General features: G+C 59.2%; 47 protein-coding genes, 1 tRNA gene, 3 rRNA genes and 3 pseudogenes (1 of these 54 running past the window's edge). 17 read left to right on the top strand and 37 right to left on the bottom strand.

Annotation, left to right across the window (positions count from 1 at the left end; translation table 11 throughout):
* Positions 1 to 121 precede the first annotated feature (121 nt).
* The gene (locus ABVN21_RS22445) at positions 122 to 1,042 is read left to right on the top strand and encodes a LysR family transcriptional regulator (RefSeq protein WP_339553656.1); all 921 of its coding nucleotides are present in this window, start codon (positions 122 to 124) and stop codon (positions 1,040 to 1,042) included.
* 94 nt (positions 1,043 to 1,136) lie between these two features.
* Here ABVN21_RS22445 and ABVN21_RS22450 read toward each other — a convergent pair whose 3' ends face one another.
* A complete protein-coding gene (locus tag ABVN21_RS22450; RefSeq protein ID WP_339553657.1) occupies positions 1,137 to 2,150 on the bottom strand; it encodes an ABC transporter substrate-binding protein in 1,014 nt (337 codons plus the stop codon).
* Positions 2,151 to 2,537: 387 nt separating this feature from the next.
* Between ABVN21_RS22450 and ABVN21_RS22455 the strand changes: the two genes are divergently transcribed.
* The 3 genes from ABVN21_RS22455 to ABVN21_RS22465 are packed head-to-tail and all read left to right on the top strand — an operon-like array spanning position 2,538 to position 6,573.
* The gene (locus ABVN21_RS22455; protein ID WP_339553658.1) at positions 2,538 to 4,136 is read left to right on the top strand and encodes an ABC transporter permease subunit; all 1,599 of its coding nucleotides are present in this window, start codon (positions 2,538 to 2,540) and stop codon (positions 4,134 to 4,136) included.
* The gene (locus ABVN21_RS22460) at positions 4,133 to 4,948 is read left to right on the top strand and encodes an ABC transporter ATP-binding protein (protein ID WP_339553659.1); all 816 of its coding nucleotides are present in this window, start codon (positions 4,133 to 4,135) and stop codon (positions 4,946 to 4,948) included. Before ABVN21_RS22455 ends, ABVN21_RS22460 begins: the two co-directional genes overlap by 4 nt.
* A 14-nt stretch (positions 4,949 to 4,962) precedes the next feature.
* Entirely contained in the window at positions 4,963 to 6,573 is a 1,611-nt protein-coding gene (locus ABVN21_RS22465; protein WP_339553660.1) for an arylsulfatase, read from the top strand.
* Positions 6,574 to 6,691: 118 nt separating this feature from the next.
* Here ABVN21_RS22465 and ABVN21_RS22470 read toward each other — a convergent pair whose 3' ends face one another.
* Positions 6,692 to 7,765, bottom strand: a complete 1,074-nt coding sequence (locus tag ABVN21_RS22470; protein WP_339553661.1) for a fatty acid desaturase — start codon at positions 7,763 to 7,765, stop codon at positions 6,692 to 6,694.
* Positions 7,766 to 7,865: 100 nt separating this feature from the next.
* On the opposite strand from ABVN21_RS22470, the gene ABVN21_RS22475 reads away from it, so the two are divergent.
* On the top strand, positions 7,866 to 8,870 hold the full coding sequence (locus ABVN21_RS22475; RefSeq protein ID WP_339553662.1) for an AraC family transcriptional regulator: 1,005 nt from the start codon (positions 7,866 to 7,868) through the stop codon (positions 8,868 to 8,870).
* A gap of 122 nt (positions 8,871 to 8,992) precedes the next feature.
* On the opposite strand, the gene ABVN21_RS22480 is transcribed toward ABVN21_RS22475, so the two are convergent.
* On the bottom strand, positions 8,993 to 9,358 hold the full coding sequence (locus tag ABVN21_RS22480; RefSeq protein WP_339553663.1) for a response regulator: 366 nt from the start codon (positions 9,356 to 9,358) through the stop codon (positions 8,993 to 8,995).
* Between the two features lie 157 nt (positions 9,359 to 9,515).
* Positions 9,516 to 10,202, bottom strand: a complete 687-nt coding sequence (locus tag ABVN21_RS22485) for a Crp/Fnr family transcriptional regulator (RefSeq protein ID WP_339553664.1) — start codon at positions 10,200 to 10,202, stop codon at positions 9,516 to 9,518.
* 84 nt (positions 10,203 to 10,286) lie between these two features.
* On the opposite strand from ABVN21_RS22485, the gene ABVN21_RS22490 reads away from it, so the two are divergent.
* Positions 10,287 to 10,808: an Mpo1-like protein gene (locus ABVN21_RS22490; RefSeq protein WP_339553665.1), complete on the top strand. Its 522-nt coding sequence runs from the start codon at positions 10,287 to 10,289 to the stop codon at positions 10,806 to 10,808.
* Positions 10,809 to 10,920: 112 nt separating this feature from the next.
* Here the strand turns inward: ABVN21_RS22490 and ABVN21_RS22495 are convergent, their stop codons facing one another.
* From ABVN21_RS22495 to dibA, 6 genes are all read right to left on the bottom strand, one after another.
* Positions 10,921 to 11,910, bottom strand: coding sequence for a sulfate ABC transporter ATP-binding protein (locus ABVN21_RS22495; protein ID WP_339553666.1), 990 nt, complete (start codon positions 11,908 to 11,910; stop codon positions 10,921 to 10,923).
* Between the two features lie 4 nt (positions 11,911 to 11,914).
* Positions 11,915 to 12,787 carry a sulfate ABC transporter permease subunit CysW gene (cysW, locus tag ABVN21_RS22500; RefSeq protein ID WP_084318326.1) on the bottom strand — a complete coding sequence of 291 codons (873 nt, stop codon included), beginning with the start codon at positions 12,785 to 12,787 and terminating at the stop codon, positions 11,915 to 11,917.
* 12 nt (positions 12,788 to 12,799) lie between these two features.
* Positions 12,800 to 13,618, bottom strand: a complete 819-nt coding sequence (gene cysT, locus ABVN21_RS22505) for a sulfate ABC transporter permease subunit CysT (protein ID WP_034148416.1) — start codon at positions 13,616 to 13,618, stop codon at positions 12,800 to 12,802.
* A gap of 69 nt (positions 13,619 to 13,687) precedes the next feature.
* A complete protein-coding gene (locus ABVN21_RS22510) occupies positions 13,688 to 14,701 on the bottom strand; it encodes a sulfate ABC transporter substrate-binding protein (RefSeq protein WP_339553667.1) in 1,014 nt (337 codons plus the stop codon).
* 81 nt (positions 14,702 to 14,782) lie between these two features.
* On the bottom strand, positions 14,783 to 14,965 hold the full coding sequence (gene oscA / locus ABVN21_RS22515) for a sulfur starvation response protein OscA (RefSeq protein WP_339553668.1): 183 nt from the start codon (positions 14,963 to 14,965) through the stop codon (positions 14,783 to 14,785).
* Positions 14,966 to 15,285: 320 nt separating this feature from the next.
* Complete coding sequence (gene dibA / locus ABVN21_RS22520; RefSeq protein ID WP_339553669.1) at positions 15,286 to 17,187, bottom strand: phosphodiesterase DibA; 1,902 nt, start codon at positions 17,185 to 17,187, stop codon at positions 15,286 to 15,288.
* Positions 17,188 to 17,334: 147 nt separating this feature from the next.
* On the opposite strand from dibA, the gene desA reads away from it, so the two are divergent.
* Together desA and ABVN21_RS22530 are read left to right on the top strand one after the other, a co-directional pair.
* Positions 17,335 to 18,516, top strand: coding sequence for a delta-9 fatty acid desaturase DesA (desA, locus tag ABVN21_RS22525; protein ID WP_339553670.1), 1,182 nt, complete (start codon positions 17,335 to 17,337; stop codon positions 18,514 to 18,516).
* Between the two features lie 165 nt (positions 18,517 to 18,681).
* On the top strand, positions 18,682 to 19,671 hold the full coding sequence (locus ABVN21_RS22530) for a sensor domain-containing diguanylate cyclase (RefSeq protein WP_339553671.1): 990 nt from the start codon (positions 18,682 to 18,684) through the stop codon (positions 19,669 to 19,671).
* A gap of 84 nt (positions 19,672 to 19,755) precedes the next feature.
* Here the strand turns inward: ABVN21_RS22530 and ABVN21_RS22535 are convergent, their stop codons facing one another.
* The 3 genes from ABVN21_RS22535 to gabD all read right to left on the bottom strand — a co-directional run bounded on the left by ABVN21_RS22535 (position 19,756) and on the right by gabD (position 24,029).
* On the bottom strand, positions 19,756 to 20,970 hold the full coding sequence (locus ABVN21_RS22535) for a response regulator (protein WP_339553672.1): 1,215 nt from the start codon (positions 20,968 to 20,970) through the stop codon (positions 19,756 to 19,758).
* Between the two features lie 138 nt (positions 20,971 to 21,108).
* Positions 21,109 to 22,386 (bottom strand): 4-aminobutyrate--2-oxoglutarate transaminase, encoded by a 1,278-nt coding sequence (gene gabT / locus ABVN21_RS22540; protein WP_339553673.1) that lies wholly within the window; start codon positions 22,384 to 22,386, stop codon positions 21,109 to 21,111.
* A 200-nt stretch (positions 22,387 to 22,586) separates the two neighbouring features.
* Entirely contained in the window at positions 22,587 to 24,029 is a 1,443-nt protein-coding gene (gabD, locus tag ABVN21_RS22545) for an NADP-dependent succinate-semialdehyde dehydrogenase (RefSeq protein WP_034148409.1), read from the bottom strand.
* Positions 24,030 to 24,376: 347 nt separating this feature from the next.
* On the opposite strand from gabD, the gene ABVN21_RS22550 reads away from it, so the two are divergent.
* A tRNA-Arg gene (locus tag ABVN21_RS22550) sits at positions 24,377 to 24,453 on the top strand.
* A gap of 82 nt (positions 24,454 to 24,535) precedes the next feature.
* On the opposite strand, the gene ABVN21_RS22555 is transcribed toward ABVN21_RS22550, so the two are convergent.
* The 11 genes from ABVN21_RS22555 to ABVN21_RS22605 all read right to left on the bottom strand — a co-directional run bounded on the left by ABVN21_RS22555 (position 24,536) and on the right by ABVN21_RS22605 (position 34,116).
* Entirely contained in the window at positions 24,536 to 24,805 is a 270-nt protein-coding gene (locus tag ABVN21_RS22555; RefSeq protein ID WP_339553674.1) for a hypothetical protein, read from the bottom strand.
* A 33-nt stretch (positions 24,806 to 24,838) separates the two neighbouring features.
* On the bottom strand, positions 24,839 to 25,402 hold the full coding sequence (locus tag ABVN21_RS22560; RefSeq protein ID WP_339553675.1) for a YbhB/YbcL family Raf kinase inhibitor-like protein: 564 nt from the start codon (positions 25,400 to 25,402) through the stop codon (positions 24,839 to 24,841).
* Between the two features lie 202 nt (positions 25,403 to 25,604).
* The gene (locus ABVN21_RS22565; protein WP_339553676.1) at positions 25,605 to 27,110 is read right to left on the bottom strand and encodes a YdgA family protein; all 1,506 of its coding nucleotides are present in this window, start codon (positions 27,108 to 27,110) and stop codon (positions 25,605 to 25,607) included.
* Between the two features lie 284 nt (positions 27,111 to 27,394).
* Entirely contained in the window at positions 27,395 to 28,030 is a 636-nt protein-coding gene (locus ABVN21_RS22570; protein ID WP_339553677.1) for an NADH:ubiquinone oxidoreductase subunit N, read from the bottom strand.
* A 92-nt stretch (positions 28,031 to 28,122) separates the two neighbouring features.
* Complete coding sequence (locus ABVN21_RS22575; RefSeq protein WP_339553678.1) at positions 28,123 to 29,571, bottom strand: TolC family protein; 1,449 nt, start codon at positions 29,569 to 29,571, stop codon at positions 28,123 to 28,125.
* A complete protein-coding gene (locus ABVN21_RS22580) occupies positions 29,568 to 30,455 on the bottom strand; it encodes an HlyD family secretion protein (RefSeq protein WP_339553679.1) in 888 nt (295 codons plus the stop codon). Before ABVN21_RS22580 ends, ABVN21_RS22575 begins: the two co-directional genes overlap by 4 nt.
* Positions 30,452 to 30,661, bottom strand: a complete 210-nt coding sequence (locus ABVN21_RS22585; RefSeq protein ID WP_339553680.1) for a DUF1656 domain-containing protein — start codon at positions 30,659 to 30,661, stop codon at positions 30,452 to 30,454. The genes ABVN21_RS22580 and ABVN21_RS22585 overlap by 4 nt, the downstream gene beginning before the upstream one ends.
* Entirely contained in the window at positions 30,658 to 32,730 is a 2,073-nt protein-coding gene (locus ABVN21_RS22590; RefSeq protein WP_339553681.1) for an FUSC family protein, read from the bottom strand. The genes ABVN21_RS22585 and ABVN21_RS22590 overlap by 4 nt, the downstream gene beginning before the upstream one ends.
* The gene (locus ABVN21_RS22595; protein ID WP_339553682.1) at positions 32,727 to 33,155 is read right to left on the bottom strand and encodes a MarR family transcriptional regulator; all 429 of its coding nucleotides are present in this window, start codon (positions 33,153 to 33,155) and stop codon (positions 32,727 to 32,729) included. The genes ABVN21_RS22590 and ABVN21_RS22595 overlap by 4 nt, the downstream gene beginning before the upstream one ends.
* A gap of 122 nt (positions 33,156 to 33,277) precedes the next feature.
* A complete protein-coding gene (locus ABVN21_RS22600) occupies positions 33,278 to 33,523 on the bottom strand; it encodes a DUF2789 domain-containing protein (RefSeq protein ID WP_339553683.1) in 246 nt (81 codons plus the stop codon).
* A gap of 131 nt (positions 33,524 to 33,654) precedes the next feature.
* Positions 33,655 to 34,116, bottom strand: coding sequence for a YbaK/EbsC family protein (locus tag ABVN21_RS22605; RefSeq protein ID WP_339553684.1), 462 nt, complete (start codon positions 34,114 to 34,116; stop codon positions 33,655 to 33,657).
* 197 nt (positions 34,117 to 34,313) lie between these two features.
* On the opposite strand from ABVN21_RS22605, the gene ABVN21_RS22610 reads away from it, so the two are divergent.
* Both ABVN21_RS22610 and ABVN21_RS22615 read left to right on the top strand, forming a co-directional pair.
* Positions 34,314 to 34,847 (top strand): NfeD family protein, encoded by a 534-nt coding sequence (locus ABVN21_RS22610; RefSeq protein ID WP_339553685.1) that lies wholly within the window; start codon positions 34,314 to 34,316, stop codon positions 34,845 to 34,847.
* Positions 34,848 to 34,849: 2 nt separating this feature from the next.
* A complete protein-coding gene (locus ABVN21_RS22615) occupies positions 34,850 to 35,608 on the top strand; it encodes a slipin family protein (protein WP_339553686.1) in 759 nt (252 codons plus the stop codon).
* Positions 35,609 to 35,618: 10 nt separating this feature from the next.
* On the opposite strand, the gene ABVN21_RS22620 is transcribed toward ABVN21_RS22615, so the two are convergent.
* From ABVN21_RS22620 to ABVN21_RS22655, 8 genes are all read right to left on the bottom strand, one after another.
* Entirely contained in the window at positions 35,619 to 37,085 is a 1,467-nt protein-coding gene (locus ABVN21_RS22620) for an efflux transporter outer membrane subunit (protein WP_339553687.1), read from the bottom strand.
* Entirely contained in the window at positions 37,082 to 38,149 is a 1,068-nt protein-coding gene (locus ABVN21_RS22625; protein WP_339553688.1) for an HlyD family secretion protein, read from the bottom strand. The genes ABVN21_RS22620 and ABVN21_RS22625 overlap by 4 nt, the downstream gene beginning before the upstream one ends.
* Positions 38,150 to 38,175: 26 nt before the next feature.
* A complete protein-coding gene (locus ABVN21_RS22630; RefSeq protein WP_339553689.1) occupies positions 38,176 to 39,711 on the bottom strand; it encodes an MFS transporter in 1,536 nt (511 codons plus the stop codon).
* A gap of 209 nt (positions 39,712 to 39,920) precedes the next feature.
* Positions 39,921 to 40,841 carry a LysR family transcriptional regulator gene (locus ABVN21_RS22635; RefSeq protein WP_339553690.1) on the bottom strand — a complete coding sequence of 307 codons (921 nt, stop codon included), beginning with the start codon at positions 40,839 to 40,841 and terminating at the stop codon, positions 39,921 to 39,923.
* Between the two features lie 58 nt (positions 40,842 to 40,899).
* A complete protein-coding gene (locus tag ABVN21_RS22640) occupies positions 40,900 to 41,766 on the bottom strand; it encodes an ABC transporter permease (protein WP_339553691.1) in 867 nt (288 codons plus the stop codon).
* A 22-nt stretch (positions 41,767 to 41,788) separates the two neighbouring features.
* Complete coding sequence (locus ABVN21_RS22645; protein ID WP_339553692.1) at positions 41,789 to 42,649, bottom strand: ABC transporter ATP-binding protein; 861 nt, start codon at positions 42,647 to 42,649, stop codon at positions 41,789 to 41,791.
* A gap of 5 nt (positions 42,650 to 42,654) precedes the next feature.
* On the bottom strand, positions 42,655 to 43,680 hold the full coding sequence (locus ABVN21_RS22650; protein ID WP_339553693.1) for an ABC transporter substrate-binding protein: 1,026 nt from the start codon (positions 43,678 to 43,680) through the stop codon (positions 42,655 to 42,657).
* A gap of 17 nt (positions 43,681 to 43,697) precedes the next feature.
* The gene (locus ABVN21_RS22655; RefSeq protein ID WP_339553694.1) at positions 43,698 to 44,585 is read right to left on the bottom strand and encodes a TauD/TfdA family dioxygenase; all 888 of its coding nucleotides are present in this window, start codon (positions 44,583 to 44,585) and stop codon (positions 43,698 to 43,700) included.
* Positions 44,586 to 44,810: 225 nt separating this feature from the next.
* On the opposite strand from ABVN21_RS22655, the gene ABVN21_RS22660 reads away from it, so the two are divergent.
* On the top strand, positions 44,811 to 45,176 hold the full coding sequence (locus ABVN21_RS22660; protein ID WP_339553695.1) for a tryptophan synthase subunit beta: 366 nt from the start codon (positions 44,811 to 44,813) through the stop codon (positions 45,174 to 45,176).
* Positions 45,177 to 45,333: 157 nt separating this feature from the next.
* Here ABVN21_RS22660 and lapD read toward each other — a convergent pair whose 3' ends face one another.
* Both lapD and lapG read right to left on the bottom strand, forming a co-directional pair.
* Positions 45,334 to 47,280, bottom strand: a complete 1,947-nt coding sequence (lapD, locus tag ABVN21_RS22665) for a cyclic di-GMP receptor LapD (protein WP_339553696.1) — start codon at positions 47,278 to 47,280, stop codon at positions 45,334 to 45,336.
* Between the two features lie 14 nt (positions 47,281 to 47,294).
* A complete protein-coding gene (gene lapG / locus ABVN21_RS22670) occupies positions 47,295 to 47,987 on the bottom strand; it encodes a cysteine protease LapG (RefSeq protein WP_339553697.1) in 693 nt (230 codons plus the stop codon).
* A 199-nt stretch (positions 47,988 to 48,186) separates the two neighbouring features.
* Between lapG and ABVN21_RS22675 the strand changes: the two genes are divergently transcribed.
* The 5 genes and pseudogenes from ABVN21_RS22675 to ABVN21_RS22695 all read left to right on the top strand — a co-directional run.
* Positions 48,187 to 48,897, top strand: coding sequence for a GntR family transcriptional regulator (locus tag ABVN21_RS22675; RefSeq protein ID WP_339553698.1), 711 nt, complete (start codon positions 48,187 to 48,189; stop codon positions 48,895 to 48,897).
* A gap of 217 nt (positions 48,898 to 49,114) precedes the next feature.
* A pseudogene (locus tag ABVN21_RS22680) lies at positions 49,115 to 49,360 on the top strand (DUF3050 domain-containing protein); the annotation flags it as partial.
* A gap of 125 nt (positions 49,361 to 49,485) precedes the next feature.
* Positions 49,486 to 49,785: a hypothetical protein gene (locus ABVN21_RS22685; protein ID WP_339553699.1), complete on the top strand. Its 300-nt coding sequence runs from the start codon at positions 49,486 to 49,488 to the stop codon at positions 49,783 to 49,785.
* Positions 49,671 to 50,160, top strand: a pseudogene (locus ABVN21_RS22690) (SDR family oxidoreductase); the annotation flags it as partial. The gene ABVN21_RS22685 and the pseudogene ABVN21_RS22690, both read left to right, overlap by 115 nt.
* 1 nt (position 50,161) lies before the next feature.
* Positions 50,162 to 50,353 (top strand): annotated as a pseudogene (locus tag ABVN21_RS22695) (SRPBCC family protein); the annotation flags it as partial.
* 150 nt (positions 50,354 to 50,503) lie between these two features.
* On the opposite strand, the gene rrf (ABVN21_RS22700) reads toward ABVN21_RS22695, so the two are convergent.
* The 3 genes from rrf (ABVN21_RS22700) to ABVN21_RS22710 form a co-directional block, all read right to left on the bottom strand.
* Positions 50,504 to 50,619 (bottom strand): 5S ribosomal RNA (gene rrf, locus ABVN21_RS22700).
* Between the two features lie 108 nt (positions 50,620 to 50,727).
* A 5S ribosomal RNA gene (gene rrf, locus ABVN21_RS22705) occupies positions 50,728 to 50,843 on the bottom strand.
* A 169-nt stretch (positions 50,844 to 51,012) separates the two neighbouring features.
* Positions 51,013 to 52,393: ribosomal RNA gene (locus tag ABVN21_RS22710) — 23S ribosomal RNA — on the bottom strand (it continues 1,511 nt past the right edge of the window).

Here is a 52,393-nt window from a genome sequence, read left to right on the forward strand (position 1 = left end):
TCACTTTAGATCTAATAGATATTCGCATGCTTCGTTGACGGAATAAGAGCTTGCATTTAAAACCTCAACCAACCCTCGTCGCAAATGCCTTCGAGCTATTTTTAGGATGCCGGGAAAGCATATGGATCTTCGCCAGTTGCGTTACTTCATCGCCCTCAACGAACACCGCAGTTTTGTCCGTGCGGCGGACGCCATGGGCATCACTCAACCAGCGTTCAGCCGCAGTATCCAGGGGTTGGAGCAAGAGTTCGGCTGCGTGCTGGTGGACCGTGGCAACAAGGATTTGCGCCCGACACCCGAAGGCCTGGTGGTGTTGCAACACGCGCGCAGCCTGGTGCAAGGCGCGGCGTTGCTCAACGCCGAAGTGACGCAGATGACCAAGCTCGACGCCGGTGAGTTGCGCTTCGGTTGCGGTCCCGCCCCGGCGGTGAAACTGGTGCCGGATGCGGTGGCGCAATTCATCAACGCGCACCCGAAAGTGCGCACCTGTTTCGAAGTGGATAACTGGGAAAAGCTGAGCCGCGCCCTGAGCCGTGAGGAGATCGAATTCTTCATCGCCGACATCCGCCATTTCGAGGCCGACCCGAACTTCCAGACCCAGGCCCTGACGCCCAAGCGTGGGGTGTTTTTCTGCCGCCCCGGGCATCCGCTGCTGGCCAAGGAAAGCCTGTCAACCAACGACATGTTCGACTACCCGCTGGCGACCACGCTGATCCCGCCGGGCATCCGCAAACTGCTGGCAAACCTTAGCGGGCGCATGGACTTTGCCCCGACCATCGAGACCGAGCACTTTCCGGCGCTGGTGAAAATCGTGCTGCAATCAAATGCGATTGGCGTGGGCACAGAGGAGGCGTTCGTCGAGGACATCGCCCAGGGTTCGCTAGCGCTGTTGCACTGGCGCAATCTGCCGCAGAACATCGAGAGCATGAATGCCCGCTGCGGGATCGTCAGTCGCACCGGGTACAGGTTGTCGCCGGCGGCGCGGGCGATGATCGAGGTGTTGGTGGCGGTCGACAAGCAGCAGATTGCCGTCGCGGTTTAGGGCCTCATCGCTGGCAAGCCAGCTCCTACAAGGATCACCGCGCCACCGTAGGAGCTGGCTTGCCAGCGATGGCGTCCGCTCAGACGCCGACGATTCAGAGCTTGGCCGCCGCCAATTCAGGCGCCACCCAATCACTCACCTTGAACGGTTTGCGAATCAGCTTCTGCTGCGAAGCCAGGTCCACTGCATCCTGCAATTTGCCGAGAAACACCGGGTCCAGGGTCGACGGGAAAACCTCGCTCAATTTCTGATCCTTCAAATCCTGGGTAAGAATCACCGGCGGATAACTCGCCAGCCCCGACACCAACTGAATGTATGCGTCCTTGTTACTGTCCTGGGTCAGCCATTGCACCGCTTGCTGCTGAGCCTTCAGCAGTTTCGCCACCACCTCCGGGTGCTCGTCGACAAACTTGCCATTGCCCACCAACACCGCCTGAACGCTGCCCGCGCCATTCAGATCCTTGGTGCTGAGCGGCAACTCGGCCAGCCCTTTGGCTTGCAACGCCGTCAAATTCGAACCGCCCCACGACGCATCGATTTGCTTGGCAGCGAGCGCCGCAATCGCACCACTGAAATCCAGGTTGATGACTTTCAAGTCCTTCTCGCTCAAACCCTGGCTGGCCAGCGCCGCATCGAACGACAACTGGCTGGCGGTGCCGCGAAAGATCGCCACGCGTTTGCCTTTGAGGTCCTGCAGGGTCTTGATCCCCGAACCGGGCACCACGCCGAGGTAGTGCTTGATCCCGCGTGCCGAAGCGCTCAGCACCCGCGTATCCAGGCCATTGGATTTGCCGATGATGGCTGCGAGGTCGCCGAGGTACGCCAGGTCAACCTGATCATTGGCGAAGGCTTCATTGATCACAGGGCCTGCGCCTTTGAAGAAATTCCACTGAATCTTGATGCCCTGATCGGCGAAGGCCTTTTCGTAGATCTGTTGGTCGCGCAGCACATCAACCACGCCGCCACCGCTGTGCTGGGTTCCGGCGCTTAGATCCGGCACGGCGATGCGGATTTCCTTGAGTTCGTCCGCCTGTGCGCTGAATGCCAACAAGCCTGCCAAGGCTGGTACGGCGAACAGGCTGATGACTCGTTTAAAGGGAATGTTCATGGGGCGGCTCCTGGTGGCGACGGCGTTGAGGAGCAGAAAGTAGGCTCAAACTTGTCCAGCACTTAAATACTATAAATTCACATTTTTATAGCTTTTTGAGCTAAGCGAACAAATACAGGCCCCGTGGAGCGGTATGCATAACCAGCATCAAAAATATTCTTCGAATGCATTGGATGCGTTTGGGCTGGAAGCCTTAAATGGTCTCTCTTATCTCTCAATAGCATTGATAGTAAATTTAATAGATCAAAAACACATATCTGTAGGAGCTGGCTTGCCAGCGATCCCGGACCACCAAAGTCGGTCAGACACACCGCCTCGCTGGCAAGCCAGCTCCTACAGGGATTTGCGTTGTTTATAACGCTCGCTATCCGACATCGGAGGTCGCCCATGGCCCGTGTTTCCCTGCTCAACCTGCCGCTGGCTGCGCCACCCCTCAACGGTCGGCGACTCTGGCCAACGTTGAGCCAGCGGCTTTTGCCCTGGCTGCTGCCACTAAGCTTGTTTGCGCTGTGGTGGCTGGCCAGCCGCAATCAATGGATGAGCGAGCAAATCCTGCCCGCGCCGTCGTTGGTCTGGAACAGCGCCGTTGAACTGTCCCAAGGCGAGTTATGGAGCCATTTGTGGATCAGCCTGCAACGCCTGTCCTGGGGACTGTTCGCCGGGATCACGGCGGGTGCGATATTGGGCGCGACGCTGGGTTTCAACCGCACGCTCGAACGCCTGGTGTTCCCGACATTCGCCGGGTTGTCGCAAATCCCGACACTGGCGTGGATACCGCTGTTCATGGTGTTTTTCGGCATCGGCGAAGTGTTGAAACTGGTGGTGCTGATCAAGGCCATCGTGGTGCCCGTAACCCTGCACACATTGGTCGGCGTGCGTGATGCGCAACCCAGGCTGCGCGAAGCGGCTGCGGTGCTGCGTCTGCCTCCACGATTGCTGATCCGTCGCCTCGTCCTGCCCGCTGCACTGCCGGCCTTCATGGCCGGTGTACGCCTGGCGCTGGCTGCAGGCTGGACCTCATTGCTTGCTGTCGAACTGCTCGCCTCCAGCGAAGGCATCGGCTACTTGATGGTCTGGGCGCGACAGTTGTTCATGCTCGACATCGTATTCGTCTGCATCGTCGTGATCGGTTTGATCGGCGTGGCCATGGATCGCGGTATCGGCCTGCTGGATAAAAAACTGGTGCACTGGCCGCATCCCGCCACAGCCGAAATCCGCCGTGGCCCGCACTATCAAGGCTGGCACCGCGCTCAACCCTGGTTGCTGCCGTTGGCGTTGCTGTCGTTGTGGCAATTGGCGACGAATCAGCAATGGGTCGATGTCAACATTCTGGTCAGCCCGTTGGCTGTTTTGGAAACCGCCTACAACGGTTTGCGAGACGGCACGCTGATCAGCGGCATGGCCCTGAGCTTGGGTCGTACCCTCGGTGGCTTGTTGCTCGGCGGTGGTCTCGGCTTTGCCTTGGGGCTGTTGCTCGGACTGTCGCGGACCTGCGAACGACTAATCGGCCCGACTCTCGCCGCGCTGCGTCAGATTGCGATTTTCGCCTGGGTGCCGCTGCTCACCGCATGGTTCGGACTGGGGGAACTGGCCAAGTGGGTGTTCGTCGCCCTTGCCGCGTTTTTCCCGTTATTCATCGCCACCCAACGCAGCGTCGCCAACCTTTCGCCGCACCTGAACGAGGCCGCTCAAGTGCTGCGCCTGAACCTGCGCCAACGTCTCGGCCGACTGGTGCTGCCAGGGGCCGCACCAGGGATTTTCGCCGGGCTCAGGCTGAGCCTGATCTATGCCTGGCTGGGCACCATCGGCGCTGAATATTTCATGCCGTCCAACGGCGGCATCGGCAGCCAGATGATCGGCGCCCAACAACTGCTGCGCATGGACCTGATTATGGCCGGCATGTTGCTGGTCGGCCTTACGGGCGCCCTGCTCAACCTCATTGGCCAACGCCTGGAAATCCGCGCAACCCGCTGGAGACACGCATGAACACACCGATAGTCAGCTTCAACCACGTGGGCAAATCCTTCGACGTCGATGGCTTTGAGCTGGAGGCCATTCGCGAATTCAACCTGGACATCGCCGAGGGTGAATTCGTCGCCATCGTCGGCTCCAGCGGCTGTGGAAAATCCACTTTGCTGCGGCTGCTGGTGGGACTCGATACGCAGTTTCGCGGGAAGATCAGCGTCGATGGCAAAGCGGTCACCGGCATCGGTGGCGAGCGCGGCATCGTTTTTCAGGAACACCGTTTGTTCCCTTGGCTGACGGTGGCCGACAACATCGGCCTGGGCTTGGTCAACGAGCCGTTGAGCGCCGGGCAAAAACAAAAACGCATCAACGATTTCATTGATCTGGTGGGCCTGCGCGATTTCACCCGCGCCTATCCACACCAGCTCTCCGGCGGCATGGCACAACGGGTGGCGATCGCTCGGGGCCTGGTGGCCAGCCCACGGATTCTGCTGCTGGACGAACCCTTCGGCGCCCTCGATGCCCTGACCCGTCAACAGATGCAGGACGAATTATTGGCGATTCGCGCGCGGGCAAAAATCACCACGATTCTGGTTACTCACGACGTCGAGGAAGCGATCTTTCTCGCCGACCGCGTGGTGGTCATGGAGCCGCGTCCCGGACGCATCAAGCAAGTGGTCGACATCGCCCTGCCCCATCCACGCCAGCGCAGCAGTTTTGACTTCCATCAACTGCGCGAAGAACTGCTGCACGAACTCACCAGCGACGACCACTACCAACCGCCCGTTGCGGTACAGGTGCGTGATTTGCCGCTGTCCTTCATTGCCTGCTGAACAGGAGATTCTTGATGCCACAACGTCCCAACTTTCTGGTAATTCTGGCCGATGACCTGGGCTTCTCGGATATCGGTGCATTCGGTGGTGAAATCGCCACGCCGAACCTTGATGCCTTGGCCAACAACGGCCTGCGCCTGACCGATTTCCACACCGCACCGACCTGCTCGCCGACGCGTTCGATGCTGCTGACCGGCACCGATCACCACATTGCCGGCATTGGCACCATGGCCGAAGCCCTGACCCCGGAACTGATCGGCAAACCCGGCTATGAAGGTCATCTGAACGACCGCGTCGTCGCCTTGCCCGAGCTGCTGCGCGAGGCCGGTTACCAGACCTTGATGAGCGGCAAGTGGCATCTGGGCCTGACCGCCGAACTGGCGCCCCATGCGCGGGGGTTCGAGCGCTCGTTTTCGCTGCTGCCCGGCGCCGCCAACCATTACGGCTTCGAGCCGACCTACGATGAACAGACGCCCAGACTGCTGAAATCTACCCCGGCGCTGTACATTGAAGACGATCAATTCATCGATGAGCTGCCGAAGGATTTCTATTCCTCAGATGCCTTCGGCGACAAGTTGCTGCATTACCTCAAGGAGCGCGATCAGACCCGGCCGTTCTTCGCTTACCTGCCGTTTTCCGCACCGCACTGGCCGTTGCAGGCGCCTGCCGATGTGGTCGAGAAATATCGCGGTCGCTATGACGCCGGTCCGGAAGTGCTGCGCCTGGAACGCCTGGAAAAACTCAAGGCCTTGGGACTGATCGAGGCGGATGTCGAGCCGCATCCGTTGATCCAGCTCAGTGCTCAATGGGACGCCTTGAGCGACGAGCAACGGCAGATTTCCGCACGGGCCATGGAGGTGTATGCGGCGATGGTCGAGCGCATGGACTGGAACATCGGCCGCGTCGTCGACTACCTGCGCAACCAAGGGCAGCTGGACAACACGTTCATTCTGTTCATGTCCGATAACGGCGCCGAAGGTGCGCTGCTGGAAGCCTTCCCGAAATTCGGCCCGGAACTGCTGACTTACCTCAATCAACATTACGACAACAGCCTGGACAACATTGGTCGCGCCAACTCCTATGTCTGGTACGGGCCGAACTGGGCGCAAGTGGCGACCGCGCCTTCGCGGCTGTTCAAGGCATTCACCACCGAAGGCGGCATTCGTGTACCCGCGCTGGTGCACTACCCGCAACTGCCGCTCAAGGGGCAGATCAGCCATGGGTTTGGCACGGTAATGGACATCACACCGACCATTCTCGACCTGGCCGGCGTGCGTCATCCGGGCAATCAGTGGCGCGGCAAACCAGTAGCGGAGTTGCGCGGGAAGTCGTGGCTGGGATTTTTGTCGGGTGAAACGGCGCAGGTGCATGACGAGCACACCGTGACGGGGTGGGAATTGTTTGGACGCAGGGCGATTCGTCAGGGGCAATGGAAAGCGGTGTACATTCCGGGGCCGGTGGGACCTGCGACCTGGCAGCTTTATGATCTGGGCAGTGATCCGGGCGAGATTCATGATCTGGCGTCGAGCCAGCCAGAAAAGCTCAACCTGCTGATCGAGCATTGGCAGAAATATGTGGATGAGACCGGGGTGATTTTGAGTGAGTCGCCGTTTCAGCCGGATTGATTTTGTCTGAAAGATTGCTATCGCTGGCAAGCCAGCTCCTACCGGATCGGTGTTGTACACAATTTTTTGTATTCAACACCGCACCACTGTAGGAGCTGGCTTGCCAGCGATGAGGCCGTCAGACCCGCGCACCCTCTACAGCCTGCCCCTGAACGACTTCCCCACGCACAAACCGGTTCGCTCGCCCAAACGTCCCCAAATCATTAAACCGCACCCCCATCTCCCGCATCACCTTATGCGCCACCGGCACGGTCATCTGGCGGATGTAAAACGGTTCCTTCACCACAAAGTGATGAATCCCGTGGCTGCTGCCGAAGTTGAAGCAGAACGCCTGCAACGGCCACAGCCACCACGCGTTCAGCACCTGGCACTGCTGCATTACGTTCCCCGGCTCGATATCGCCGTAGTAATGCATGTTCGAGCTGATGAAGTGCAGGCAGAACGTGCGCAGTACGTTCGGGCCGATAATCACCACCGCCGCGATATCGATCACGTTCATCACCGACAGCGTGGTCGCTGACCATTCGATCGGCGCACCCATCAAATACGCAATGCCGTTCGCGGCATGGAAGCCGAGGAACACGTACCACGCGCCCCAGTGCATTAGCGCCAGCGGCGCATAGACCTTGAGGGTGCGCTGGACGATGCTGATTTTGCGCGTCCAGGTTGGCGCCCTGAGCATGCGAATGAACGCCGACATAATGTTGTCGCCAATCATCAGCAACCGCGCGAAACCCCAAGGCTCGCCGTTGGTGATCGCGCGCTCTTCCATGTCGGTTTCGGAACCGGAGACCTTGTGGTGATTGAGGTGCAGATGACGACGAATCCACGGGTTGATCGTGCTCGGGCGTGCCAGCCAGACCAGTCCCATCATCAGGTTGTGCGGCACGCGCTGCTTGCGGAAGTACATGCTATGGATCAGGTCGTGCTCGAGCTCGTGGGTCAGCGAGGCGAAGAAAGCGTTAAGCAGCAAGCACGCCCACCAGGCCATGAAGCCCTCGATGTAGAGCGCCGCCGAACCGACCATCCCGGTCAGTGCAAAGGCCAGAATCCCCGCGCCCAAGGCGTCCTGATGCCTGAGAACCGGGTAGCGCTGGCGCAGCTCGACGCCCTTGGCCAGCACCACTTCGCGAATATGGGCTGATCGCTGAGCGGCATTCAGTCGCTGGGGACTTGCAGAAGTACCTTGCATGCTTCCATCCTCTGGTTATTGATGTTCGCATCCTGCCTGTTTCACACACCCGAAGCGGCAGCCAAGAACGCCAACCTGTTGACCGGAAGCGCCAATCAGCATGACTGAACCGACCTCCCTCGCCAGCTGGACCCGCGCCCTGCGCAAGCAACTCGACGCCCTGGGCCTCGACAGCACCGCCCTGTGCCAGCAAGCCGGGCTCGACCCGCAACTGATGGACGACCCGAACGCCCGTTACCCGTTGTCCGGCACCACGCGCCTGTGGGAAATCGCGGTGCAGGTCAGCGGCGACCCGGCAATAGGCCTGCGAGTCTCGCGCTTCGTCAGCCCTACGACCTTTCATGCGCTGGGTTATGCGCTGGTGGCCAGCGGCAGTTTGCGAGAAGTTTTCGAGCGCATCGTGCGTTATCACCAGGTGGTCAGCGATGCGCTGGAACTGGAGTTGACCCGCACCGAAGACCGCTACTGCTTCAGCCTGAAAATCCCCCAGGGCAACCCGGCACCGGCCTTCGAGGCCATCGACGCCTTCGTGGCGATTTACGTACGCACCTGTCGCAATCGCCTGGGTCGCGACTACGCCCCGCTGGCCGTATACCTGCGTCGACCTGAACCTGAAGACCCTCACCAATGGCACAAAGTCTTTCGCTCGCCGGTGTACTTCGCCGCGGGTGAAGACCGGCTGGAATTCGCGCTGGTGGATTTCGACAGTCATCTGGACGACGCCAACCCGGAGCTGGCCGAACACAACGAAGCCGTGCTCAAGCGCACCCTGGCGCAACTCAAGCCGCTGACGTGGGAGCGCAAGGTACGCGACGCCATTGAAGAGCAATTACCCGAAGGCGAACCCAGCGCCGAACACATCGCCAAGGCCCTGCACCTGAGCCTGCGCAGCCTGCAAAGGCACTTGGCGGATGAGGGTTGTCGGTTCGATACGCTGCTCAACGAAAGCCGCGAAAACCTCGCGCTGCTGCACCTGCGCGATCCGCAATGCTCGTTGAGTGAGATCAGTTATTTACTGGGGTTTGCCGATACCAGCAGTTTCAGCCGCGCGTTCAAGCGCTGGACCGGGATGACGCCTGGGCAGTTTCGGGATGGGTTGCGCTGAGTTTTTCGCTGGACAGACTGGCCTCATCGCTGGCAAGCCAGCTCCTACGGATTTGTGTCGTTCACCAAAAAACTGTAGGAGCTGGCTTGCCAGCGATAGCGATTGTTCAAACACCACAGGATTCAGCGACCCTGACCGCGCCGCAACAACTTGCGCGCCCGCTTCACCAAATCACTCACGGCAAATGGCTTGAGCAAGTAATCATCCTCATGCAACTCCAAACCGCGCAGGCGATCTTCGATGCCATCGGTAGTGGTGAGAAACAGCACCGGCGTGTCGCCGAGCTTGCGGATCTGTTGCAGCAGCTGCCAACCGTTGAGCCCCGGCAGCATGACGTCGAGGATGATCAGCTCGTATGTGCCGTCCTCGATAAATCGCCGCCCGTCCATGCCATGGACCGCTACATCCACCGCAAAACTGGCCTCACTCAGGCCATTGGCCAGAAGTTGGGCGAGTTCGGGTTCGTCTTCCACTAGCAACACACGCATGGCACACCTCGATTAACGTCAGCACAGGCTAGGCGCGTTTGCGGGTAAAGCCCATCTTTATTCCCCTGTAGGCGCTGGCTTGCCAGCGATGACGGCCCTGGAATCGCCACCCATTTGAACATTGATCGCTAGCAAGCCGGCGCCTACGGGATGCCGCTCAAACCACAACCAATGCTCGCAACCGCTGCACATCAAGGATCTCAATCTCGCCATACCCCAACTTCAAAATCCCTTGCCCCTGCAAATCCTTGAGGATCTGGTTAGTGGTCTGCCGTGACAGCGACAACAACGAAGCAAGCTGCTCCTGCGGCAGTTGCAAGACGCGGCGCGGCTCGTCGATTTCGCCATAACCTTCGGCGATCATCAGCAAGCGATGCGCCAGCCGTGTCGGCGCCGGCATCAGGCTCAGCTGTTCAAGATTGATGAAGGTCAGGCGCAGTTTCTGACTCATTAGCAACGCCATTTGCCGCCAGTGCGCCGGTTGGTCGTCGAGCATCGCCAGCAACGTGGTTTGCGGGATGTGCAACAGCGTGCATGGGCCAAGTCCGAACGCATCGTGGGTACGCGGCTGGCCATCGAACAGGCAGATTTCGCCGAACCAGTGGGGCGGCTCCACCAGGCTCAACAATGCCTCTTTCCCATGTTCATTCACGGCGCCGATGCGCACCGCGCCTTCGAGTACCGCGTACAGACCACAGGGCGGATCGCCGCGCTGGAACAAGCGCTGCCCCGCCGACAACTGCCGCACCCTGGCGGCGGACAGCAGACTATCCTGTAGGGAAACAGGCAAATGGCTGAACCACTGACCGCGCATAAGGCGTGGACGCCAGACCTGCATATCCATGAAAACTCCTAGAGATTGTCGCCTGGCTGACAGAGCACGAATGGGCCCCAAGGCATGATCGTTCACCCTACAGGAGGAATAACAATGAAAAAAAGCCTCGTTGACCATTTGAGTCAGTACGCCGCCTACCACCGTGATCCGCGCAACATCGCCACGCACTTCATTGGTATCCCGTTAATTGTGGTGGCAGTGGCGGTGCTGCTGTCGCGTCCGCAATGGGCCGGGGGCTGGCTTTCACCGGCGATGCTGGTCGCGCTGGCGTCGGCGTGGTTCTACCTGCGTCTGGAGCTTCGCCTGGGGGTGCTGATGACGGTGCTACTGGGGCTGTGTATCTGGGCGGGTCAGGTATTGGCGCAACAAAGCACGCTGGTCTGGTTGAGCAGTGGTGTGGCGATGTTTGTGATCGGTTGGGCGATTCAGTTTGTCGGCCATCACTATGAAGGACGCAAACCGGCGTTCGTCGATGATGTGACGGGGTTGATTGTCGGGCCGTTGTTTGTGGTGGTTGAGCTGGCGTTCATGCTGGGAATGCGGCATGAGCTGAAAGAGCAGATCGAGGCGCGGGCCGGGGGCGTGCGGGTCAATCACAAAAACGCTGCGGTTTGACGGAATCTGTAGGCGCCGGCTAGCTGCGGGCGGCGATCCGACGATAGCGGTGCACATGACACACCGCGTTATCGTTGATCGCTGGCAAGCCAGCTCCTACAGGGCTTCATCGTCAGATGTTGGCGACTTTCTGCCAGACTTTCGGCTTGAAGAACAGCGTCTCGCCCTTCGCCAACCCGATCAGGCTGTCGTGATCCTTCACCACTTCGGCCTCGATCAGATCACTCTGCCCTTCCACCTTCAGCGTCACCCGCGTCGTTGCGCCCAGTGGACGGATATCCCGCACCTCCGCCGCATGGTGGTCATCCAGTTCATGCCGCGACAGCGACACTTCGTGCGGACGGAACAACACGTGGTTGTCTTCGCCCAGATGCAGACGGTTCGAATCACCCAGGAAGTGATAAACGAAATCGCTGGCCGGGTTTTCATAAACGTCACCCGGTGAGCCGATCTGCTCGATCACGCCCTTGTTCATCACCACGATACGATCGGCGACTTCCATGGCTTCTTCCTGGTCGTGGGTCACGAATACCGACGTCAGGTTGATGTCTTCATGCAAGCGCGCCAACCACCGGCGCAGCTCTTTACGGACCTTGGCGTCGAGGGCGCCAAACGGTTCGTCGAGCAGCAGCACTTTCGGCTCAACCGCCAGGGCTCGGGCCAAAGCGATCCGCTGACGCTGGCCACCGGAAAGTTGTTCCGGGTAGCGATCCGACAGCCAGTCCAGTTGCACCATGTTCAGCAGTTCATGGACCTTGGTCGCGATCTGGTTTTCGCTCGGGCGCTGGTTTTTCGGTTTCATCCGCAGGCCGAATGCGACGTTGTCGAAAACGGTCATGTGGCGGAACAAGGCGTAGTGCTGGAACACGAAACCGACGTTGCGATCACGCACGTCGTGACCGGAGACGTCTTCGCCGTGGAACACGATGTTGCCCTGATCCGGGGTTTCCAGGCCGGCAATGATCCGCAGCAGCGTGGTCTTGCCGCAGCCCGACGGGCCAAGCAGCGCCACGAGTTCGCCGCTCTGGATGTCCAGGCTGATGTTGTCCAGCGCCTTGAACGCATTGAAATTCTTGCTGACGTTACGCACTTCGATCGACATGAAATCATTCCTCCGCGGCGCTGGCGCGCAGGCGGTTAATACGGTTTTCGCTCCACTGCTTGAGCAGCAGGATGAAGAGCGCCAGGATCAGCAACAGGCTCGCCACGGCGAACGCGGCCACGTGGTTGTATTCGTTGTAGAGGATCTCGACGTGCAGCGGCAAGGTGTTGGTCACCCCTCGAATGTGCCCGGAAACCACCGACACCGCACCGAATTCACCCATGGCCCGCGCGGTACACAGCACCACGCCGTAGATCAGGCCCCATTTGATGTTCGGCACCGTGACGTGCCAGAACATCTGCCAGCCATTGGCCCCGAGCAAACGCGCGGCCTCTTCTTCCTGGGTGCCCTGCTCCTGCATCAGCGGGATCAGTTCACGCGCCACGAACGGTACGGTGACGAAAATCGTCGCCAGCACAATGCCCGGCAAGGCGAAGACGATCTGGATGTCGTGATCCTGCAGCCACGGCCCGAACAGGCCTTGGGCGCCGAACATCAGCACGTAGACCAGACCGGCGATCACCGGAGATACCGAAAACGGCAGATCGATCAGCGTGACCAGCATGCTCTTGCCGCGGAACGAGTATTTGCTCACACACCATGCGGCGCTGACGCCGAACACCAGGTTCAACGGCACCGAGATCAGTACGGCAATCACCGTGAGTTTCAGTGCGGACAAGGCATCCGGTTCGAAGATCGCGGCGAAGAACGCACCGAGGCCGAGCTTCAGGCCCTGGGAAACCACGATGAACAGCGGCAGCAACAGGAATAGCGCAAAAATCAGCCAGCCGAGGCCGATCAGGATGCGCCGCGACGTCGCGCTGCCACGGCGGGCGGCATTGGCCGAGGAGGCAGCTGCAATAGACGATTGGGACATGTTCGCGCCTCCTTATGGGGTTTCGATGCGCCGCTGCAGCAAGTTGATCAGCAGCAACAGGATGAAAGAAACCACCAGCATCAGTACACCAATGGAGGTAGCGCCGGTGTAATCGTACTGGTCTAGCTTGACCATGATCAGCAGCGGCAGGATCTCGGTTTTCATCGGCATGTTGCCGGCGATGAAAATCACCGAACCGTACTCGCCGACCCCACGGGCAAAGGCCAGGGCGAAGCCGGTCAGCCACGCGGGCAGCAATGCCGGCACCAGGATATGGCGGAAAACCTGCAGCGGCTTGGCACCCAGGCACGCTGCTGCTTCTTCGACTTCGCGCGGAATATCAGCCAATACTGGCTGTACGGTACGTACTACGAATGGAAGTGTCACAAAAGTCAGGGCAAGGGTGATGCCGAGCGGGGTGTAGGCGATCTTGAAACCCAAATCCGCTGCAAACTGACCGACTAAACCGGTAGGGGTGTACAACGCGGTCAGCGCGATACCGGCCACAGCAGTAGGCAATGCGAAGGGCAAGTCGATCATCGCATCGATGATTTTGCGTCCGGGAAAGGTGTAGCGAACCAGCACCCAGGCCAGCAGCGTGCCGATAATGCCGTTGATGATGGCGGCGTAGAGCGCGGTGCCGAAGCTCAGCTTCAACGCTGCCAGCACCCGTGGCGCCGAGATGATTGCCCAGAACTGATCCCAGGTGAGTTGAGCGGCATGCACGAACATCGCCGCCAGTGGTATGAGCACAATAAGGCTGAGGTACACCAAGGTGTAGCCCAGCGTCAGCCCGAAGCCGGGTATGACGGGGGAGATACGACGCGACATAAAAGTCCTTGGTTGAGAATGCGCAAAGCCCCGAAGATAAATCCGGGGCTCCTTGATAGCTATTTAAGATTACTGCGCCTGGTATATCTGATCGAACACGCCACCGTCGTTGAAGAATTTCGGCTGCGCGGTTTTCCAGCCGCCGAAGTCTTTGTCGATGGTCACCAGGTCCAGTTTCGGGAACTGCTGGGCGTATTTGGCGGCCACGTCCTTGTCACGTGGACGATAGAAGTTTTTCGCCGCGATTTCCTGTCCGGCCGGGCTGTACAGGTGCTTGAGATAAGCTTCGGCGATCTGCTCGTTGCCCTTTTTCTCGGCGTTCTTGTCGACCACGGCCACTGGCGGCTCGGCGAGGATCGACAGCGAAGGCACGACGATCTCGAACTTGTCGGCGCCGCCATCTTCTTTCAGGGCCAGGAAGGCTTCGTTTTCCCAGGCCAGCAACACGTCACCCTGACCGTTGTTGACGAAGGTGATTGTCGAACCGCGGGCACCGGTGTCCAGCACAGGCACGTGCTTGAACAGGGTTTGCACGTATTCCTTGGCCTTGGCTTCGTCACCGCCGTTGGCTTTCAGTCCGTAGGCCCAGGCGGCGAGGAAGTTCCAGCGTGCGCCGCCAGAGGTTTTCGGGTTCGGCGTGATCACCGATACGTCGTTCTTGACCAGGTCGCCCCAGTCCTTGATGCCTTTAGGGTTGCCCTTGCGCACCAGGAATACGATGGTGGAGGTGTAAGGGGTGCTCGCTTCCGGCAAGCGTTTCTGCCAGTCGGCTGGCAGGGTTTTGCCGAGCTTGGCGATTTCGTCGATGTCGCCGGCCAAAGCCAGGGTCACCACGTCGGCACGCAGGCCGTCGATGACCGCTCGGCCCTGCTTGCCCGAACCACCGTGGGATTGCTGGATCTTCACGCTGTCGCCGGCATGATCCTTCTGCCAGTACTTCACGAACTCGGCGTTGTAATCCTGATACAGCTCGCGGGTCGGGTCGTACGACACGTTGAGCAGTTCGTAATCCTTGGCAACCGCGGAACCAGCAAAAAGGGCACTGGCCAGCGCGGCCAAAGCGAAATGGCGAATCGACGACATGGTGAAAGCTCCTGGAATTCTATTTGTATTGGCTAGTTCTTATGGACTTCTGGAATCGCGGTGTTGGTTTGATTCTTCGCTTCAGCTCGGTTTGTTGCCCGTGTTCTGCAAGCGGAATTTTTCCTTGCGTTCGATCTGGACCACCTGGGCGTTGTGCACGGTGATTTCCACTGCGCCAAACCGCAGGTCGCGCAGGGCGCTCTGGATTTCACGCAGGATGGTTGCTTCGTCCTGGCCGTCAACGCTACGTAGAGATGCGCTCATGGTGCTGCTCCTTCGACTGAGAGGTTGCCTGGCAGTGGCGGCACTGCTTGCGGCGTGGAACCAATAGTAGAGAGGCGCAGATATTCTTAAAAAGACTATTTAAGAATGTTTATATAACCAGAAGACATTATTTGGCGGGACAAGGGTTTGCGGGGATTGCGCGACTGCCGAATCGTTAGAGCGCAAGGTCTTGCAGCGCACACACCATCCTGTAGGAGCCAGCTTGCTGGCGATCAGGTCATTAAGCCGTGCATCAAACTCAAGGCAGCCATCGCTGGCACGCCAGCGCCTACAAGGGATATTCAGCGAATTTCTGAAGTCTAGGACCAATGCAGTTGTAACGCTGGCACCGGCCGCCCGAACCAGTATCCCTGGCCCAGATCACAATCGTGCTCCCGCAAAAATGCTGCCTGCTCGACCTGCTCGATACCCTCCGCATGCACTTGCATCCCCATGCTCTTGGCCAGCGCAATGATCACGCGCACAATCGCCGCGTCATCGTCATCCCACGGCAACCCGGCGACAAAGCCCTGATCGATCTTGAGCTTCTGCACCGGTAAACGCTTGAGCCGCAGCAGGGACGAATACCCCGTGCCGAAATCATCGATGGCCAGCCGCACACCCAATTCGCGCAACCGGTGCATTTGCTCAAGCGCGACTTCCGGATCCTCCATCACCGCACTTTCGGTGACTTCCAGTTCCAGACATGCCGGCTCCAGACCAGTCTCACGCAGCACCTGCGCCACTTGCTGATACAACTCACGACGGGCGAACAGGCGCGACGACACATTCACCGCGACAAACGACAACACCACGCCATCCTGTTGCCATTGGCACATCTGCTGACACGCCTGTTGCATCACCCAGGCGTCGATTTCGGCGATCAACCCGGTGCGTTCGGCCACGGGTATGAATTCTGCCGGCGACACCAGGCCGCGCTGCGGATGCTCCCAACGCACCAGTGCCTCGACACCGATCACGCGACTGCTTTGAAGGTCATGGACGGGCTGGTAATAAACCCGAAGCTGCTGCAAATCCAGGGCTCGACGCAATTCAAATGCGATTTCCACTCGCTGTTGGGCATGGGCGGTCAACTCCTCGGTATAAAGCGCAAAACCGTTGCGACCAGCGCTCTTGGCTTTGAACATCGCCGAGTCGGCATTGCGCAACAATTGCTCGGCGCTGAGCGCATCGCTGGGGAACAGGCTGATGCCGATGCTGGTGTTGATAAACAACTGATGCTCATCGATCGAGAATGCCTCCTTCAAACCGTCGATGATTCGTTGAGCCAGCGCCGCCGCTTGGCCCGGTTGCGGGCAGCTTTCGGCGAGCACCGCGAATTCATCGCCCCCCAGCCGTGCCAGCGTGATACCCGGTCCGAACATGGCGTTCAGGCGTTGCGCTACCGCCTTCAGCAATTGGTCACCCATAGGGTGCCCGAGGCTGTCATTGATCATCTTGAAGTGATCCAGATCAATCAGCAGCAGTGCACAACCGCGCTTGTGAATCTGCGCCGACGCCAAGGCCTGTTCGGCGCGATCGGTGAACAGCAGGCGGTTGGGCAAATCGGTGAGTGGATCGTGGTGCGCCAGGTGCATCAGTTCGTGTTCGGAATTCTTGATCGCGCTGATGTCGGAAAACACCGCCACGTAATGGCTACGCCGCCTCCTGTCGTCGTGAATGATGCGGATGGTCTGCCATTGCGGGTAGATTTCGCCGCTTTTGCGGCGGTTCCAGATTTCTCCGCTCCACTCACCGGTGCTATCGAGGGTCGCGAACATCGCCTGGTAAAACGCCGGCGGGTGATGACCGGACTTGAACAGGTTGGGCCGCTGACCCAGCACCTCTTCGCTTTGATAGCCGGTGATCTCCATGAAGGCGCGGTTGACATGGACGATCAATCCTTCGTGATCGGTGACCAACACCCCTTCGCGAGTGCAATCGAACACGGCAGCCGCCTGACGCAGACGCTCACGGTCCTCACTGCGCTCGCGCAGCCTGGCACCGATTCCGAGGCACCGAAACAACCTCGCACGGGCAATGAAGATCAACACGGCGCTCAACACCACCCAGGCATAACCGTTGATCAGTTGCCAGCGCATTAGCTCGGCCGAGTCATCGAAGAACTTGTTCAATAAATAGCCACTGAACTGCAGCCAAATCACAGACAGCAACAGGTAAAGCAGCGCTGCACGCAAGGCATCGCTATAGCTGGCAGACATAAGGCTGTCCATGTCCCTACATAAAAGACGGGATTATAGGTTAATGACACATCCAGCGACTCTTATCTGAAAGGGCGACTGGTTTTATCTGTGAGCTTAGTGATAATGCAACGGCTGTTTTTTTCTTTATCGAGGGCCCTATAGCCTATGTGGTACGAAGGTTTTCTCGGCTTGTCGCCCTGGTCACTGGTGGCAGTCACCCTGCTGATGACCCACGTGACAATCGTCGGCGTCACGGTCTATCTGCACCGCTACTCGGCCCATCGCTCGCTTGAGCTGAATGCCGGCCTGAAGCATTTCTTCCGTTTCTGGCTGTGGCTGACCACGGCGCAGAACACCCGCGAGTGGACCGCTATCCACCGCAAGCACCACGCCAAATGCGAAACCGTCGACGACCCGCACAGCCCGGTCATCAAGGGCTTGTCTACCGTTCTACGCAAAGGTGCCGAGCTGTACCGCGCCGAAGCGGAAAACCCCGAGACCCTGCGCATCTACGGCAAGAACTGCCCGGAAGACTGGATCGAACGCAATCTCTACACCCGCTTCCCTTTGCTGGGCGTGGCAATCATGGCCGTCATCGACCTGCTGTTGTTCGGCACCATCGGCATCACCATCTGGGCCATCCAGATGATGTGGATCCCGGTCTGGGCCGCCGGCGTGGTCAATGGCCTGGGCCATGCCATCGGCTACCGCAACTTCGAATGCCGCGATGCGGCGACCAATCTGGTGCCTTGGGGCATCCTGATCGGCGGCGAAGAACTGCATAACAACCATCACACCTACCCTAACTCGGCAAAACTGTCGGTGAAGAAGTGGGAGTTCGACCTGGGCTGGGCCTGGATTCAAGTGTTCAGCTTCCTGCGCCTGGCCAAGGTCCAGCGGGTCGCGCCGATTGCCCATCGCGTAGAAGGAAAGGGCAACCTGGACATGGACACCGCCATGGCGATCCTCAACAACCGCTTCCAGATCATGGCCCAGTACCGCAAATTGGTGATCGGGCCGCTGGTCAAGCAAGAGCTGGACAAGGTCGATCATTCGGTCCGCCACCAGTTCCGCCGCGCCAAGCGTTTGCTCTCGCGGGAAACCAGCCTGCTGGACGACAAACACCACGTGCGCATCCAGAACATGCTCGAGCACAGCCAGGCGCTGAAGGTAATTTACGAAAAACGCCTGGCCTTGCAGCAGATCTGGGTCAAGACCAGCTCGAATGGTCACGACATGCTGGCAGCCATCAAGGATTGGGTACACGAAGCCGAAGCGAGCGGGATTCAATCCTTGCGTGACTTCGCCGACCAGCTCAAAACCTACTCACTGCGTCCGACTGCCTGACCCGATCGAAGGGCTGCCGTGTGGCGAGGGAGCAATCTCCCTCGCCACAGATAACGGGAACTTCGCTGCAAATCCTTCCTCTCAAAGACACTTCGCCCTCCAGGCGGGCTTCGTTGTAGCCGCTTCCGAATCCAGAGCGGCGCACGCCCTTTGAGATTTGTGCAAATGGTCAATCAAAACCATCAAGACTCATCCCTTCCGTCATGGCCTGAAGCGGCGCAAACCTTGCTGGCGCTGATGCACGCCCAAGGGGAAGTCGCGCGCCTGAGTGAACGCGAACAGCTGTTCAGCACCCTGTTGGTCAGCGTCAATGCGGTGCTTTGGGCATTCAACTTGGAAACCCGCGAGGTGCTTTACGTCAGCCCGGCCTATGAACGGATTTTTGGCCGTCCCGCCGATCTGTTGCTGGCCGACTACAACCAGTGGCGCGACGCCATTTACCCCGACGACCTGGAATATGCCGAGCGCAGTCTGGCGGACGTACTGGAAAAAGGCGCCGTGGAAGATCGCGAGTATCGAATCATCGCCGCAGACGGTCAGGTGCGCTGGCTCAGCGACAAATGCTTCATCAACCGCCAGGTTGAGCCGGAGCAGCCAGTGATCATTGTCGGCATCGCCGAAGACATCACCGACAAGAAACAGATGGAAAGCGAGCTGCAGCGCTTGGCCACGACCGACGCCCTGACCCAGAGCAGCAACCGCCGGCACTTCTTCGAAGGCGCCCACCGCGAGTTCGAACTGGCGCGAAAACAAGGCACGCCACTGTCGTTCCTGATGATCGACATCGATGACTTCAAACTGATCAACGACACCTACGGCCATCAGGTAGGCGACAGTGTGTTGCAACGTATCGCCGACGGCGGACGCGCGGCGCTACGCCGAGGCGATCTGTTCGGACGCATCGGCGGCGAGGAATTCGCAGCGGTGTTCCCGGGCTGTACGCCGGACCTGGCCCTACAAGTGGCTGAGCGCGTGCAACGGGAGATCCAGCGCTTGAGATTCAGCCATGACGGCCAAGCGTTTGGCATCACTGTCAGTCAGGGGCTGACCAGCCTCACCGACGAGGATGAAAACGTCGAGAGCCTGTTCGCCCGTGCGGACGCGGCGATGTATCAGGCAAAACGCGAAGGCAAGAACCGGATCGTTACGGCCTGACCGCCCAACACAAGCGATCCCGGACTACTCGGTCAGCCAGATATAACGCCATCGCCGGCAAGCCAGCGCCTACAGGTTTCAGGCTTACTTCTTGCGCATCCGCATCAACTCCGGCAAGCCGATCTGCAGCAACCGCGCTGTCCGGCTCTTGGCCAATTCTTCAATACCTTCATGCTCAGTCAGCCGCGCCAGTTGCCCTGCCATGTTCATCACCAGCGCTTCGCGGGAGTAAACCCCGCCACCGAGCTGATAGACCGCCGCAATCAGTTCGCGCAGCTCCAATGGCAGGCGCCAGCGGGTGCGCAGGGCCGAGCCGTAGGCCGCGCCAAATTCGGCCAGCGCCTCGCCGACCGCTTCTTGCTCGTCCAAGTCACCACCGGCCTGCTTCCATTCTTGCAAACAGCGCAGCAACGCCAGATCACCAAGACAATGAAGCATGCCGGCGCAGTAGCAACGCGCCTGATCCAGATCCAGCAAGCGCGCCAGCGTCCGCGCGTATTCCGCTGTGTGCAAAGACAAGTCCCAATAGCGTTCGGCATAGTCCGACAGATACGGGTCGCTGAGCCGCGCACTGCGCTTCAAGGCCAGACCGAGAATCAGGTTCATGCTCTGCCCGGTGCCCAGTCGGTGCAGCGCCTGGGCCAGGGTTTGCACGGCGACACCATGGTGCTGGGCCGCGCTGTTGGCAGCGGCGATCAGCACGGCGGTGATTTGTGGATCGGTACGGATCTCGTCTTCCAACACCGCCAAATCCAGGCCCTTAGGATGGAGGCTGCGCTTGACCGCCCGCTGCACGTCGGTCATCAGCGGCGCGCCTTCGGCCAGTTCGCGACGGCGCTCGAGGAATATCGACAAGGTCATGCCTGGCGCCAGCGCCGGTATTTCGCAAGACACCTCTTCACCGGCATCAAGCAACAAACCCTGCAGACGATGGGTGAGGCTTTCCATGTTCAGGGGTTTAGTCAGGTAAGCGGTGGGCGCTAGCGGCAATGCCTCGCGCACACTCGCGCTGTCATTACGGCTGCTCATCAGAATGAATGGCAACGGCGGATTGCGTTTGCGCTGGCGCACGCTGCGCAACACATTCAGGCCATCGACCCCGGGCAACTCCCAGTCGACGATCACCAGGTCATAAGGCTTAGTCGCCAGCAATTCCAGCGCCTGTTGGCCGTTGGCACACAAATCCAACCGCGCATCGCAGCGGACGTTCAACAACACTTCCTTGAGCAAATCGCGGGACCAGGGATCGGCCTCGGCGATCAGCACTCTTGGAATGGCGGGTAAATCTACGACAGTCATACAGCTCTCCCTGGCAATGCCCTGAACCTTATCCAATGCGGGTCCCTTCGATATAGTAGCAATACGTCGTATCTGTTTTGGCAGACATGAAAAAACCCGCCGAAGCGGGTTTTTTGTCGATCAGGTCACACTCGGCGATCAGAGTTCAGAGAAGCACTCTTCAATGATCGCCAGACCTTTGTCCAGTTGCTCGTCCGGCGAGGTCAGCGGTACCAGGACGCGCAGAACGTTGCCGTAGGTGCCGCAGGACAGCAGGATCAGGCCCTTGTCGCGAGCCTTGGCCACAACGGACGCCACGGCTGCAGCGTTAGGCTTGTGGCTGTCGCCGTCTTCGAACAGCTCGACCGCGATCATCGCGCCCAGGGCACGCACTTCACCAATGACCGGGTACTTGGCCTGGATAGCTTTCAGACCAGTCACCAGACGCTCGCCAACCGCTTTGCAACGATCCAGCAAGTGCTCTTCTTCGAACACTTCCATCACGGCCAGGGCCGCGGCGCAAGCGATCGGGCTACCGGCGTAGGTGCCGCCCAGACCGCCTGGAGCGATAGCATCCATGTATTCGGCTTTGCCGCAAACACCGGCCAGTGGGAAGCCGCCAGCGATGGATTTGGCGAAGGTGGTCAGGTCGGCAGCAACACCCATCTGTTCCATGGCGAAGAACGTACCGGTACGGCCAGCGCCCGTTTGTACTTCGTCAGCGATCAGCAGGATGCCGTGTTGGTCGCACAGGGCACGCAGACGCTTCATGAACTCTTTAGGAGCGACGTAGAAACCACCTTCGCCCTGAACCGGCTCGATGATGATGGCAGCGATGTCACGCGGCTCGGCGTCGTTCTTGAAGATGCGTTCGATGGAAGCGATCGAATCGTCGATGCTCACGCCGTGCAGTTCGTTCGGGTACAGCGCGCGGAACACGCCGCCTGGCATCAGGCCCATGCCGGCCGAGTAAGGCACGACTTTACCGGTCAGGCCCAGGGTCATCATGGTGCGACCGTGGTACGCGCCGGTGAAGGCGATCACGCCAGCACGGCCAGTGGCGGCACGGGCGATCTTGATGGAGTTTTCCACGGCTTCGGAACCGGTGGTGACCAGCAAGGTTTTCTTGGCGAAATCACCAGGCACCTTGGCGTTCACTTTTTCGCACACTTCCACGTACGGTTCGTAAGCCAGAACCTGGAAACAAGTGTGGGTCAGCTTGTTCAGCTGCTCGGTCACGGCGGCGATGATTTTCGGGTGCACGTGGCCGGTGTTCAGCACAGCGATACCGCCGGCGAAGTCGATGAACTCGCGACCTTCAACGTCGGTCACGGTGGCGTTCTTCGCGGACTCGGCGAAGATCGGGTGAATCTGGCCAACACCACGTGGAACAGCATTGGTACGGCGGGCCATCAAATCAGCGTTAGTCTTGCTCATACATTCCTCATTCGCCGCTCATCGGTCGGCGTGGTTCAAGGATTAAGCGGCGGGGAAGTAACGACGGCAGCATGCGATGATCGACTGCCGCAGCGTTCCCGGCCACCGAGAAAATTCCGGTTTTGAAGCAACGCAAAGGGACAGCGCTCTCGTGCCCTTTGCGTTTGAAGCGATGCCTTGCCGGGCATATGCCCTCGAGCTTAGATGCCCAGGCAGAGGTATTTGATTTCCAGGTAATCTTCGATGCCGTACTTGGAGCCTTCACGACCCAGGCCCGAGGCCTTGATGCCGCCGAACGGCGCGACTTCGTTGGAGATCAGCCCGGTGTTGACGCCGACCATACCGTATTCCAGGGCTTCAGCCACCCGGAACACGCGACCCAGGTCGCGGGCATAGAAGTACGAGGCCAGACCGAATTCGGTGTCGTTAGACATCGCGATCACGTCGGCTTCGTCTTTGAAACGGAAAAGCGGAGCCAATGGACCGAAGGTTTCTTCCTTGGCCACGGCAGCGTTGTTCGGCACGTTGGTCAGGATGGTCGGCTCGAAGAAGTTGCCTTCGATGGACTTGCCGCCGGACAGAACGGTGGCGCCTTTGGACACGGCGTCAGCGATGTGCTCTTGCACCTTGGCCACGGCTTTTTCGTCGATCAGCGGACCGGTGGTAGTGCCGTCTTCCAGACCGTTGCCGATCTTCAGTTTGGCCACAGCCACTTTCAGTTTCTCGGCGAACGCGTCGTAGACCGAATCCTGAATGTACAGACGGTTGGCGCAAACGCAGGTCTGGCCGTTGTTGCGGTACTTGGAAATGATCGCGCCTTCGACAGCCTTATCCAGGTCCGCGTCGTCAAACACGATGAACGGTGCATTGCCGCCCAGTTCCAGGGACACTTTCTTGATGTCCTTGGCGCATTCCGACATCAGTTGACGACCGATTTCGGTCGAACCGGTGAAGGACAGTTTGCGCACGATCGGGTTGCTGGTCAGCTCGCTGCCGATGTCGCCGGCGCTGCCGGAAACTACGCTGAACACACCGGCCGGAATGCCGGCACGCTGGGCCAGTTCAGCCAGGGCGAAGGCGGAGTACGGTGTTTGCGACGCAGGCTTGAGGACCATGGTGCAGCCGGCGGCCAGGGCCGGGCCGGCTTTACGGGTGATCATCGCAGCCGGGAAGTTCCAAGGAGTGATGGCAGCGGTCACGCCAATTGGTTGCTTGATCACGATCAGACGCTTGTCTGGCTGGTGACCCGGAATCACGTCACCGTAGATGCGCTTGGCTTCTTCAGCGAACCATTCGATGAACGAAGCGGCGTAAACGATTTCGCCCTTGGCTTCGGCTAATGGCTTGCCTTGCTCCATGGTCATCAAGCGAGCCAGGTCGTCCTGGTTCTCGATGATCAGTTCGAACCAGCGACGCAGCTTGTTCGCACGATCCTTGGCGGTCAGTGCACGCCAGGCCGGCAGCGCTTTGTCAGCAGCTTCGATGGCACGGCGGGTTTCGGCAGCGCCCATTTTCGGTACGGTGCCCAGAATTTCGCCCGTTGCCGGGTTGTTGACCTTGATCGTTTGACCATTGTCCGCATCAACCCAAGCGCCATCGATGAAGGCTTGCTGGCGGAACAACTGGGTGTCTTTAAGCTGCATGTCGGCTTTCCTTAACAGCACCGTAACAATACGGAGCGAATTATGATTGTAGAAAGGCGCCTCAATAGGCTGCCGTCAGGGAAATCATTCACCGGGCTGAAGCACATAAATAGCGCACGGAATGAACTCGTGCGGTTCAGCACCCAGACAAGAGCGTTTGAAATCTCAAACGAATCCTAGGATCAAAGGGGGTAAAGGACAATAGGGCGTTCGAAAAAAAGAACGAAAACGTCTTTTTTGCTGCATTTTTCTGATCAACGTAGCAAACGCAAGTTACGCTTTGGAAAAACCCAGTCGATTCAGCAGCATGGACGCCCGCAGTGCATATGAGTATCATGGCGCCCGCTGCACCAGTAGCTCAGCTGGATAGAGTACTGCCCTCCGAAGGCAGGGGTCGTGGGTTCGAATCCCGCCTGGTGCACCATGAATAAACACGAGAAAGCCTCAGGCCCTTTGGGTCTGGGGCTTTTTTGTTGGGCGCAAAAAAACCGCCTAAGCGGTTTTTTTCATTCTGTCGTCCAGTCAAACTCGTCGTATTCATCATCGTCCTCGTCATCCTCGATAATTTCTTCTTCGAGCATGTCGCCTTCAATAAGGTCTTCTTCCGGCTGATTCAGCAGAAAGTCCTTACGACTCTCGGTAATCGCTCGCCGCAGTTCCTCACCCTTTTCCGGGCAGTTGAGCATTTGGGCGATGCGGTCGATTTTTTTTGCCACGGCATCCTCCAACGCATCTGCTATGGCCCGATAGTGCGCGTTTTCGGGCCTGAATGCCAAATCGCCCGGTTTGGTTCGACCGTTCTAAAAACTTCAGCGGTGATAGCGCCGCACCACACTGCTGTTTTTCAGCACGTGGCCTTTGATTTTTTCCAGAAACTGCGCGCGGGTCAGGCCGGCCGGCAAGGCATCCGGTGCCAGGTCCAGTGCATAGATCTGGATGATGTAATGATGCGCACTGTCGCCAACCGGCGGGCAAGGGCCGATGTAGCCTGTGGTGCCTTTGCTGTTGGTGCCGCCCACGCCTTCGAGCGCGGATTTGGCACCGACGCCGGCCGGGATCTGGTGAGTGGCGGCCTTTATGCCGTAATGCACCCAGTGATCGACACCCTGGCCTTTCTGGCCATCCGGGTCGTGCATGACGACGGCGTAGCTGAGCGTGCCTGCCGGGCCAGCGTTCCAGCTCAGCGCCGGTGAAACATTGTGCCCGCCGCAACCGGCGGCATCGCTGGCGGCGGCCGAAGTGAACAGTCGGTCGTCCGATACACCCGGGATGTTCAGGGTGAAACGCTCCTGGGCCGCGTGCGCCGGAAATTGCACGCAAAGGGCGACTGCTACGGCCGCGAGCCAAGGGTTCAGAGAGGTCAATCGGGTCATGCCGGAGTACCTTGTGCGGGTGGGGCCGTCGTCGGCGTGCAAACTATAGCCGGACCGTTGACGCGGTGGCAGTGGGAATTGGATGAACCCCGACAATAGCGCCAGACAATTTTCTTATAAAAAATCGTTTGGTTTTGCGTCTGCTACGCAGACGAGCGGGAGCGAGCTCCCTCGCCACATTGGTGTCGAACTCGATCCGCGTTTACTGGACCTCGCCGCCCCCACCGAACTTGCTCATCACAAAACCGACGAACTCTTCGACGGTCATTTTCTGGCCGTTGAATTCCACCTGATTATTGGCGTAGTGCAGTTTGCTGACGATGTTATTGCCGTCCAGTTTCGCCAACTGCGTGCCAACGGCCATGCTGCCAAACATGTCGGCAGTGGCGGTGGCTTGATCCGCGATCAATTTGGCGTCGGTCTGACCGTCGATTTGCGATTGCACGGTGAGCACGTCAACGAGCATGGGCTTGGACACTTGCAGATTGATGTCCAGCAGCGCGATCAGTTGTCGCACCAATTGATCCACCGGCAGGTCGATCGCCTGCGGTTTGGTCAGGTTCAGCACCAGGTTCGCACGACTTTCGCCATGGGGCGTGGTGAACGACAGGCTTTCCAGAGCCACCTGCGGACCGGCTGCGAGCAATTGCTCCAGATTGGTTTTGAGTTGCGCTTCTTCGGCTTCGGTCAGTTTCAGCTCTGGTACTGGTTGACCCGCCTCAGCCGCTTCGGTGGCAGCCTGCTCGTACGGCTGCAGCTTGGTCTGGTAAACCTGCATCAGCGCCATCGTCGACGGAATGTCGAGGTTCTTCAGGCTCAAGGCCATTTGTGCCGAGCCGACAGGCTTGCCGTTCAAGGACACTTCGCCAATCTTGTAATCGGCACGCCCGGAAGCGCTGGTGCCGGATTCCTCGGTGTGATTTTTCATTTCGAAATTGTTGAAGCCCAGCACTGACTGTTTCGGGCCGAAGGTGGTTTTGCTGTTCTTCAGCACGACCGTGTTCTCGCCCGTGTAAAAGCCGTAGGTGCTTTTGTTCAGATTGCTGGCCAGGGTCAGGCCGTTCAATTCGACCTGCACCGGCGCCTGATCTTCGGAAACGGTGGTTAGCTTCAGACTGTCCATGTAGCCATCGGCTTTGACCTTCTGCGCCTGGGCACTGGCCGCAACGTCGACCTTGAGGCCGGAGAATTTCACGCTGGACTTGTCATCCAGGGCCGCTTCCAGCGGCAGCAATTCCAGGTTGCCGTTGGTGGAGTTGTCGTAGCCGATGTTGACCACGCCTTTGAGCGGCGAGGCGTCCTTGGTCGCGGCGAACCATTTTTCGGTGAGCGGCGTTTTTTCCAGTTCGTAGTGACTGGTGGCCATGACCGGTAACCACTTCAGCGACATCAGGCGCGAGAACGGCAGCGGGCCGTGTTCGACGTGGTCGACAAACAGCAACTCGATTGGCGTCTCGCCAAACATTTCACCTTCGCCCTTCAGACGATAGTGCGCGGTGCTGCTGAATACGTGGCGCTCCAGCGACACCAGTTCCAGCGACGCGGTGCCTTTGTGACCCACCAACGCCGCCTGCAACTGCTGGTTAGCGTCAGCCAGGGAGCTGTTCAATACGCCTTCGATTTTGGTGCCGGTGTACCAGGCACCGCCGACGCTGATTGCACCGATGACGACAACAATTCCCAGGAGCACGCCTGCTGATTTATTCATGAATGACCCGATCAATGTCCGTAGTTGAAGGTGTGGTCGTCTTCCCTGAACCCATGACGGGTTGCGGTCACGACTGTGCTGAAAGTGGCGTGCAGATTAGCATCAGGCGCGGCGGGCGACCCAATGATTAAGGGTGAAAGAGTGTTTATGGGACGTTGCTGCAAGACGCGAGCATTGCGGTGTTGATTCGATTGCTATCGCTGGCAAGCCAGCTCCTACGGGAATTGTGTGAAACCTGTAGGAGCTGGCTTGCCAGCGATGGCGTCAGTGTCATCAACACAGATTCAGGAATACTGCACTTCGATCTCATCCAGCTGATGATCAAAGGTTTTGAGCCGCGCCGTCCACGTGTACACCAGCACTTCAAAATCCCGGTTGATCACCGCCCCGCCGGTCACTTCCCCTCGCGGGTCGCAGAAGTCCAGCTGATAACGCTCGCGCGCCATGGCCGTGGCGACGTCCGCCAGCTCCCGGGCATTGTTGAGCCAGTGCCGACCGTCGTCGGCCACTTGTTTGTCCAGCTCCAGGCATTGTTTTTTCAGGGTTTCGAGACTCTTTTCCAGCGGTGTGCCGGTGAGTTCCCCCATGACTTCCTGGAACGTGCGCCCCGGTTGCCAGTAACTGCCCCAGAAATAGCGATCGAACACCGTTTCGACACGGCGCAGCGCGACCTTGGTGTCCCAGATCAGGACCAGGGTCTTGCCTTGTTCGAGTTGTCTTTTTTTGATTTTCTGGGTCTGGACGGACGCCCAGGCCACCACCGCGATGGACATCACGGCGATCAGCGCGGTGGCGCTGTCGAGGAACACCAGAGCCTTGTCGATCTGATGGGCCAGCATGATGCCGTAGAAGTAGGTCGCCGAGAGCAGCACTAACGCCACAACGGCGCACCAGAAGCCGAGAGCATAAGGGTTTTTCATTATTGGTTTCCCCATGACCTGCGCGAGCCTTGTGCGAAGCAGGGGCATTTTTCACGAACGCCCCGGCGACACTTCAAAGCATAGCAACGGCCTCAGGGTTTGCCGGAGTTCGACGCTTGCGTTCGTCCGCTTTCCCAACCGCCACCCAAGGCGAGGAACAAATTGATCTGACCCATGGCAACTTGCGTGTTCGCACTGGCCAGTTGCGCCGTGACGTCGGTGTAGGTGCGAGTCGCCTGCAGGTCTGCCAGAAACGACGCGCGGCCGGCCTGGAAGAAGCGGTGAGTCTGGTCGGCCGCCAGTTTCGCCGACTGCTCGGCATCCGCCAGGGCGTCACGGCGTTGCAGCAGTGCGGAGTACTGGGCCAGGCTGGTCTGGGTTTCGCGGATGGCGTTGAGCACAACGCCGTCGAAGTGCGCCAACACGCCTTGGGTCGTGGCTTCGGCCTCACGGATTCGTGCACGGGTGCCGTTGGACGGCACAGTCCAGGTCAGTGACGGCCCAAAACCCCAGCGATTGGTCGACGGCTCGCCGAGATTGTCGAGGATGCCGACGGTGCCGATGGTCGCGCCGATGCTGATGTTCGGGTACAGCTCGCCAGTGGCGACGCCGATGCCGGCGGTCGCGGCGGCCAGTCGACGCTCGGCTTGCCGCACGTCGGGACGACGCTTGAGCAACGCGGCGCCATCGCCCACAGGTATCAATTGCGCGATTTTCGGCAACTCGGCGCACGTCGCGGTGCCGGCCGGCAATTGATCCAGCGGTTTGGCCAGCAGCATCGACAAGCGGAACAATCCGGCCTGACGCGCCGCTTCATAGCGCGGCATGTCGGCGCGCAGGGATTTGAATTGGGTTTGCGAGCGAGTGACCTGGGTTTCGTCGCCACGGCCGGCGTCGCGCAAGCGCTGGATCAGCGTGGTGCTCTGTTCTTGCAAGTCGAGGGAGTGCTGGGCGATTTCCCGCTCTTCGTTGGCCGCACACACTTGGATGTAGGCGCGAACCACATCCGCCACCAGGGTGATACGGGCGGTATCGGCGGCGGCCTGGGTCGCATCGGCATTGGCCTTGGCCGCTTCGATACCGCGTTGCAGCGTGCCGAACAGGTCGAACTGGTAGGACGCGGAAATGCCGATATCACCGATGTTGGCCACCGGCACTTTTTCCGGCAGCAGAAACGCTTCGCCGGATTCCTGCAACCGCTGGGCGCCCATCTTCACACCGCCACTCCAGCCACCCGCCGCCTCGGCCTCGTCCACTTGCGCACGAGCCCGCAGCAGACTGGCCGCTGCCACGCGCAGGTCGGTATTGGACGCCATGGCTTGCTGGACCAATTGGTCGAGTCGCGGGTCCTGATACAGGCGCCACCAATCGGCAGGCACCGGCGCCGAAACCACCGGTTTGCCTCCGACCGCCAACTCGCCTTGCAAGTCTTCACGGTGGATGGCCGCCTCGTCCGGCAAGTGATAATCCGGCCCGACTGCCTGACACGCCGACAGCAACAGGCCTAATCCGGCGACGGCCAAACCCGAGGCTTTGTTCATTGCGCCGGCTCCCGGTTTTGATCGTCGATAATCGACACCGTGGCCGTACGCCCGGCAATCATGCGGAAATCGGCCGGGACGTCATCAAAAGCGATTCGCACCGGAATCCGCTGCGCCAGCCGCACCCAGCTGAACGCCGGGTTGACGTTGGGCAACAGGTTGCTGCCGCTGGTGCGGTCGCGGTCTTCGATACCGGCGACGATGCTTTCCACGTGGCCGCGCAGTCGCGCACGGTCGCCGACCACCCGAATGTCGACGCTTTGGCCAACGTGAATGCCGTCCAGTTTGGTTTCTTCGAAGTAGCCGTCGATGTGAAAGGAATTGCTGTCGACGACGGACAACACCGGCCGACCGGCACTGACGAATTCCTTGGCGCGCGGCGCGCGGTCGTTGACGTAGCCGTCCACCGGGCTGCGGATCACCGAGCGGTCGAGGTTGAGCTGAGCGCTGTCCACCGCCACCTGCGCTTCCATCAATGCCACTTGGGCACGGGCGACCTTGGACTGACTTTCTTCCAATTGTTCGCCTGGCACCAGATTGCCGAGACCCTTGTTGCGCTTGGCTTCGCGCTGGGCCTGGGCGAGGGTTTCTTCGCGGTCGGCAACCGCCGCTTTCGCCTGGCGTAGCGCCAGTTTGAAACGGTCCTGGTCGATGCTGAACAACACCTGGCCGCGCTTCACCAACTGGTTGTCGCGCACTTCAACTTGCTGGATCAGCCCGGAAACGTCCGGCGCGATCTGTACGATATCGGCACGAATGTGCCCGTCACGGGTCCAGGGCGCGAACATGTAATACATCACCATGCGCCAGACCACGACGACCGCGAAGGTCACGATCAACAGGGTCAGGACCACGCGACCGAGGGTTAAAAACGGTTTTTTCATGTCATCAGGTATCGACTGAGTGAGTCCACGGCGCCAAGCAGCAAGGCGTAGAGAGCCACGTTAAACAATGCCCGGTGCCAGACCAGACGGTAAAAGTGCAGGCGCGTCAGCACCCCGTGCACCAACAGGAACAACAGATACGTAATGCCCATCAGCACCAGCAGCGTGGGCAGGAACACCCCGCTGAGATCCAGATCACCGATCATAAAGGCGCTCCATCGATGCCATGGGGAAGCGGTTCTTCGAGTTCGGCGGAACCGACAAATTCGACGCCGGGCAACAGGGCCAGGCGCAAGCCACTCAAGGCGTGCAACAAGTGAAGGCGGGTTTCATCGTCACCCGCGCCACTCAGGGCACGGCGCGTGCGGTCGAGGGTCATCAGCAAAGCGCTCGGTGCCGGTAAGCGCTCGCCAGCCTTAAGACAGGTCTTGAAATACTCGCCGACCTCCGTCACCACTTGGCGCAGCAACATGTTCGGCTCACCGTGGATACGCGGCGCGTAGGCGAGCAGGTCCAACAGATTCAACGCCACCCGAACTTCCCGCAGGGCGATGCCGGTGTCCTGGCCAGTGATGGCCAGCCGTGGCAGATGCTGCATCAGCCGGTCGAGCATCTGCACGCCCAGGTGCCGATGATCGGCCAGGGTCGCAGGCTCAGTGAGGCTGACGATGTCGCGCCAACTGAAACGGGTCAGGCGCTTGGCTGCCAGTTCGGCACCGAACGGCCGGGCGATCAGGGTCCAGACAAAGGCGAACAACAAGCCGATCGGACCGGCCAGGTTGGAGTTGGCAAAACTGAGGAAGTCCGCGTCGTAGGCGCCCTGAATACTGATGAAGGACGACGTGTTGACCAGGGTCAGCAGCATCCCCAGGTAAAACTGCGGCTTGACCGTCAGGGTGCCGATGCAGATGAACGGTACCGCGAACGCCAGCACCAGCATCGGGAAGTCATGCAGATTGGGCAGCACCAGAAACAGGTAAAGGCTGGCCAACAACACCGACATCGCCGTCCAAAAGAAGAACCGATAAATCTGCGGCGCCGGGTCGTCCATCGAAGCGAAGAAACTGCACGATACCGCCGCCAGAATCACCGCAGCGCCGCCGTCAGTCCAGCCGAGCAGAATCCACAGCACCGAAGCGACGATGATGGCGGTGACGGTGGACGCCGCCGAATACAGCATCAAGCCACGATCCAGAAACGGTGACAGCCGACCCAGGCGCCAATGCCGATACACCGCGCGCCAAGACTCCTGGCTTTCGCACTGGATGGCGGCTTGCAGGCTGCGGCAGTCCTGCCACAAGTCGACCCATTCGGCGAGGCGATAGAGGGCATTGGAAAACAGCAACTGTTTGCGATCCTCCAGTGCTGGTGCGCTGGGCTGCATCGCTTCGAGTTGATCTTTAAGTGCCTGCCACCGATCAATGTCGGCGTCTTGATGCTGAAGCCATTCGGTGGCGGCGCTGAGCAGTGGCGCGAACTTGTCCACAAGCTCCGGCGTGCGCCGCTCAAGGGCATAGAGCGCGTCGTCGAGGGCATCGATCACCGTCAACAGGTGGATCATCCGCCCACGCAGCATCTTGGTGTTGCGCACCGTTTGCGGGCGAGCGCCTTCGTGAGGCAACTGGCCGATCATCAGTTCCAGGGTGTTGAAGTTCGCGACCATCGCCATGCGCAGTGTACTGACTTCATCCGGCTGCACGTTGCGGCTGAGGAAACGCAGGCTGTAGGTGGAGGCGTCGGCAAACCATTTACTTACCGAATCGTTGAACACCGGCGCCAGCCGCCGAGGCCAAAACATCGCTCCGACCACCGCCGCGACGGCTATGCCAAGGAAAATTTCTTCGGTACGCGCCTCGGCCACATCCCACACCGCCAACGGGTTATCCACCACCGGCAGGGCAATCAGCGGCAAGGTGTAACCGGCGAGCATCAACGCATAGTTGTTGGCCGTGCGCAGATGCAGGGAAAGAAACAGCAGAATGCCGGTCCACAATGCGATGACCAGTACCAACACGTAAGGGCTTTGGACAAACATCGGCACGAACATGACCGCAGCAGCTGCACCGATAAACGTACCGACTGCGCGGTACAACGCTTTGGAACTGGTAGGGCCAACGAATGGATTGGAGACGATATACACCGTGGCCATCGCCCAATACGGACGCGGCATTTGCATGAGCAACGCGATGTACAACGCGATCATCGAGGCCGCGAACGTACGCACACCGTAGAACCAGTCCCGCGCCGGGGGCATGCCGGAAAAAAAACCGTTCAAGGATAAATCGCCGGCAGATGGCTGGCCGATTCAAAGGCCTTCAACACGCGCAGCGTGGCTTCCAGATCACGCTGGTCGATGCCTTCAAGCACTTCATTGCGCAAGCGCACCAGTTCGACTTCGACGGCTTGCACCAGGGTTCGACCGGCGTCGGTCAGGCTCAGGCATTTGGCGCGACGGTCCTGTGCATCTTCGGTGCGACAGACATAACCGGAATGGCACAACTGATCGAGCAAACGCACCAGGGACGGACTCTCCATCCCCGCCGCCTGCGCCACCGTCACCTGCCGCACACCCTCGCCCAGGCGCCCGATCATCAACAACGGGACGGCACAGGCTTCGGAAATTCCATAGTTCACCAGCGTCGTCTGGCAGATCTTCCGCCAATGCCGGGCGGCTACAACCATGGAGCTGCTGATGTTCATCTGGAGAGCGTCGAGATCATTCGGCACGAGGAGAAACACACACTGTTAGTTTGCTAACTATCAATATGGCATTGGAAGGGATTTTTCGTCAAGTTTTGAAACAAATTGGTATGCGGCTTTTTCTAACCTCCGCGTCCCTTCCTCAACATCACATTCAACTGATCCACCACCTCTGCCCAATCGGCGTCATCCAGAATTTCAGTGCGCAGCAGATCCGCCTGGCTAGGGCTCCAGAAAAACGCATCCGCCAGATGCAGGTCCGGTTTGAGCGGCGAGTGGGTGGCGATGAATTTATCGATGCTCACGGCGTCGTCGGGCAGGCCGAGTTGTTTGAACAGTGAAGGGAGGCTGTGGGTTGGGTTTTCCATGTCTGGCTCCTTTGGAATGGATGAGTGACCGCTACGCGGTCAATCGCGAGCAGGCTCGCTGCCACAGGGTGAACACCTATCCCTGTGGGAGCGAGCCTGCCCGCGAAGACGGCAGCTTTGACGAAACAATCTCAATGACTCAACTCCCGCACCTGCGCATGCGGCACCATTTTCAGAAATTCCGTCATGTTCATGTGCACCAGGTTGATGTGATTGCCGGCTTCCAGGTAGATGTCTTTCTGCCGGGTCAGTAGCGGGTCGATGACCACGTCGAGCCCATAAGCCTCACCCAGGGCAGGTACGGCGCCGCGTTCACAATCATCAAACAGATGCGGCAGATGGCTTTCCCGGGAAACTTGCCATTCGCCGCTGGTGCGCACTTTGCTCAAGTCCAGGTGACGACTGGCGGGCAGCAAGGCCATCAGGTAATGACCATGGTGGTCGTCGAGGATGACCGATTTGGCCACCCGTTCGGCAGGAATGCCCGCGACCCGCGCCGTTTCGAGGCTGCTGGCCGAATGTGGGTGGGTGACGATGTCATATTCGCATTGAGCCCGGTCCAGGCTTCTCTGCACGGTTCTTGCCATACGCATGATGCACCTCGGTGTCCGCGACAGCCTCTGGCGGACGATGGTTGACGCTTTTTCACGTACTCAAAGTCTAGGCCCGCCGGGCTGATCCGGCGGGAAATCCGCCCATCGGACACATCGACAACTGAGCAAAATTCATACAACCCACCGCTCAACTAGACTGTATACAGAACCGCCCTGCGACTCTCCCGGAGGGTCACGTGAACACTCGTTGTTGCGCCATTGCATTGCTGCTGGCGTTGAGCGGATCCGCCTTCGCCGCGGACACCGCTGGACTGCCGACATCCGATCCGATTGGCCTGTGGCTGATCACCTTCGGCATCGCCTTCCTGATCGCCGAAGCGGCCCTGCCCAATTACGGTGTAATCGGCCTGGGCGGGATCGTGATGTTCGTGATCGGCGCAGTCATCCTGACCAATGCACAAATGCCCGTTCCATTGATGATTGGCCTGGGACTCATCAGCGCACTGCTGCTGATATTCCTGTTGATCCGCGCCCTGAAAACCCGACCCCGCCACACGGTCAGCGGTGATGCCGGGCTGCTCGGCAGCGTGACCCCGGTGCTGTCACTGCAGGTCGGCGACGCCTGTCACGGCTGGGTGCATTTGCAGGGCGAGCGCTGGCAAGTGTCGAGTGCCAAACCGCTGCTAATCGGGCAACGGGTGCGGGTGGTGGCGCGCAAGGGATTAGTGCTGGAAGTCGCCGCGACTGACGCGGTTCCGGTTGGAGAATGAACATGGGCCTGCAACTGGGTTTTGTCGCGCTGCTACTCCTGCTGATTGTCTTGGCGGGAGCGACTTTCCGCATCCTGCGCGAATACGAACGCGGGGTGGTGTTCCAGCTCGGACGCTTCTGGCAGGTCAAAGGCCCCGGTTTGATTCTGTTGATTCCGGTGGTCCAGCAAATGGTGCGCGTCGACTTGCGCACCGTGGTCCTCGACGTGCCGGCCCAGGACGTGATCACCCGCGATAACGTCTCGGTCAAGGTCAACGCCGTGCTGTACTTCCGCGTACTCGACCCGCAGAAAGCGATCATCCAGGTCGAAGACTTTCTCATGGCCACCAGCCAACTGGCGCAAACCACCTTGCGTGCGGTGCTTGGCAAGCACGAACTCGATGAACTGCTGGCCGAACGCGAACGTCTGAACATCGATATCCAGCAAGTTCTCGACGCCCAGACTGACGCCTGGGGCATCAAGGTGGCCAACGTCGAAATCAAGCACGTCGACCTCAATGAATCGATGATCCGTGCCATCGCCAAACAAGCCGAAGCGGAACGTGAACGCCGGGCCAAAGTGATTCATGCCGAGGGCGAATTGCAGGCCTCGGAAAAACTCATGCAAGCCGCCGAAATGCTCGGCCGCCAACCCGGCGCCATGCAGTTGCGATACATGCAAACGCTGAGTTCGATTGCCGGCGACAAGAGTTCGACGATTGTCTTTCCGCTGCCGATCGAATTGCTCAAGGGCATGGCGGATCTATCGTCGAAACCCTGAACGCAGACGCTTACTCCGTTTGCGCCGCCAACGGATACACCGACTCCCATCCGCCGCCGAGTGCCTTGTACAACCCGACCATCGCCAAAGACACTCCAGTCGAACTTTCGACCCATTGCTCCTGAGTCGCCAGCAGCGCGCCTTGCACGGTGAGCACGTTGACGAAATCCACCACGCCCTCAACGTATTGCTGTTGCGCGGTTTGCAAGGCGATCTGGTTCTGCCGCACGGCTTCGGCGAGGCTGTCGCGGCGTAGTTGGCTGGCGTTGTAGGCGCTCAGTTGATCGTCGATTTCATGCCAGGCGCCCAGCACGATTCGCTGATAGGCGATGGCTGCTTCCTGTTGCTGGGCTTCGCGCAAATTCAGCACGCCGCGCAAACGGCCGCCATCGAACAATGGCAGGCTGAATTGTGGGCCGATACCGAACGCGCGCGAGCCCCACGAACCGAAATCGCTCAGTTGCATGGCTTGCGAACCGATATTGCCCGACAGGGTAATCCGTGGATAGAAATCACCCTTGGCCACACCAATACTCGCGGTCGCCGCATGCAGGCGTGCTTCGGCCTCGCGGATGTCCGGGCGGCGCTCAGCCAGTTGAGACGGCAAACCGATGGCGACCTGACGCGGAGTTTGCGGCACTGGTGCATCGGTGGATAACTCCGCCGCCAGCGCATGGGGCGGTTCCCCCATCAACAGGCTCAAAGCGTTGATCAGTTGAGCCTGGCGCTGCTCCAGCGCTGGCAGGCGCGATTCGATGGCCGCGACTTGCGCGGCGGCTTCGGCGACATCCAGATCGGTAGCGACACCGTCTGCCAGGCGCAACTGCGACAATTTCAGGCTGTGGCGGGCGACGTCGAGGTTCTGCTCGGTGACGGCGCGGGTGTTTTGTACACCGCGAAGCTGAATATAGTCTTGGGCGGTTTCAGCGAGCACCGACAACAGCACGCCGCGACGGTCGTTTTCAGCGACTTCCAGAGTCGCGTCAGCCGCTTCGGTTTCGCGTCGCACGCGGCCCCAGAAATCCAGCTCCCAGGACGCGGAAAAGCCAGCATCCCAAAGGTTGAACGCGGAGTTGCCATTATTTCCCGACGGGTCCATCAAGCCATCGCCGCTGTTGCGTTTACGGGCGTAACCGCCCGTGGCGGCGGTGGTCGGATAGCGATCGGCGGTGATCACCTGGCGCACCGCTCGGCTTTGCTGCAAGCGGCTACTGGCGAGTTTCAGGTCGAGGTTGTCGGTCAGGGCGCGCTGGGTCAGGGCCGAGAGTTTCGGGTCGTTGAAAACCTCCCACCAGCGCTCGCTCATCGCTTCAGTGCTGGCTTGACTGGTCGCAGCCTTGGACGGTTTCGACCACTCGGCGACTTGTTGTGCTTCAGGTTTGTGAAAGTCCGGGCCAACGGTGCAAGCGCTCAATGCAACCAAACTCAACATGACCATTGCTGGCCACAGGGAGGTTTTTTTTGCGGGAAAACTCATCGTTGCGCAACCTCATGTTCGGTTCCGGCGCTTGCGGTATCAATCCTCGCCTCCACCGACATGCCCACCCGCAACCGCGCAGCCAACGGCTGGCCCGGTTCCAGCACAATCTTCACCGGAATCCGCTGCACCACCTTGGTGAAGTTGCCCGTCGCGTTATCCGGTTTGACGGAAGCAAAGGTCACGCCTGTGGCCGGTGCAATGCTCTCAACCCGCCCGTTCAGCTCGGCACCATCAAAGGTGTCGACGCGCACCGTCACGTCCTGCCCCGGATGCACATTCGTCAATTGGGTTTCCTGGAAATTGGCCACGACATAAGCCTGCGCCAGCGGCACCACGGCGAGCAATTTACTGCCCGGCGTGACGTAAGCCCCGACCCGTACCGCGCGCTCGCCAACCATGCCGTCCTGCGGCGCGACGATCCGTGTGTAGGACAGCTCGTAACTGGCGATTTCCAGCTTCGCCTGCGCCCGTTTGAGGCCACCTTCGGCACCGTCACGCTGGGCCGTGAGAATGTCCACCTGCTTGCGCTCCGCCGCCAGCACCGCGGTGACGTTGGCCAATCGCGCACTGGCCTGGTCGATGCGCGTGCGCGCCTGCTGAGCGTTCTGCACGGTACCGGCGCCGACGCCGGCCAAGTGGTTGTAGCGATTTAGTTCATGTTCGGCGAAGGCCATTTCAGCCTTGGCCGACACCACGCTTGCCTGCGCCTGAGCAATCACCGAAGCCTGCCGTTCAAGGGTCGCCCGAGCGTTTTGCAATTGCGCCTGGGCCACCAGCGTTTCGGCGGAAGCCGCTTCGGCGGCGGCGCGCAAATCGCGATCGTCGATCAGCGCCAGCAACTGTCCGGCCTTGACCTGCTGGTTGTCTTCAACCAGCACTTCCTTGATGAACCCGGCAACGCGCGGCACCACCAGCGTGTAGTCCGCCGAGACATAGGCGTCATTGGTGTTCTGTTGCGTGCGCTGACCGAACAGGCCGGGCCCCAGCAGATAAATAAACACGCCCACCGCGATCACGACGGCGACGCCCACGGCCACTTTTTGCTTTGCTTGAGTCGTCATAAAAACCTTCAGTTTCAGTGGAGCATTCAAGTCGGTGCGCGCGGCGGATAGATCCGCGTCGGCATCCAGAAGATCAGCAGGATCATCGCCACGGCGACGCCAGCCATGCTCAGATAGAGATCCGACGCGGTCAGCACCACCGCCTGTTCATGCAAGCGGTGAGCGAGACCTGCGCTGTCGGAATCGGCCAAAGGTGAGTTACCGAGGCGATCCACCAACATCGTCGAGTGAAAGTGCAACCGCGTGGTGGTCAGTGTTTCCAGCACGCCCGTGGCGATCACCGAGGCCAAGCCTTTCACGGTGTTGAACCACGACGACGCGAACGGCCCATCCATTGGCTGGATGCTGCCGGTGGACAGCATCAACAGCGGCAGCACCGCCATCGGTTGACCGAAGATTTGCAGCATTTGCAGAACGTAGAAATCATCGCGAATCCACGCCGACGTCAGCTGCGAACCACCGAGGCAGGACATCACCAACAGGCTCAGGCCGATCCCCAACACCCAGCGACAATCGACCCAGCGCAAGTTGCACAGTGCCGCCACCAATGGCAGCGCGATCAGTTGCGGCAGCGCCGCCAGCAGAGTGAGTGGCGCGGTCTGCACCGGGCGATAGCCCTGGACCTGCGCCAGGTAACTGGACGGAATAATGATCACCGCCAGCAACACCGACAGCACCCCGGCCAGGGTCAGCAATGCGAAAGACAGGTTGCGAATGCCGAGCATCTGCATCTTGAAAAACGGAATCGGTTGCGACCACTCGTTGATCAGGAACAGCACCAGCAACAACGATCCGACCACCAGCAAGGCGCAAATCAGGTTCGACTCGAACCAGTCCAGCCGATTGCCCTGCAGAATGCCGATCACCAGCATGCAGATCGCTGGAAATCCCAACAGCAAACCGCGCCAGTTGAACTGCTTGAAACGCTCCAGACGCAACGGGTCCTGCGGGATACCGTAAGCCACGGCGACCATGGCGATCAGGCACGGCGCGACGACTTGCCAGAAGGTCCACTGCCAGCCGACATATTCGGTCCACAATCCGGCCAGCGGCGTACCCAGCCCTGGGCCGAAAGTAGCGGTCAGGGTATAGCCGGCCAGCCCATAGAGTTTCACGTTGGCCGGCAAAAAACGCAGGGCGACGGTCATCAGCATCGGCGGCAGTGCGCCGCCGGCGAGCCCTTGCAAGGTGCGCAGGACCAACAGGCTTTCATAGTTCGGGGCCAGCGGGCACAGCACGCCCAGCAGCGTGAACGCGCTGATGGCGCAGAGAGTGAAACGCCGTAGCGAAAACGTCACCGAGCACCACGGCGCGAAAGCCATGGCGGCCACCGAGGTTGCGGTGTAACTGGCGACCAGCCAGGTGCCTTCGTCATAGCCGATAGCCAACGCACCCCGGATATCGGCCAGGGCGACTTTGGTCACCATTTCGTTCAGGCCCGACACCAGCACCGCCAGCAACACGCCCACCAGGCCGATGATGATCCGCGGGCCGAAGACCGGTGGCGCCGCGGCCGCCGGACTGGCCGCAGCGACAGGGGCCGTGACCGTGAGGGAAGTCATTGCTGCAAGCTCCGGGATTTGAAGACCGAAGCATTCTATTGAGCGCGAGGCCTGACGAAAATTTACTTATCAGCAGGTTATAAGTGCGCCTGGTGCAGCAATCGATTTTGTAGGAGCGGGCTTGCCAGCGATTGCAGGCGACTCAATGCAACAGACCGAACGCCATCGCCGGCAAGCCGGCTCCTACGGAGGCTGCGATTTTTTGATCTTCATACCGGCTGAGCTGCCAGCCACGTCTCGTCACAGCAGGTTTTCAGCGTTTCGCGCAGCCAGCGATGGGCAGGATCGTTATCGAATCGAGGATGCCAGGCCTGAGTCAGCATAATCGTCGGCAACGGGATCGGCAGGGTGAACGAGCGCAACTTCAAACCCAGGCGACGCACACTCAATAGCGTTTCCTTGGGCACCGGGAGGATCAGGTCGGAATCGGGCAAGGCAAACATGGCGGCGTGGAAACTCGGTGCAATCACCGCTACCCGCCGTTCCAGTCCAAGCGCGTTAAGCGCCGTATCGATCGGCCCGCGGGCGATGCCGCGACGGGACATGCTGATATGGGAAAACCCGGCAAAACGCTCGGCGGTTATTTCTTCATCGAGCAACGGATGGTCTTCGCGCACCAGTCCGACAAACTGGGTGGAAAACAGGTTCTGCACCTTTACTTCCGGCATCAGCGGTCGATTGTTGCTGACGCTCAGATCGATGCGGCCCTCGCGCAAGGCTTCGTCATCGCCATCGCCTTCGGGCACGAAGCGCAATTCACAATGCGGGGCCTGACGTTCCATGGTGTCGAAGAGCTTGCCACCGTAGATGCCGACGAAGAAATCATTGGCGCGAATGCTGAAACGCCGGCGCAAACAGCTCAGGTCCACGACCCGGGCCGAGTGAAACAATTGCGCGGCTTGCTCCACCACTTCCCGCACCTGCTCGCGCAGCTCCAGCGCCTTGGGTGTGGGCACCAACCCTCGGCCGGCACGCACCAAAATCGGATCGCCAATGGCCTCGCGAATGCGCGTCAGCGTCCGGCTCATCGCCGCCGGGCTGAGGTTCATCCGCCGCGCCGCCCCCACCACACTGCCCTCATCAAGCAACGCGTCGAGGGCGACCAAGAGGTTCATGTCCGGCAGTTGCATGGCGAGCACTCGTGTCTGATCAGGATTGATTCAGACGCAATGCTAGCAGATCAAAAGATCAGCGTTGCATGCCCCACCGCTTCACCGTCACCCGCTCCAATGAATCAAATACCAGGTTCTCCACCAGCAACCCGATCAGAATCACCACCGCCAACCCGGCAAACACCTTGTCGGTGTACAGCTCATTGCGATTCTGGAAGATGTACCAACCCAGGCCACCTTTGCCGCTGGTCGCACCAAACACTAATTCAGCGGCGATCAGCGTGCGCCAGGCAAACGCCCAGCCGATTTTCAGACCGGCAAGAATCGACGGCAGCGCCGCCGGAATCAGGATGAACAGCACGAAGCGCATACCCTTGAGGCCATAGTTTCGCCCGGCCATGCGCAAGGTTTCCGAAACGCCGAGAAACCCGGCGTAGGTGTTCAACGCCAAAGCCCAAAGCACCGAATGCACCAGCACGAAAATCAAACTGTTCTGCCTCAGCCCAAACCACAGCAGCGCCAGCGGCAACAGCGCAATCGCCGGCAGCGGGTTGAACATTGAGGTCAGCGTGCTCAGCAGATCTCGACCGAACTGCGTCGACACCGCCAACGTGGTCAGGGCAAACGCCAGGACGATGCCGATCAGGTAACCCTTGATCAGCACCACCAGGGAAATCCACACCTTGCCCAACAACTCGCCGCTGAGCAGGCCGTCATACAACGCATGTGCGGTTTGCATGAAACTCGGCAGCAGAAGGTCGTTGTTTGTATAGCGCGAAGCGGCTTCCCACAGTACCGCGAGCAATATCAGGATCAGGCTTTTACGAATCCAGCCCTGTTGCCACAGGCGCTGCCCCAGCGGCAGTTCGCGTTCCAGCGGCACGCTGGTCAGCGGTTGCAAAACGGTTTCGAATTCTTCACGCGGGGATGATAAATGGCTCATCGGGCCCTCCTCTCAAACTGGCTCAATAAGCGATGCGGATATCGGCGAAATCCAGCTCGCGCTCAGTTTCCGGCGACTGGCCTTCATCAAACAACAACCGATGGATACGCCGCGCCGATTCCTGGAACGCTACGCCACCGAGGCTGTGCAAGTCGTATTGGTGGCTGTGGACTTCCGCCCGTACCCGCCCGGGATGCGGCGACAGCAACAGGATCCGATTGCCGACCACCAGCGCTTCTTCAATGGAGTGGGTGACGAACAACAACGTGAAGCGCACCTCTTCCCAGAGCAGCAGCAGTTCTTCCTGCATCTTGCGACGGGTCAGTGCGTCGAGAGCGGCGAAGGGCTCGTCCATGAGCAGGATTTTCGGCTGCATCGCCAGCGCTCGAGCGATCGCAACACGCGCTTTCATGCCGCCCGACAGCGTATGCGGATAAGCATCGGCAAACGCCGCCAGGCCTACCTTTTCCAGGTATTGCAGCGCTCGCTCTTCCGCCTCTTTGCGCTTGAGGGTTTTCGACGCCAGCAGTGGAAACATCACGTTCTGTTTGACGGTTTTCCACGGCGGCAGTTGATCGAACTCCTGGAACACCACAATCCGGTCCGGCCCCGGCGCATCGACGCGCTGACCTTGCAGGCGGATCTCGCCTTCGACGGGCTGGATGAATCCGGCGGCAGCCTTGAGCAAGGTCGACTTGCCGCAACCGGACGGGCCGAGCAGGACGAAGCGGTCCGCCGGATCGATTTCAAAGCTGACTTGGTGGGTGGCTCGCACCACACGCTGCGGTGTGCGGTATTCGAGACTGACATTGTCGACCGACAGCAGCGCTTGGGTTGCCGTGGCCGGTTTGCTGACCGTGTGGCCTTGCAAAGGAGCGTTCATTTCAATCAGCTCCCTTGCAGCGGCTTGGCGTCCTGGAAGAAATAATCCTTCCACGAATCCGGTTTGTTTTTGATCGCGCCCACGCGGTAGAGGAACTCGGCCAGCGGATAGGTATTTTTTGGTGTCACGCTAAATTCGAACTGCGGGTTGTCGATGATTTTCAGCAACGCCGCGCGGTCGATTTTGGCCTTGGTGACGCGGATGTAAGTGTCCGCCGCCGCGCCTTTATCGTTCTGCGCAAACTGCGCGGCTTCGGTCAACGCATCGATGAAGGCTTTGTAGGTTTTCGGATTTTCATCGCGGAATTTCTCGGTGGCAAACAGCACCGTCGGCGAGTTCGGGCCGAGCACGTCATAGGAATTGAGCACGACGTGAACGTTGGGGTTTTCCAGCGCCTGATCCTGGAACGGCGGGTTGGAGAAGTGCCCGGTCAGTTCGGTACCGCCAGCGATCAGCGCCGCCGTGGCATCGGGATGCGGAACGGCAATGGTGTACTTGTCGAGGCGATTGAATTCCTTGTCGCCCCACTGCTTGGCGGCGGCGTATTGAAGGAAGCGCGACTGCACCGACACACCCACCGCCGGCACCGCGATGCGGTCCTTCTCGGTGAAGTCGGCGATGGTTTTGACCTTCGGATTGTTGCTCACCAGGTAGTACGGGAAGTTACCCAGGGAAGCGACGGCCTTGACGTTCTGCTTGCCGTGGGTGCGATCCCAGATGGTCAGCAGCGGGCCGACGCCGGCCCCGGCGATGTCGATAGACCCGGAGAGCAACGCATCGTTGACCGCCGCGCCGCCAGATAGCTGGGTCCAGTCGACTTTGATGTCGATGCCTTCCTGCTTGCCGTACTTCTCGATCAGGTTCTGATCGCGCACCACGTTGAGCAACAAGTAAACAATGCCGAACTGTTCGGCGATGCGGATTTCACCTTCGGCGTGTGCCACAGTCGGCGCTACGAGGCTGCCGGCAATCAGGCTGAAAACCAGGCCGATGGCCGCGGCCAGCGGTGCAAAGGGAAGACGTTTGGACATGATCAATCTCCGACAAATCAGAATGGCGCGTCGCCCTGGATGGTGGTGCGATACAACTTGCGGCGCAGATGGCTTGGGCATCCGGCGGCGAGGTGGATCAGCGAACGGTTGTCCCAGAACACCAGGTCATGGGGCTGCCACTGATGGCGGTAGATGTTTTGCGGCAACACGCTATGGGCGTAGAGTTCGTCGAGCAGTTGCTTGCTCTCGTCTTCCGGCAATCCGACGATGCGAGTGGTAAAGCCCTCGCTGACGAACAATGCCTTGCGGCCGTTTTCCGGGTGGGTTCGCACAACGGGGTGAATGACTTCGGCGACTTGCGCCAGTTGTTCCGGCGTCAGGGTCGGGCGCCAGTTGCCTTCGAATTTGGTCTCGCTGTAGCGCGCCGTGTAGGAATGCGCCGCCGAGCGACCTTCGACGGCTTTACGCAATGCCTCGGGCAAGTTGTCCCAGGCTTTGTGCATGTCGGCGAACAGGGTGTCGCCGCCTTCGGATGGCAGTTCCTGGGCGTGCAGCATCGAGCCCAGGCTTGGCAGTTCTTTGTAGGAAAGATCGGAATGCCAGAATTTGCCGGCGTCGCCGAGGCCGATGGATTGGCCGTTTTCAATGATGTTGGAAACAATGAGAATTTCCGGATGCCCGGTCAGCAGGAACTGCTTGAGCACATGGATCTGCAGCACGCCAAAACGGCGGCTGAAATCGATCTGCTGTTCGGGGGTAATGCGTTGGTCGCGGAATACCACCACGTGATAATCCAGGTGCGCACGATGAATGCGCGCAAAATCCTGATCATTGATCGGGCGGGACAAATCGAGGCCGACGATTTCGGCACCCACCGCGCCGCTGAACGGGCGGATTTCAAAAAATTGTGGTGCGATGCTTGGCGATGTTGAAGCTGCGGACATAAATCACTCCCACGCACGGCACGCTCAAAGGCGCGCGCGTCGATCAGAAACTCACGGATGTCGTGTTGGTTCGTGTCGTGCGGCGCGCCGATTGGTCGGCAGGTACGCAGGGATTAACTTTATAGGTATAAGAACGCGAATTTAAATACCGTTAGCGAATAACCATATGGCTTATTTCACCTATGCTGCTGACAGCATGACGCTGTCCACTTTTGAGGGATGTTTATGTTCTACGTGCAACGCAACACAGACGGCCAACTGATGCGCGTGGAAGCCGAAGCCTACGCCGAATCCACGGAAACGCTGCCGGCCGACCACCCTGACCTTCAGGAATGGTTTGCCAGCGAAGTCATGTCCACGAGCCACAAGCAACTGCAGCAAATCAAACAGCTCAAGCAACTGCGCCAGAGCGACCTGGAGATGATCCGGGTACTCGACGACTTGATCGAAGTGCTGATCAGCAAAGGCGTGATTCGCGTCACCGACTTGCCAGCGCCCGCGCAGGCCAAACTCATGGACCGCAGCCAGGCCCGGGAAGCGTTGGGCGGGTTGAGTCATTTGGTTGATGATGATGAGGAAGGGTTTATCTGAGTCTACGGCTCGTCAGCGCCTGCACTGACGCTATCGCGAGCAGGCTCGCTCCCACAGGGTTTTGTGTTGCGCACAAATCCTGTGGGCCCCACCGATCAAACTGAGGGAGCGAGCCCGCTTGCGATGGCGCCATCACAAATGACTCAAATCCAGTCGCCTACGCCCAAGGCTTCGGCTCACCCACCAACCGCCCCTGAACCCCGTACACACCCATCTCGCGAATCACCGCCAACTCGCCTTCCGTCTCGACCCGCTCGGCAATCAGCGGCAAATCGATGCTGTGGGCCGCTCGCTGAATGGCTTCGATGAACAAGCGTTTGTCCCCTTCCTGATCGATCGCACGGATGTAACTGCCATCGATTTTCAGGTACGCCAACCCGAGCCGCGACAGGTTGCCGATCATGCTGAAGCGTCCGCCAAAGCGTTGCAGGCTCAGCGAGAACCCGAGCTCACGCAAACGTCGAGTCAGCTGTTCGAGTTGCGCTTGCTCGGGCAATTGTTCTTCGCCGATTTCCAGGGTCAGACGCGGCCCAAGATTGGAATGCGCACGCAGCGTGTCGAAAACCGCATTCAACGCCAGCGGATCGCCCAGGGTTGCCGACGACAGGTTCAGCGCCAGCGATTCCTCGTGGCCTTCCATCTGCTCCAACACCAGCTCCAGCATCAGCCGATCCAGGCGCGCCGCCCAGCCGAACCGCTCCAGCCACGGCAGGAAGTGTCCGGCTGGAATGCTTTGGCCCTGATCGTCGATCAGGCGTGAAAGCACTTTGTAGTGCAGCACCAGTTGCGTGTCCTGACTCGCCACGACCGGTTGGAAAAACAAATGGAAGCGCCGTTGATTCAGCGCCTGATCGAGCAGATTGTGCCAGGCATGATGATCGTCGCCGACACGGTCCAGGGCGCTTTGATCGAGGCAAACCCAGTTCGAATCCACCTGGCCTTCAGCCTGCGCCAAGGCCTGATCCGCCAGCCCGAGCACCGCTTGTGGCGCGTCACCATGAACATAGGGCGCCAGCCCGATGGCTGCTACCGAGGGAACGTCGGTGGCACCGGTCGCGTGCAGGCTGGCCAGGCGGTTGTCGAGTTGCTGCGCCAGTTGCAACGCTTCCTCGCGCACCAACCCTGGCGCCAGCACGGCGAATTCACCGCCACGAATGCGTGTGACCAGGTTCAGGGTTTCCGGGAATTTGGCGCACTCGCGGGACAACTGCTCGCCGACCGCACGAAGCAACGCATCAGTGCGCTGTCCGCCCAGACGCTGATTGAGACCGGCCAGATCCTTGACCCGCAACAACAGCAAATAACCTGAACTGGCCTGTTCGGGGTTGCTCACCCGTGTGTTCAATTGCATTTCGAAATAACGTCGGTTGGCCAGCCCGGTCAGGTTGTCCTGATAGGACTCGACCCGCAGCTTTTCACTGCGTTCGGCCTGCTCCTGAAACAGCGCCTTGAGCTTTTCGACCATCTGGTTCATGGCCTGCACCACACGACGCAATTCAGGCGTGCGCGGCAGCTCAGGCAGGCTGAGAAACTCACGGCGGGCAATGGCATGGGACTGCTGGACCATGTAATCCAGCGGCTTCAATTGCCGGCGCAGCAACAGTGCGCCCAAGATCGCGCTGACCACGCCGCAGATCAGCAACCACGCCAGGCTACCCAAGGCGCTCTGCCACAACTTGGCCAACGCGAACATCGGGTGACTCACCACTTCAACCCGCGCGGCCTGCTCCCAGCCACGGCTGACAATTGCATCGCCACCGGCCGGCTCCAGGCCGATCAACTTGACGAACCACTCAGGCACGTTGGTATCGGCGGGGATGCCGCTGCGTTCGACCAGTGTCTTGTCGTTGGACAGGTCCACCACCCGAATTTTCGCGTAATAGCCGCTGTCGAAAATCGAACTGACCAGCAGTTCGGTCATCGCCGGGTCGTCGATGTTCGGTGTCAAGGACAGCGCCAACGCCGTCGCCGCGTCCTGGGCGTGAGAGCGCAACTGGTTGACGTACTGGGTGCGCGAACTCTCCAGGCTGACCATGAAGCTGCCGGTGAAGGCGATGATCAGAAACAGACAGATAGCGATCAACAGTTGTTTGAACAAAGACATCTAAGGGCGCGCTCCTAATTAATCGACTCGACCGGGAAACCTTCGGCCTGCATTTTCTTCAGCACATCCTGCCAACGGGACAAACGCTTGGTGTCACCGACTTTCTGATTGCCCTTGGCACCCGGTAACCACATCCCTTCGGCATTGAAAGAGTAGACCGGTAGCAGATCCGTTCGTTGGTTAGCCGGTTTGATGGTGTCGACCAGGCTATCGAGCACCAACGGTATGGCGTCCGGGGTCGAGTAGTAGGTCAACACCATGTGCGCGCGATTCTGGCGCAAGGCCTTGACGTACGTAATCCGCAACTTGTCGCTGGAAACGCCGAGATGCCGCAGGCTGAAATACTTGGCGATCGCGTAATCTTCACAGTCGCCGGCACCTTTCCACAGGGCTTCGATAGGGGTTTCCCAATAATCGACCTGGCGCCAGAGATCCTGGTCTTCGACATAACGCACCTGACTGTTGAAGAACCGATTGACCACGTTGAGCTGCTCCAGCTCGCCGATCTGCTTCTGGGTCGACAACAAGCGTTGCCAATCATCAATACGCTGCTGCCCTTCGCCCAAAGGCCCGTACAATGCCTGCGCCCTGCGGCTGATCAGGGAAAAATCCCAATCAGCATGCAAGCCGCCCAGCATCACGCTGGCCAACAGCAATGCGCCACACAGCCAGCGCGAAATCCGGGGGATCAGGAAACGTACCGCCAATGCGAGGCATCCAAGGTAGGTAAGGTGAAAGTCGGTTGATGGTGTAGGTTAGCTCAGTAAAAAACAATGGCACGGTGCGATCATTGATGACGCGCTAAACTGAGAGAAAGGCTTTCCGCTGGGTGTTTGACAACCCCGCAGTCAGTCACTAGGGTCTGTTGGATCCAAAAAATAATTCAGCCTATCAGGGTGCGTAGTAGTGCCACAAAAGCCCAGTCCCCTCAGCAGTATCAAGGTCAACGGGCCGATTCCCGCTCATTTGGCACGCTCGGTGATCGAGGAAACCTTGCGCTCAGCCATTCTCGACGGACGCATTCCCTGCGGTACTGCCGTGCGCCAGCAAGACCTGGCTGACTTGTTCGGCGTCAGCCGCATGCCCGTGCGCGAGGCCTTGCGCCAGCTCGAAGCCCAGGCATTGCTCAACGTGGTTGCCCATAAAGGCGCGGTGGTCGCGCCACTGGTGCAGGGCGATGCCGTGGAAACCTACGCCTTGCGGATCCTGCTTGAATCCGAAGCGCTGCGGCTGTCTGTCCCTTTGCTTGAGCAGTCGGATATCGATCGGGCGGCCCGCTACATCGACGAACTGGAAACGGAGCAAGACTACACCCAGATTGGCCGGCTTAATCGCCTCTTCCATATGTCGCTCTACAACAAGGCGCGCAACCACAGGCTGCTGAAGCTGATAGAAGACGGTTTGAACGAAGAAGAGCGCTTCCTGCGCTTCAACCTGGAAGCCATGGGACTGGGCAAATTGTCCCAGGAAGATCACCGGGCACTGTTACGGGCTGCCGAGGAACGGGACGTCGAAGGCTCGGTGAAACTACTCGAACACCACCTTAATCGCGGGGTCGAGGTCATTACGCGCTACCTCGCGAGCCCTGAAGCCCAGAGCAGAAAAACCTTCAGGTAAAATCATCGGCCTGTGGCGAGGGAGGCTTCTCCCGCTGCACCCTTGAAAGCAAACAATTCGCTACAAATTTTCATCCCCTGAATCCTCCCCAGTCCCCACGCCTCGGTGATAGCGGCTGCCTTGAATTACGCTCACTCTTAGGTCGAAACCTACGGAAGGAGCCTTGCCACGGGAACGGAAGAATCGGCGTCACCCCGTCCAACTTCCACCCCTTCCAATCACCTCAAAGATCCCACCTAGAAAGTTGCTTCGAGTGAGGCATTCACTCTTCTCAGAGATACATTCGATATCGGTGTTGCAACGCTTCATGGAAACCCATGTATTTGCGGTGTGGGATTTCATGTCCCTGACCAAACGCCTGCAACAGGAAGGCGTTAGTTACGACGTGGCGCTGCGAAGCGTGGATGTCGTCGCGGCAGCGGCGCAGTTCGTACGCCATACCCTGCAGACGTCTCGACATTCTGCTCGTTGGACGGAGCCAGGCCCTGACTGATCTGACGCTGGAACTTGAACAACACGGTCATTCACTGACACGGGTGGCCGCGCACGAAGCGCTGACATTGGCGAGTGCAGACCTGCTGATCGACGATGCAGGTGCTGATTCTCGATGATGATTTTCAGCCTGTGATCGAGCAAACCGTCGGTGAGTTGTACATCGTCGGGCCGGGCGTGTGCCTGGGTTACCTGAATAATCCACAGCAAACCGCTGAACGTTACTTGACCTTGAACATGCCCGACGGCGAATACTTGCGCGCTTACCGCACCGGTGACATGGCGAAGTCCTCGAACGCGCACGTCAGCGCGGTGTACAGGTCAATCTCTATCGCCCCGGCAACATCAGTTTCAATAGCTTCACCGGAGTGTGCCAGCCGCACAAAAATCGTTTGATGCTGATGCTCAAGGGTTCGATCCAGCTCTGCCTGGTCCCGGAACTCGCGCTCAATTTCGACTTGATGCCGGTAGATTTCCTGGCCCGTTTTATCGCCTTCCATACCAGCCGTTATCAGCCGGACCAAGCGGTGTTCAACCTGGGAAACCTACGTCGCGTCCTTTCGCGAAACCCGCCGGGAATTTTCCATGGCCAGCATCGCTGCCTGGCAACAGCAATTGGGCCGGGTCGACAGCGACAACGCGCTGTTCGGCGTGCTGGGTTTCTACCTCAACGGCTTCGAAGAGGACATCGGCGATATCTCGATGATTGGCCACGCCAACGCCTTGGCCAACGTTCGACAGATGGGTGCGCGCTACCCGGAAAAATCCCCGCAACACGCTGGGCGTGGCGAATCTGTGGGCGGCGATGCAAGTGCATCACGTTGATTCAGGCAGGTCTGTTGCCACTTGGAGCATCATCGCCGAACCGGCACGGGGCGATGACGAAGCGCTACCGGGGTTTAAGGATTTCGTTCAGGACTTCGCCGATGAGGCAATGAGCAATGTGCGTAAGTTGTTTGCGTAGGCATCGAGTTAACCCCTATCGGGTAAACTCGCGCCCATAAAAAAGCCAGTCACTGAATACAGTGACTGGCTTTTTACGTGTACGGAATTTGGCATCCGCAGAACGACAAAACCCCTGTCAGCTTTCGCAGACAGGGGTTTCGGAATTCAATCTTGACGATGACCTACTCTCACATGGGGAAACCCCACACTACCATCGGCGATGCATCGTTTCACTTCTGAGTTCGGGATGGGATCAGGTGGTTCCAATGCTCTATGGTCGTCAAGAAATTCTGTTTGCCGGACCGTCTGTAGCGACGTGCCAGCGAATTCTTGATGCTTCTACTCTAAAGACAAAACCCCAACTGCTTTCGCAATTGGGGTTTCGGAATTTAATCTTGACGATGACCTACTCTCACATGGGGAAACCCCACACTACCATCGGCGATGCATCGTTTCACTGCTGAGTTCGGGATGGGATCAGGTGGTTCCAATGCTCTATGGTCGTCAAGAAATTCGGGTACTGAGTCGTGACCAAATGGCCTCGCTTCAGCAAATTGGGTATGTGACAGCGGTCGGTATTTTGTAAGCGTCGAACTTTCGGTTCGTTTCGTCTTCACACACCGCAATCTGGTCTCGTTCGTCATTTCAACGAGGAGGATCAAATTGCTTGGGTGTTATATGGTCAAGCCTCACGGGCAATTAGTATTGGTTAGCTCAACGCCTCACAGCGCTTACACACCCAACCTATCAACGTCGTAGTCTTCGACGGCCCTTCAGGGGACTCAAGGTCCCAGTGAGATCTCATCTTGAGGCTAGTTTCCCGCTTAGATGCTTTCAGCGGTTATCTATTCCGAACATAGCTACCCGGCAATGCCACTGGCGTGACAACCGGAACACCAGAGGTTCGTCCACTCCGGTCCTCTCGTACTAGGAGCAGCCCCTCTCAAATCTCAAACGTCCACGGCAGATAGGGACCGAACTGTCTCACGACGTTCTAAACCCAGCTCGCGTACCACTTTAAATGGCGAACAGCCATACCCTTGGGACCGGCTTCAGCCCCAGGATGTGATGAGCCGACATCGAGGTGCCAAACACCGCCGTCGATATGAACTCTTGGGCGGTATCAGCCTGTTATCCCCGGAGTACCTTTTATCCGTTGAGCGATGGCCCTTCCATACAGAACCACCGGATCACTAAGACCTACTTTCGTACCTGCTCGACGTGTCTGTCTCGCAGTCAAGCGCGCTTTTGCCTTTATACTCTACGACCGATTTCCGACCGGTCTGAGCGCACCTTCGTACTCCTCCGTTACTCTTTAGGAGGAGACCGCCCCAGTCAAACTACCCACCATACACTGTCCTCGATCCGGATAACGGACCTGAGTTAGAACCTCAAAGTTGCCAGGGTGGTATTTCAAGGATGGCTCCACGCGAACTGGCGTCCACGCTTCAAAGCCTCCCACCTATCCTACACAAGCAAATTCAAAGTCCAGTGCAAAGCTATAGTAAAGGTTCACGGGGTCTTTCCGTCTAGCCGCGGATACACTGCATCTTCACAGCGATTTCAATTTCACTGAGTCTCGGGTGGAGACAGCGCCGCCATCGTTACGCCATTCGTGCAGGTCGGAACTTACCCGACAAGGAATTTCGCTACCTTAGGACCGTTATAGTTACGGCCGCCGTTTACCGGGGCTTCGATCAAGAGCTTCGCGTTAGCTAACCCCATCAATTAACCTTCCGGCACCGGGCAGGCGTCACACCCTATACGTCCACTTTCGTGTTTGCAGAGTGCTGTGTTTTTAATAAACAGTCGCAGCGGCCTGGTATCTTCGACCGGCGTGGGCTTACGCAGTAAATGCTTCACCCTCACCGGCGCACCTTCTCCCGAAGTTACGGTGCCATTTTGCCTAGTTCCTTCACCCGAGTTCTCTCAAGCGCCTTGGTATTCTCTACCCAACCACCTGTGTCGGTTTGGGGTACGGTTCCTGGTTACCTGAAGCTTAGAAGCTTTTCTTGGAAGCATGGCATCAACCACTTCGTCACCCAAAGGGTAACTCGTC

It is taken from the genome of Pseudomonas sp. MYb327 (assembly GCF_040438925.1).
GTDB lineage: Bacteria > Pseudomonadota > Gammaproteobacteria > Pseudomonadales > Pseudomonadaceae > Aquipseudomonas.

Excerpts from the sequence above, each read along its gene's own strand:
- cysT (WP_034148416.1), bottom strand. The coding sequence starts at position 13,618 with ATGTCGCGTCGTATCTCCCCCGTCATACCCGGCTTCGGGCTGACGCTG.
- ABVN21_RS22565 (WP_339553676.1), bottom strand. The coding sequence starts at position 27,110 with ATGAATAAATCAGCAGGCGTGCTCCTGGGAATTGTTGTCGTCATCGGT.
- ABVN21_RS22585 (WP_339553680.1), bottom strand. The coding sequence starts at position 30,661 with ATGATCGGTGATCTGGATCTCAGCGGGGTGTTCCTGCCCACGCTGCTG.
- ABVN21_RS22655 (WP_339553694.1), bottom strand. The coding sequence starts at position 44,585 with ATGTCCGCAGCTTCAACATCGCCAAGCATCGCACCACAATTTTTTGAA.
- ABVN21_RS22470 (WP_339553661.1), bottom strand. The coding sequence starts at position 7,765 with ATGCAAGGTACTTCTGCAAGTCCCCAGCGACTGAATGCCGCTCAGCGA.
- desA (WP_339553670.1), top strand. The coding sequence starts at position 17,335 with ATGTGGTACGAAGGTTTTCTCGGCTTGTCGCCCTGGTCACTGGTGGCA.
- ABVN21_RS22485 (WP_339553664.1), bottom strand. The coding sequence starts at position 10,202 with ATGGATATGCAGGTCTGGCGTCCACGCCTTATGCGCGGTCAGTGGTTC.
- lapD (WP_339553696.1), bottom strand. The coding sequence starts at position 47,280 with ATGTCTTTGTTCAAACAACTGTTGATCGCTATCTGTCTGTTTCTGATC.
- ABVN21_RS22625 (WP_339553688.1), bottom strand. The coding sequence starts at position 38,149 with ATGACGACTCAAGCAAAGCAAAAAGTGGCCGTGGGCGTCGCCGTCGTG.
- ABVN21_RS22570 (WP_339553677.1), bottom strand. The coding sequence starts at position 28,030 with ATGAAAAACCCTTATGCTCTCGGCTTCTGGTGCGCCGTTGTGGCGTTA.
- ABVN21_RS22640 (WP_339553691.1), bottom strand. The coding sequence starts at position 41,766 with ATGAGCCATTTATCATCCCCGCGTGAAGAATTCGAAACCGTTTTGCAA.
- cysW (WP_084318326.1), bottom strand. The coding sequence starts at position 12,787 with ATGTCCCAATCGTCTATTGCAGCTGCCTCCTCGGCCAATGCCGCCCGC.
- ABVN21_RS22480 (WP_339553663.1), bottom strand. The coding sequence starts at position 9,358 with ATGCGTGTGTTGCTAGTGGAAGACGAACCCGAACTCGCCCAACTTCTG.
- ABVN21_RS22605 (WP_339553684.1), bottom strand. The coding sequence starts at position 34,116 with ATGCGTATGGCAAGAACCGTGCAGAGAAGCCTGGACCGGGCTCAATGC.
- ABVN21_RS22650 (WP_339553693.1), bottom strand. The coding sequence starts at position 43,680 with ATGTCCAAACGTCTTCCCTTTGCACCGCTGGCCGCGGCCATCGGCCTG.
- ABVN21_RS22490 (WP_339553665.1), top strand. The coding sequence starts at position 10,287 with ATGAAAAAAAGCCTCGTTGACCATTTGAGTCAGTACGCCGCCTACCAC.
- oscA (WP_339553668.1), bottom strand. The coding sequence starts at position 14,965 with ATGAGCGCATCTCTACGTAGCGTTGACGGCCAGGACGAAGCAACCATC.
- ABVN21_RS22510 (WP_339553667.1), bottom strand. The coding sequence starts at position 14,701 with ATGTCGTCGATTCGCCATTTCGCTTTGGCCGCGCTGGCCAGTGCCCTT.
- ABVN21_RS22530 (WP_339553671.1), top strand. The coding sequence starts at position 18,682 with ATGGTCAATCAAAACCATCAAGACTCATCCCTTCCGTCATGGCCTGAA.
- ABVN21_RS22560 (WP_339553675.1), bottom strand. The coding sequence starts at position 25,402 with ATGACCCGATTGACCTCTCTGAACCCTTGGCTCGCGGCCGTAGCAGTC.
- ABVN21_RS22630 (WP_339553689.1), bottom strand. The coding sequence starts at position 39,711 with ATGACTTCCCTCACGGTCACGGCCCCTGTCGCTGCGGCCAGTCCGGCG.
- ABVN21_RS22635 (WP_339553690.1), bottom strand. The coding sequence starts at position 40,841 with ATGCAACTGCCGGACATGAACCTCTTGGTCGCCCTCGACGCGTTGCTT.
- ABVN21_RS22460 (WP_339553659.1), top strand. The coding sequence starts at position 4,133 with ATGAACACACCGATAGTCAGCTTCAACCACGTGGGCAAATCCTTCGAC.
- ABVN21_RS22475 (WP_339553662.1), top strand. The coding sequence starts at position 7,866 with ATGACTGAACCGACCTCCCTCGCCAGCTGGACCCGCGCCCTGCGCAAG.
- ABVN21_RS22450 (WP_339553657.1), bottom strand. The coding sequence starts at position 2,150 with ATGAACATTCCCTTTAAACGAGTCATCAGCCTGTTCGCCGTACCAGCC.
- ABVN21_RS22645 (WP_339553692.1), bottom strand. The coding sequence starts at position 42,649 with ATGAACGCTCCTTTGCAAGGCCACACGGTCAGCAAACCGGCCACGGCA.
- ABVN21_RS22495 (WP_339553666.1), bottom strand. The coding sequence starts at position 11,910 with ATGTCGATCGAAGTGCGTAACGTCAGCAAGAATTTCAATGCGTTCAAG.
- ABVN21_RS22445 (WP_339553656.1), top strand. The coding sequence starts at position 122 with ATGGATCTTCGCCAGTTGCGTTACTTCATCGCCCTCAACGAACACCGC.
- ABVN21_RS22595 (WP_339553682.1), bottom strand. The coding sequence starts at position 33,155 with ATGAACATCAGCAGCTCCATGGTTGTAGCCGCCCGGCATTGGCGGAAG.
- gabT (WP_339553673.1), bottom strand. The coding sequence starts at position 22,386 with ATGAGCAAGACTAACGCTGATTTGATGGCCCGCCGTACCAATGCTGTT.
- ABVN21_RS22580 (WP_339553679.1), bottom strand. The coding sequence starts at position 30,455 with ATGAAAAAACCGTTTTTAACCCTCGGTCGCGTGGTCCTGACCCTGTTG.
- ABVN21_RS22600 (WP_339553683.1), bottom strand. The coding sequence starts at position 33,523 with ATGGAAAACCCAACCCACAGCCTCCCTTCACTGTTCAAACAACTCGGC.
- ABVN21_RS22465 (WP_339553660.1), top strand. The coding sequence starts at position 4,963 with ATGCCACAACGTCCCAACTTTCTGGTAATTCTGGCCGATGACCTGGGC.
- ABVN21_RS22620 (WP_339553687.1), bottom strand. The coding sequence starts at position 37,085 with ATGAGTTTTCCCGCAAAAAAAACCTCCCTGTGGCCAGCAATGGTCATG.
- ABVN21_RS22455 (WP_339553658.1), top strand. The coding sequence starts at position 2,538 with ATGGCCCGTGTTTCCCTGCTCAACCTGCCGCTGGCTGCGCCACCCCTC.
- gabD (WP_034148409.1), bottom strand. The coding sequence starts at position 24,029 with ATGCAGCTTAAAGACACCCAGTTGTTCCGCCAGCAAGCCTTCATCGAT.
- dibA (WP_339553669.1), bottom strand. The coding sequence starts at position 17,187 with ATGTCTGCCAGCTATAGCGATGCCTTGCGTGCAGCGCTGCTTTACCTG.
- ABVN21_RS22575 (WP_339553678.1), bottom strand. The coding sequence starts at position 29,571 with ATGAACAAAGCCTCGGGTTTGGCCGTCGCCGGATTAGGCCTGTTGCTG.
- ABVN21_RS22685 (WP_339553699.1), top strand. The coding sequence starts at position 49,486 with ATGCAGGTGCTGATTCTCGATGATGATTTTCAGCCTGTGATCGAGCAA.
- ABVN21_RS22535 (WP_339553672.1), bottom strand. The coding sequence starts at position 20,970 with ATGACTGTCGTAGATTTACCCGCCATTCCAAGAGTGCTGATCGCCGAG.
- ABVN21_RS22615 (WP_339553686.1), top strand. The coding sequence starts at position 34,850 with ATGGGCCTGCAACTGGGTTTTGTCGCGCTGCTACTCCTGCTGATTGTC.
- ABVN21_RS22660 (WP_339553695.1), top strand. The coding sequence starts at position 44,811 with ATGTTCTACGTGCAACGCAACACAGACGGCCAACTGATGCGCGTGGAA.